This is a genomic window from Vibrio sp. H11 (assembly GCF_004804295.1).
Classification (GTDB): domain Bacteria; phylum Pseudomonadota; class Gammaproteobacteria; order Enterobacterales; family Vibrionaceae; genus Vibrio; species Vibrio ostreae.
Genome location: NZ_SSHN01000004.1, coordinates 403,700 through 457,051 on the forward strand (window position 1 = coordinate 403,700; position 53,352 = coordinate 457,051).

Sequence of the window (53,352 nt, forward strand, 5' to 3'; positions counted from 1 at the left end):
CTGCTTTGCCTTTGACCGCGAAAGTCAGTTTATTGGCTTTATCAAACTCAAAAGTGTCCAGCGTCACTTTGGCGGAATCAATCTTAGTCGCCGCATCGCTGAAGTTGGCATCCAGATTAATGTTGCGCAGCGCGTACTGAGTGAAATCTTGTGACAGTTTGATTTCGGCCTGACCACTGGCACCAAACTGTTGCTGGTTCATGCTGCCTTTAGCGGAGAAATCCACGCTGGTCCAGGTATCGGCAGCAAATTCTGACACGGCAAGCTGAACATCATACAGCTTGGTCATGGTGCCGGCCTGCTGATCCTGGATTTCCAACAGCGCGTTGTTGACCGAAACGCCAGCCAGGTTAATGCTCCACGCCTGCTCAGTTGACGCTTGCTCGCTCGGTGTCGCAGATTCGGTATTGGCTTGAGAAGACGAATCGTCCGTCTGTTTTGACGCTGCAACCTGCGCTTTGCTCAGGCTATCGAGGTTGGTACGACCATCTTTCAGCGTTTCCAGATGAACTTCGGCCCCATCAAGACGAATATTGCCGATATGCAGTTGTTTATCGAGCAACGGCATAACAGAGACGTCGATGCCGACACTGTCTACTTTGAATAAATTCGGGCTGCTAAAGCCCTGAGGATTCTTGAGCTCCGTTTTTCCCAGCTCAAAGCCGATAGCCGGGAAAAACTGCCAACCGATGTCACCTTCGATCACCAGATCAAGGCCGGTCTGTTTTTTGGTTTGCTCAACCAAAAGTGGCTTAAACTGGTTTGGATTGACCAGTGTGACCAGTGCTGCGATCGCCCCTAGCACGACGACAACTAACACCCCTACTACCAGGAACAGTTTTTTCATCTGTTTGTTTCCTTGTATGACGGATAAATGTGGTAAAACAAGTAAACTCGTATTACGGATAAAGAAAGTGGCACTTAAAGTGCCACTAAACTTATCAGAAATAAAGAACGCTATTGCTAAGCATCGGTTAAATTTACGATTTTAGCAACTTTGCGATGTGCGCTTTCAGTACATCGATAGCAATGCGGTTTTTACCGCCACGAGGCACGATGATGTCGGCGTACTGCTTGGACGGTTCAATAAACTGCATGAACATAGGACGCACTGTCTTCTGGTACTGAGAAAGCACGGAGTCCATGGTACGGCCACGCTCTTCAACGTCACGTTTAACCCGGCGCAGCAGACAAATATCCAGCGGCGTATCCATAAAGATGCTGGCGTGCATCAGATCACGCAGACGAGGATCCGTCAGCAGCAGGATACCTTCCAAAATGATCACCTTCTTTGGCGTCAGCGGAGTCGTTTTTGCCGTGCGGGTATGTTCTGTGTAGCTGTATTCTGGTACTTCAACCGCTTCACCACGGGTCAGTTGCTGCAAATGCTCACACAGCAGATCATGATCCAGCGCATTCGGATGGTCGTAGTTGGTTTTGACACGCTCTTCCATGCTCAGATGGCTTTGGTCTTTATAATAGCAATCTTCCGTGATCACACCGATTTGATGGTCGCCTACTTTCGCACTCAGCTCGTTATAAATCGTTCTGGCGATCAGACTTTTTCCAGAAGCAGAGGCGCCTGCGATACCGACGATGACGCATTGATTATTATCAGACATGGTTGTGCACTCGATACAAATAGAAGAGGAAACTTGGGTAAACCGCCTGATTATAGGGAGTTCACAGGGTAGATACCAGTTTGTATTGGAGCAAAATGTCAGTAATTTTCAGGATTGAACAATATTAGTGCAGAGCAAACGATTACATTCACTCTGCAAAATAATGTGATCTACATCAATCGACTACCGTGAAGCTGATCGGGTCCGGTTTGGCGCTGCCGTGCCAATACAAACTGGCGCAAATTCGCTCAGCCAAATCGAGATAAATCGCGCTATGTTCACTATCCGGACGCGCGACGACGGTCGGTTTACCGGCATCGATATCTTCACGTACGTGCAAATGCAATGGCACCTGCGCCAAGAGTGACAAGCCGTACTCACTGGCCAGCGTCTGCGCGCCGCCGACACCGAAAATATGCTCTTTACCACCACAGTGACTGCAGATGTGGTAACTCATGTTCTCGACCAGGCCGACCACAGGTACTTCGACTTTGTCGAACATCGCTGCCCCTTTACGCGCATCCGCCAAAGCGAGATCTTGAGGGGTGGTGACGATCACCGCGCCGGTTACCGGGATCTGCTGCGCGAGAGTCAATTGGATATCACCGGTACCCGGCGGCATGTCGATGACCAGATAATCCAGATCCGGCCATTCGGTCTCATTCAGCAGCTGCGCCAGTGCTTTGGAGGCCATCGGTCCGCGCCAGATAGTAGCGTCAGACTGATCCACCAGATAGCCAATCGACTGGGTTGCGATCCCATGCGCCATGACCGGTTGCATCCACTTGTTATCGCGCACTTGGGGCTTAGCATTCAGCTGGGCAAACATCATCGGCACCGAAGGGCCGTAAATATCCGCATCCAGCAGACCAACTTTCGCGCCGCAAGCCGCAATAGCCAGCGCCAGGTTCGCCGCCGTGGTCGACTTACCGACTCCGCCTTTGGCCGAGGTCACTGCAATCACGTTTTTAACCCCTTTGATCGGGTTCGCGACTTTAGTCTGCATCGCTTTCGGCTTAACCACCACATCGTACGCAAACCCGGCCACCTGGCCTGAAGCTTGCTGCTCAGCAATCCATGCTTTGAGCTCTTGCACCACGGAATGCGCCGCAAACGGCAGTTCAATCTTAAACTGACCCGACGCAGCAACGGTCACCAGACCCGGCGCAGCGGCCCAGTCCGGCGTTAAATTCGGATGTTGAAACTGAGATAACCAGGCACAAAAGTCCTGTTTGGACGTAAACGTAAGCATAAGCCCTCCTTTTCGCATCATGCTATCACTCTCCCGCCTTAAGCAGAACCCACAAACAGTCAGGGCATTGGCTTGATCACCAAAAGAGCATCAGCCTTTGTATATCAAAGGTTTCTTTTTATCCCAAACTCAATAAACACTCAGCTCCAGCCCCGACCCGACACTGACAACCTGCGACGTCCGCACGGTAATACTGAGCACAACCTTTGCCCGCCTCGGCACCATTCATACCTTGGCGTACAGGGCGTCATCAGGTAATATTGTCCATCACATTAAATACCTATCAAACAAAGCGAATAATTAAGTATGGCAACTGAACCAAGAAACTTTCCTGCCAGGAAAATGCTGGTAACTTGTGCCCTTCCGTACGCTAACGGTTCGATCCACTTAGGTCATATGCTTGAGCATATCCAAGCGGATATTTGGGTTCGTTACCAACGCCTGCGTGGCAACATTGTAAACTTCATCTGTGCTGACGATGCTCACGGCACGCCGATCATGCTTAAAGCGCAACAGATGGGTATGACTCCGGAAGAGATGATTGCCGCGGTCAGTGAAGAGCATCAGAAAGATTTCGCTGGTTTTGACATCAGCTTTGATAACTACCACAGCACACACAGTGAAGAGAACCGTGAACTGGCTTCTCATATCTACCTGGAGCTGAAAAAGAACGGTTTTATTTCCAGCCGTACCATCTCTCAATTGTTTGACCCTGAAAAAGAGATGTTCCTGCCGGACCGTTTCGTTAAGGGCACCTGTCCGAAATGTAAATCAGAAGACCAGTACGGCGATAACTGTGACGCCTGTGGCGAGACTTACAGTCCGACAGAGCTGATCAATCCGCGTTCTGCCGTCTCTGGCGCCACGCCGGTCATGAAAGATTCTGAGCACTTTTTCTTCGACCTGCCTCAGTTCGAGAGCATGCTGAAAGAGTGGACTCGTTCTGGCTCACTGCAGTCAGAAACCGCCAACAAGATGCAGGAGTGGTTTGAGTCAGGTCTGCAACAGTGGGATATCTCCCGCGATGCACCTTACTTTGGCTTCGAAATTCCTGGCGAGAAGAACAAGTTCTTCTACGTATGGCTGGATGCTCCGATTGGCTACATGGGCTCGTTTAAGAACCTGTGTAATAAACGTGATGACCTGGATTTCGATGAATACTGGAACAAAGACAGCCAGACTGAGCTGTACCACTTCATCGGGAAAGACATTGTTTACTTCCACAGCCTGTTCTGGCCGGCCATGCTGGACGGCAGCGGCTACCGTAAGCCAAACAACGTCTTTGTGCACGGTTACGTGACCGTGAACGGCGCGAAAATGTCGAAATCAAAAGGCACGTTCGTTAAAGCCAGCACTTACCTGAAGCATCTGGATCCAGAATGTCTGCGTTACTACTACGCCGCTAAGCTCAACAGCCGTATCGATGACCTCGACCTGAATCTGGAAGACTTCACCCAGCGTGTCAACGCTGATGTCGTCAACAAGATCGTGAACCTGGCATCACGTAACGCAGGTTTCATCACCAAGCGTTTTGACGGCAAACTGTCGGCTGAGTTTGCAGAACCTGAGCTGTACAACGAATTCGTTGCAGCTGCGGATCGCATCGCAGAGCTGTACGAAGCGCGCGAATTTGGTCGTGCGATTCGTGAAATCACGGCCTTAGCGGATAAAGCCAACCAGTATGTGGATGAAAAAGCGCCTTGGGTTGTCGCCAAGCAAGAAGGTCAGGATCAGGCACTGCAGGACATCTGTACTGTCGGTATCAACCTGTTCCGCGTGTTGTTGACTTACCTCAAGCCAGTGATGCCTGGCCTGGCCGCTCGTTCTGAAGCCTTCCTCAATCAGGAACTGACCTGGGATGGCGTTGCACAGCCGCTGACCAATCACGATATCAGTGCTTTTAAAGCTCTGTTTAATCGTATTGATCCAAAGCACATCGAAGCCATGATTGAAACGTCGAGAGAAGAAGCTGCAGCCGAGAAAGCCGCCGCAGAAGCCAATGCGCCAAAATCTGAGCAAACCGAGCTGAGCAAAGACCCGATTGCTGATGAAATCGAATTTGATGATTTCGCCAAAGTGGATCTGCGTATTGCGAAAATCGTGTCATGCGAATCGGTGCCAAAAGCGGATAAACTGCTGAAGTTCCAACTCGATATCGGCGGCGAAATGCGTCAGGTATTCTCGGGTATCAAAGCCGCTTACAACCCGGAAGATCTGGTCGGTAAATACACGGTTGTCGTTGCCAACCTGAAACCTCGTAAGATGAAATTCGGTATGTCAGAGGGCATGATTCTGGCCGCTGGCCCTGGTGGCAGCGAACTGTGGATCCTGGAGCCGCATGAAGGTGCTCAACCTGGCATGCGCGTAATGTAACCAGCTGTTCTGTAAGAACATTTAATTGAAGAACTCCCACTCTCTGTTGAGGTGGGAGTTTTTTTATTGAACCCGCTCACATTTTTAGTTCATCGTGCACACATTTAGTGCAAAATAAAGTTTAAAAACTTGTTAATCCATTGATTTTAAAGAAATAAAAAACTGGCATCAACCCTGCACTGGTTTAGATACAGAAACAGTAACAAGGAGTTGGTTATGTTTGTCTTAATATCAATGCTGATTTCTATCGGGATTTTAGGCCTGATGTTTTTCTTCGCCAAACAAAGAGAGTCAACCCTACAACGTAAATACGAGCTGCTGGTTGATCTGCGCCAGGTGCTCTACCTCTGCCGCCAACATCGCAGTGCGACTCATCATGCGCTAATGTTTGGTGAGCACCGAGAGACCGAACTGAATCATCTGCATGATCTAATCCATGAGAAATCTAACCATCTTATTGCTATCGCACACTTCGACAACAAACCTATGTACCGCATTTTACAGTTGAAGTTGAAAACGCTGATGAAAGAGTGGTCCGATCGCAACATAGCCCGCAACCAGATGGTACATGGTAAAGCGATTCGTCACTGTATGTTCCTGATGGATGAGGTGATGCTAGCCTGGCTGGTTGAATCCAACCGCGAAGATCTGAGTGACGAATACCACATGAACTGGCAGCAAGTGATTGATACCATGGAAGCACTGACTCAGCTGCGCATCTCTATCGAGGATATGCATAGCACCGAGGGGCGTGCCCGCATGCAGCATTACTGCGATGTGGTACGACGTAAACTCAATCAGCTGGCGCTGATTAGTCCACTCTCTATCGCCGCACCTGCGTGTTCAAAAGCGATGCACACCCTGTCCGAACTGCATGACAATCCATCCTATGAAATTGATGCAGAACGCCTCTATCAGCTGACCTCCGACGTGTCACTCAGCATCGCGCATGTGTATGACCATATGCTGGCCGAGCTGACCGAGAGCCTGTACATACCGCTTCCCAAGCTGGTGATTGCATAGTCTGTTGATTAATAAAGTAAAATAGAGGGTAGAGTCAGCAAAGATAATAACCACTAACACGTTCATTTGGCATAAAAAAAGCGCCCTTGCAGGCGCTTTTCCTTTTCATCGTATCGGTCACAATCAGCTCAGCATCTTGCGCGCCGCTTCGACCACAACTTTGATCGAACGAGCTTCTGTCTCTTTCAGCGTCGCATGATCAGGAATCTCTTGTTGAGTACGGTTGATAATAACCCCGGCCACACAACCGGCTTTGAGGCCTGAGCTGGCACACATGGTCAGCAGAGTCGCTGATTCCATCTCAAAGTTAAGCACCCCCATCTCCTGCCACTCTTTCATCGAGCCCTGGAAACGGCGAACAACGCGACCGGTAAAGGTATCGTAACGCTCCTGACCCGGGTAGAAGGTATCGCTCGATGCAGTCACGCCCATATGCACTGTAGCGCCACTCTCTTCAGCCGCCTGTTTCATCGCCGTCGCGACAGCAAAGTCCGGGACTGCCGGAAATTCCATCGGCGCGAAATGCAGGCTGGCACCATCCAGGCGCACTGAACCTGTGGTCACGATCATATCACCGACATTAACATGGGGTTGAATCGCCCCTGTGGTACCGACACGCAGGAAAGAACGCACGCCAAGCTGCGCTAACTCTTCAACCGCAATCGAGGTCGAAGGACCACCGATACCAGTAGAACAAACCACAACCGGCTGGCCATCAAGCTCTGCACGATACAGGGTGTATTCACGTTGGCTGGCGAGAAACACAGGGTTTTCCATCAGGTCTGCAATTTTTTGTACACGGGCAGGATCACCAGGGATGATCGCCAGAGTTGCACCATTCAGAATTTCTTGAGTAACACCAAGGTGGAACACAGCTTGAGACATAAGTTTCTCCTAGATTGTGGCTTATTCAGCGCATAGGTATAGTTGGGTACAGAGCCACTTTAGCCGACTCACTGGCGACAATGAGTGACTAAAGTCACAATACAATGAATACGAACAACTTCATTTTCACAATAAAGAGATAGAGATCACGTTTAACCGTAATTTAGGTACAAATAAGCACCAGTTCAGAACAATCACACCAGCCACCGACTTTCTGTCCCGCCAAGTATAGACCATTGCCAGACCACCTTTGGCACGGCCAGAAACCCGCGGATGACTTACTGTTTAAACTTGAGTAAACGCAGTGCATTCAGGGTGACCAATGCCGTTGCACCACTGTCTGCCAGTACTGCGACCCACAAACCGGTAACACCAAACAGACTGGTCACCAAAAACAGCCCCTTTAAACCCAGCGCCAGAGTGACATTCTGAGTGATATTATCCATCACCGCGCGTGACAGCTTAATCATCCCAGCCAGTTCCGTGAGACGGTTATGGGTAAGCGCCGCATCCGCCGTTTCCAGTGCGACATCTGTCCCACCGCCCATCGCGATACCAATATGGGCTGCCTTCATCGCCGGCGCATCATTGATTCCGTCCCCAACCATAGCGACCCGCCGACTGTTTGCCAGTCGGGCAACATGCGAGACTTTATCCTGTGGCAGCAAACCCGCCGCGAACTCAATATTAAGCTTTTCGGCAATCACCGCCGCACTGACTGCATTATCACCAGTCAGCATCGTGGTACGAATACCGAGTGCCTGCAATTCACTTATCGCCCGGCATGCATCTTTGCGCAAAGCATCCTGCCAGGCGATCAGCCCGATAGTCTGCTTGTCCTGCAACACCACAACCACTGTCTTGCCCTGCGCTTCTAGCTGGCGGATATTTTCCTGCAGGTCCGCCCCTGCGACTTGGTCGAGATAAGCCGGTGCGAGAATCTGATAATGGTGACCGCCGAGTTCACCGCTGACTCCGCGGCCAACTTGCACTTGTTTATCAGTGGCATGCGGCACGGAAATGTGACGTCGTTCAGCTTCTTGCACCACTGAAATCGCCAGCGGATGTCTGGATCCGATCTCGATCGCCGCGACACAGCGCAACAAAGCCTCAGGGCTCCAGTCCTGCACAGGCACCACATCCGTCACTTGCGGTTTCCCCTGAGTCAGTGTGCCGGTCTTATCAAATGCCACAGCTTCTACCCGGCCCAGGCGCTCCAATGCCGCACCGCCTTTGATTAAAGCACCGCGGGAAGCGGCGGCTGCCAATCCGGAAGTAATGGCTGCCGGTGTCGAAATTACTAAAGCACAAGGACAGGCGATGAGCAGCATAGCCAGGCCGCGATAAATCCAGGTGTCCCACGGCTGGGCAAACATCAGCGGCGGAACCAGTACCACCAAAAGCGCCACTGCCATCATTAACGGTGTATACCAGCGGCTGAATGAATCCATAAAACGAGCCACCGGCGCTTTATGCGATTCCGCCTCTTCGATCAAATGCAGGATGCGGTCAATGGCATTGTCACCGGGACTGGATGTAATGGTCATATCGATTACCCGATCGACCACCACAGAACCCGCCGCTAACGCATCTCCGGCGATATGTTCCACTGGCATTGGCTCTCCGGTCAGAGCGCTTTCATCAATACTGGCCGCCGTATTCATCAGCTGACCATCAGCCGGTAGACGACCGCCCGGTGCCACTTCCACCCGATCACCCGGGCGCAATTCAGAGACCGCCACTTCGACACGTTGCCCTGAGCGGAGACAAACGGCTGTTTCCGGCACCAGAGCCATTAACGCCTGCACACCACTGCGGGCACGTGATGCGGCAAAACCTTCCAGTCGCTCACCAATTAAAAATAGCAGCAATACCATCGCCGCTTCAGCAGTCTCGCCCAGATACAACGCACCTAATGCCGCCACTGTCATCAGGGTTTCAATCGCAAAGGGGGTTCCGCTGCGCATCAGCCGCCATGCTTTGGTCGCAATCGGCACTAATCCCACCAAGCAGGTCGCGGCAAACAACCAGCCTCCCGTCTCAGGCTGCCACCACTGCACCCCAGCAGCAATCAACATCATCAGCACCAACATGACGATGCGGCCCGTGTCCGGCTGCAGCCAGGTATTCGTCGGTTTATCTGCAGCGGCAGACTGACTTTGACCGCTGCTGCGGATATCAAATCCGGTCTTGATCACAGTTTGCTCAATCGCCTGAGCGGTCGCCGCATCATTAAACTGCACCACCAGCTTTTCAGTGGCAAACAGCACTCTTACATCGACAATATCGGCTAACTGACCAACCGCATTTTCGATTTTGCGGGCACAGGACGGGCAATCCATCCCTTCGACCTGCCAGCTCTGACGGTAGTTACTGTGATGCGCGGTTGTTGCCTGATCCTCGGCCACTTTTGGCTGTGTTTCATCATGATGTGAGTGCTCACAACAGCCGTGGTGATCTTGCTGTTGGGCGTGATTGCTTTCACCCTGTGACTCACCGCTTTGAGACTCATCGCTTTGTGACTCTCGGCTTTGGCTCTGCGAATCAGCACTCTGTGGCTGAGAACAATGATGCTCAAAGCAGCAAGACGTTGCCAATTTGGATGTAGCAGGATTGGGATCTTTGGAATGCGATGCGCCGCAACCCTGATGTGACAGGCTCATGTTGGTCTCCTCTTATCGGCTATCAGGTCGCTGTCTCTTTCCGGCTGGCATTGCTGCTGCACACCTTTACCGCATGCAGCCTTGCCGTACTTTAAACGTCAGTTCAACAATAGATGGAAAGCGACATTTGCTAACAGCATACACCTTGGAGCTAACTCCAGGGTCAAGCCTTTCTGGTAAAAAAACACAAACGATGATGACAAAACATAAAGACGATGCTTAAAAGCACGAGGGAGATGGTGAATAGGCACGAGAAAGATAGCTAATAAGCACGAGCGTAACAGGGACAAAAAACGGGCACCGTGGTACCCGCAGACTGTTTAACAGCATTGACTGACCACCAGCAGCGCTGGCTCAGCGTAATCGTTATACCGGATGCTTGAAGCAGGTCGTGAGATTTTTGCCAATTGCCAACAGCACATCCCGTCGGGTTATGATACCAACCAACTTATTATCGTCGACAACCGGATAGACTTTCGGTTTACCCACTTTCATCATCTGCGCCAGTTCGATGATCGACATTTCCGGCGAAACTGAGAGGACTTCTTCATGCATGCAGTCGCTGACAATATGCGTATCCTGACAGTGGTAGCTGACTTTAATCAGCTTTTCCAATAAGTCTTGTTCGGACAAAAAGCCTATCACCCGCTCCCTGTCATCAATCACAGGCCCACCCAAATGGTTCGAATGGATTACCCTATCCAGCGCTGCGGTTAATGACATTTCAGGTCTAAATGTCACCGCTTTTTTAGTCATATAGTCTCTTACTTTTAGCGAATCCATGTCTGTCTCCTTAGCACACCGCTCCCTAAAGCTACTTATAGGTTAAGTGTTGACTAATTTCTTGATTTTACTAAATGGAAACTGTCAATTTTGTTGATAGTTTTTTCCAATCAACTCAGAACGCAGGCAGAAAAGAGATCATGGAGATGCATAAACCCAAATAATAACAACAGCTAAAGCAAACAGAGATAATCAGTAGGCAAAACAAAAGCGGCAGAGAGTTCTGCCTCTCTGCCGCTTTCCAAACCAACATTGTCGCCGTTAAATTGTCATCCGTTAAAGAATCATCGATCCGCTTAAGAGAAATATAGCCGTTTAAGGACAATATTAGTTTAAACGAAATAAATCGGGCTCATTTTTGCCAGCGTTGTGCGGCTTTATTATCCGAATCTCGTGATTCAACCCAACGCGTGCTGTCGGTCGTGCGTTCTTTTTTCCAGAACGGCGCTTTGGTTTTGAGGTAGTCCATCACAAACTCACATGCCTCAAAAGCCGCACCGCGATGGGCACTGCTCACACCAACAAAAACGATTTGATCGCCGATATCGAGATCGCCAACCCGGTGAATGACACGCAACTGCAGCAGTGGCCAGCGACTTTGCGCCTCGTCGCAGATTTCCAGCAAGGCTTTTTCCGTCATCCCGGGATAATGCTCCAGGTGCAAACCAGTCACATTGTCGCCCAGATTCATATCACGTACTTTACCGATGAAGGTCACCACTGCACCAGCTTGTGTACCCTCAGCCAATACCGCATACTCGTGCGCCACTGAAAAATCGTCGTGCTGTACGGAAACTCGGTTATCCATTTCAGCCCCCAGTCACCGGCGGGAAAAATGCCACTTCATCACCGTCTTGCAGAGCTGAATCGAGCGCCACAATCGATTGATTGACTGCCGCTAAAAGCTTGCCTGGTTGTAACGCCAGCTCCCATTTACCTGGCTGGGCCGCCAGATGGGCACGTAACGCTTCAACTGTTTCAAATGCCCCCTCAACGGTCAGACTGTCACAGTCCACCAGCTCGCGCGTTTGAGCAAAAAACAGAACTTTAATCATGCATCCACCTTAAAGTGCCCGGATTTGCCGCCGGTTTTTTCCAGCAAACGGACCTGTTCAATCACAATATCTTTCTGTACCGCTTTGCACATATCGTAAATGGTCAACGCAGCCACAGAGGCCGCTGTCAGCGCTTCCATTTCCACGCCAGTTTTACCCGCCAGTTTGCACACCGATTCAATCCGAACCAGATTGTCAGCTTCTATCGCCTCCAGTTGTACTTCAACTTTCGACAGCAGCAGAGGATGGCACAGCGGGATCAGCTCCCAGGTCTTCTTCGCGGCCTGAATACCGGCAATACGCGCCGTGGCAAACACGTCACCTTTATGGTGCTGGCCCGAAACAATCAGCTGCAGGGTTTCGGGTGCCATGCGTACAAAGGCTTCGGCACGAGCTTCGCGTACAGTGTCCGTTTTGCCTGACACGTCGACCATGTTGGCCTCACCGGAAGCATTGATATGAGTAAACTGGTTCATCCGCCTCCCCCTTACACTGACAAGTGTGGCATGAAGTTACACGGACGATGGCTGGCATCCATTTGCTGGCGGATAATCTTGGTCCAACCGGTACGGCAGGCGCCGGTCGAGCCAGGCATTGCAAAAATTACTGTGTGGTTAGCAAAGCCTGCCAGCGCGCGCGACTGAATCGTCGAGGTGCCGATTTCCTCATAAGAAACCATACGGAACAGCTCACCAAACCCCTCCACTTCTTTATCAAACAGTGGCTTAAGCGCTTCCGGAGTGCTGTCGCGCGAGGTAAAACCGGTACCGCCGGTAATCATTACTGCCTGCACGTTTTCATCCGCAATCCATTGGGAAACAATCGCACGGATCTTGTACATATCATCAATCACGATCTGTTTATCCGCCAGTTTGTGTCCGGCTTCCTGCAGTTGTTCCGCCAGATAGCGGCCCGAGGTATCTGTCTCTTCAGTACGAGTATCTGATACGGTCAGGACGGCAATGTTAGCCGCTTGAAATTTGTTTTCTGCGTGACCCATTTGTTCACCTTTCAGTTCTTTGTAATGACATTAAGCTTTGAATGAAATTTAGCCTTGTCGGCAAGGCCATCATAAATTTGTGCTTTTGAACCGCTCACCGTCGGCCCTTTAGCCGCCGATAGAAGCGAGATGAGGCGTCATGCCCGGATTTCCGTCATGCAGAAAATGGCTGACCGATTTGGTTTGCAACTGGGACTGAATACGTTCAATCAGCTCATTCTTCTGCTCGTCCTGTTGTAAAAGGTCACGCAGCTCGACGCCATGCTCACCAAACAGACATAAGTGCAGCTTACCCAGCGCAGAAATACGCAACCGGTTACAGCTGGTACAGAAGTTTTTCTCATACGGCATGATTAAACCAATCTCGCCCTGATAATCCGCATGGACAAACACCTGAGCCGGGCCGTCATTGTTGGCGCGCGCCTTCAAAATCCAGCCATCAGCGATCAACTGATTACGAATGGCCGTGCCGGATACATGATGTTTGTTGAACAGATCATCCATCTCACCGGTCTGCATCAACTCAATAAAACGCAATTGAATTGGACGATGGCGAATCCAGTCCAGAAACTTAGGCATGTCCTGAGTGTTGAGATCTTTCATCAGCACCACATTGACTTTAACCTGCTCATAGCCCACCTCAAAGGCGCGTTCGATCCCTTGCATCACCTGATGAAAGCGGTTTTCGCCGGTGATCTGGTGAAACATACGCGGATCCAGGCTATCAAGACTGACATTAATATGGGTCAGCCCTGCTTCTTTCCATTGCGCCACATTGTTGGCCATACGGTAACCGTTGGTAGTGGTCGCGACCTTCTCGATACCGGACGTTGATGCGACGGCATGAATAATATCGGTAAAATCTTTACGCAGACTAGGCTCTCCGCCGGTAATACGGACTTTAGAAGTCCCGCATTCAGCAAACGCGCTCACCACACGTTCGATCTCTGGCAGAGTTAAAAAAGAGGAGTTTTTATTGCCCGACGGATGATAGCCGTCAGGTAAACAGTACGTACATTTAAAGTTACAGACATCTGTAACCGACAAGCGCAAGTAATAGAACTTGCGTTGAAATCTATCTTCGAATTGTTGCGCCACGATACACCTTTCCAAACACGGGAGGCAACGTCATTTCTAACTATGCCCTTGTGACACGAAGTCACTGGCCGAGACAGCTTATCTGACATATTTTTGATATATAGCAGACTTAGCTGAACTAAGCTCGGAGTTATGGCAACTAAAGAGAAACAGCTAAAAAGCGCTCAATAGCAGCATATTGGTAAAATACTTAAAAAGTATAAGTGATTCCACCCTCGGTGGAAAAAAAACTTATCCGGGGCGCAAATTACCCCGAAATAAGTATCCGTAGGGCGGCCTTTGCTCTACATTGTCTTGGGTTGTAATACTAAATACGAACAGCAGAATACAATGACGCTTTACAAGAATAAAAAAGTGGTCGCTATCGGTGGCGGGCACGGCTTAGGACGCATGTTGGCTGCGTTGAAAATATTTGGCTCAAACGCAACCGGTATTGTGACCACAACCGACAACGGCGGCTCAACCGGACGCATCCGGGATTGTCAGGGCGGTATTGCCTGGGGTGATACCCGCAACTGTATCAATCAGTTGATTACCGAACCGTCTATCAGCTCGATGATGTTCGAATATCGCTTTAAAGGCTCAGGCGAACTCGACGGCCACAATCTGGGGAACCTGATGCTAACCGCCCTCGATAACCTCTCGGTCAGACCGTTGGAAGCCATCAACCTGATTCGGACCATGTTGAAAGTTGATGTCAATATCGTCCCTATGTCAGAGCATCCTTCTGATCTCAAAGCCTTGTCCGTTGATGGCCTATGGGTTACCGGTGAGACCAGCGTTGATGAGATGGAGCAGGATCTAAAGCGTCTCGACCTGACGCCAGCAGTACCAGCGACCCGGGAAGGAGTCAGCGCGATAGAACAAGCCGACGCCATTATCCTCGGTCCAGGCAGTTTCCTGACCAGTATCATGCCACCATTGCTGTTGCCGGAAATCGGTCAGGCCATTGAAAACAACACGTCGGCCAAACTGATTTTTGTCGAGAATCTGTCGCCGGAATATGGCCCGGCAGGACGCATGTCACTGGAACAAAAACTGAGCTGGTGCGAGCGAGCCTGTCAGGGGCGGCGTATTGATGTCGTTTTAGGTGGTAAACCGCATCAGGCACCTTTAACCGATGCCTGGAACTGCGTGACCCGTGATCTGGCCTCACCCAACCGTGACTGGCGCCATGACCGGCTTAAACTACGCCAAGCTATCGAAGAACAACTGGCATTAATGCCGCTGAGTTAATAGCCTAAAGCTGAATTGGTTGTAGCGATTAATGAGGCTGGCAGAAACTGATTGGATTGGCAAAAATGCAGATCTGCATTAACTCATTGATACCGCATTAACTCATTGATACCAAAGTCACTGCATCCACATTGCCGCAATTCATAGCCGCCTAAACAAGCAGAGCCGCAAATTTGCGGCTCTGCTTGTTTAGGCGTGATTATCATCCTGAGATCAACACCCTTAGCGCAGCGTGTATTTCAGCAGGCAAGCTGTGAATAACGCTGATGGGTACGCTCAAGCAGTTCAATCATACTGGCGGTATCATGCGCTTCATCGATGCCCTCACCGGACTTGGCACGACTGTCGATCTCAGCGGCTTTCGCACACAACAGCTCGGCACCAAAACTCGCCGCGCTGCTTTTCAAAGCATGGCTGATCTCTTTCAGGTACTGCACCTTATCATCCAGCTGATCGCTGCTGAGATTTTGCTGGTACATATCAAGTTCACCAAGAAAAATTTCGACCAAAACCGGCACATTCTCTTCACCGATCTCCCGCGCCAGACTGTCTACCTTAGTTTGATTCAACACTTCCATATAGACCTACTTTTCATTTTCCTTTTCTTGTTCTTTTTCGTTCCAGGTCTGCAGCTTACGATAAATGGTCGATGGACTAACATCCAAATAACCCGCCGCACGCGGAATATTACCATCACACGCTTCGATAGCGTTTTCAATCGCCTGTTTCTCTGTCATCCATAATGGGAAAATTTCATGCACAGAAATGCGACCCTGACCAACATTTGGCAAGATATTTTCCGATTCAATCGGCTGACTCAGCGGCGGTGGCAGCATTTCAAGCGCGATCTCACTGCCTTCATTCAATACCACCACATTACGCAGCACGTTCTGCAGCTGGCGCACATTGCCCGGCCACTCGTACTTTCTGAACCGTTCGACCACCCCCGGAGCCAGGCGGACAAAGCCTTTGCCTTCTTCTTTAGACATGTAGCCCAGCAGGGAATAAGCAATTTCAATCACATCGTCACCACGCTCACGCAGTGGCGGTAAATGGAGCGGAATCACGTACAAACGGTAGTATAAGTCTTCACGAAAACGTCCTTCCTGCACCTCTTTCCAGGGGTCGCGGTTGGTTGCGCAGACAAAACGGACATCCACACTCTTCATTTTCGATGAACCGACTTTCTGAAAGGTACCGGTCTGGATAAAGCGCAACAGCTTGGTCTGTAAGTCCAGATCCATTTCACACAATTCATCCAAAAACAGAGTGCCGCCGTCTGCCAGTTCAGCCGCACCCTGACGATCGGTGGCAGCACCGGTAAAGGCACCTTTTACGTGGCCGAACAACTCACTTTCGATCAAGTCTTTTGGAATCGCGGCACAGTTAATCGCGATGAACGGCTTGTCACCGCGCTTGCTGGCGGCATGGATGGCTTCGGCACACACTTCTTTACCTGTACCGCTTTCACCGGTGATGAAGATACTGGCTTTACTGCTCGCAGCCGAGTCAATCGTGCGATAGACCGCTTGCATATTGTGACTGCTGCCGATGAAGCCCTGGTAGTTCTGATTGGTGCTGTCGGTGTCATTTTTAAGCTTGCTGGCCTTGCGGATCGCATTATTTACTGTGACACGCAAACGGTCCGCTTCACACGGTTTGATAAGGAAATCCTGAGCACCGTGGCGCATCGCTTCCACTGCGGTATCGATAGAGCCGTGCGCTGTCATGAAAATCACCGGGACATCCGGCGATTGCTTCTTCACTTCGTGCAGCACATCCATACCCGTCATATCTGGCAGGCGTAAATCGAGCAGGATCAGATCCGGAGTCCGTTTCGCGATACTTTCGATCGCGTCACGCCCGGTACCGACAATATTGATATCGATCTCCAGAGGAGTCAGATAAGAACGATACAGCGCCGCGACCGAAGCCGTGTCTTCGACCATCAGCAAATACTTCGACTTTTGATGTATATCGTTAAGTTGCATAACCTAGCCATTTATTTTTGCATTTTGCTTAATAATTGCATTTGAAATTGCATTTTGCAAACAAAAGGCAGATGAACAGCCAAAATAAGGTCAACATTCCGCCACTTAACCGCTTTTGTAACGCTGGCATACAAAATGCTTAAATCTGTATGACCCGCAAGGGTCACCTAGCCAACTGACGTTGTTAGTGAATACGATATTCACGATATAACAGCCAATAGACGATTACTATTGGCTTTTTTTTTAGCTGTTGACGATAAACTGTTGACGCAACTGCTCAATCTGATCCCGCTTCTCTGCTGCCAGCTCAAACTCAAGATCCTGAGCGTGCTTGTACATTTGCCCTTCCAGCCTGCTGATCTCTTTTTCCAACTGCTGTGGTGACATAGTATCGTAGCTGGCTGACGTTTCCGCAACCTTGCCCAAAGGCACCACTTTGCTGGTTTTCTGCTTACGCGACTTGGTGATATCACCTAACTCCATAATGTCTTTAACATTACGCTTGAGCGCCTGAGGCTTGATGCCCATCTTCTCATTGTGCGCCTGCTGTTTCTCGCGTCGACGATTGGTTTCATCCATCGCCAGCTTCATTGAGTTGGTAATACGGTCTGCGTACAGAATCGCCTTGCCTTTCAGGTTACGTGCGGCGCGGCCGATCGTCTGGATCAATGAACGCTCTGAGCGCAGGAAGCCTTCCTTGTCTGCGTCCAGAATCGCCACCAGCGAAACTTCCGGCATATCCAGTCCCTCGCGCAACAGGTTGATGCCGACCAGCACGTCAAACTCACCCAGGCGCAAATCACGAATAATTTCGACCCGCTCTACCGTATCAATATCTGAGTGCAGATAACGCACTTTGACCTCATGCTCATGCAGATATTCAGTCAAATCCTCTGCCATACGCTTGGTCAGTGTAGTGACAAGCACCCGCTCATCCTGGGCGGCACGCATACGAATTTCTGATAACAGGTCATCGACCTGAGTCGCAACCGGACGGACTTCTAGCTGTGGATCAAGCAGTCCGGTCGGACGCACAACCTGATCGACCACTTCACCGTCTGATTTTTCCATCTCATATTTGCCGGGCGTCGCGGACACAAAAATCGTCTGCGGCGCGATCGATTCAAACTCTTCAAACTTGAGTGGACGGTTATCCAAAGCCGAAGGCAGCCGGAAGCCGTATTCCACCAGGGTTTCCTTACGCGAACGGTCACCCTTATACATGGCACCAATCTGCGGCACGGTGACGTGGCTTTCATCGATGACCAGCAAACCGTCATGCGGCAGATAGTCAAACAGGGTCGGAGGCGGTTCGCCTTCCGAACGGCCGCTCAGATAGCGTGAATAGTTTTCAATACCGGAACAGAAGCCGAGTTCATTCATCATTTCGATGTCAAACTGAGTACGCTGCGAAATACGCTGTTCTTCAAGCAACTTATTGTTATCAAGCAGATACTGGCGTCGCACCGCCAGTTCTTGCTTGATCTGCCCAATGGCTTCAAGAATGCGCTCGCGCGGCGTGACGTAGTGAGTTTTCGGGTACACAGTAAATCTTGGCAAATCCCGCTGTTTGATAACCCCGGTCAGAGGGTCAAACAGACTGATGCATTCAACTTCGTCATCAAACATCTCGACCCGCACCGCTTCCTGCTCGGATTCCGCCGGGAAAATATCGATCACTTCGCCTCGCACCCGAAACTGGCCGCGTTCAAATGCCACATCATTACGTGAGTATTGCAGCTCAGCCAATCGGCGCAGCATATCGCGCTGGTTAATCACATCACCACGGCGTAAATGCAGCATCATTTTCAAATAGGAATCAGGATCGCCCAGACCATAAATCGCAGACACAGACGCAACGATAATGGCATCTTTACGCTCGAGCAGGGCTTTAGTGGCCGACAGACGCATCTGCTCAATGTGTGCGTTGACTGCCGCATCTTTTTCAATAAAAGTATCGGTCGTCGGCACATAAGCTTCTGGCTGATAGTAATCGTAGTAAGAGACGAAATACTCGACCGCATTGTTGGGAAAGAAACTCTTCATTTCGCCATACAGTTGGGCCGCCAGGGTCTTATTGGGCGCCAACAGGATGGCCGGACGCTGAGCCTGAGCAATCACATTAGCCAAGGTAAAAGTTTTCCCCGAACCGGTGACACCAAGCAGGGTCTGGTGGGCCAGTCCGGCGTCTATCCCCTCTAATAACTGTCGAATCGCTTCTGGCTGATCACCGGAAGGTTGATATTCAGACACCAATTCAAATGCTTTGCTCATGTCGTCCTCATCAGGCCTGTTTTTCTGTACAGGTTATTGTCGCCGTTCGCGCCGGGCAATGGCAAGCGAATATTGGCAGCAATGGCCGTTAAGATTAGATACGCAATTGTTGTGCTGCCGATCGACGAAATCACACAAATACTGTTGGCATATGCTGACGGGGTTTGTTATTATCTTCCACCCCATCAGCCGTTCGGCACATAGTTCCCTTTAAAATAATCCACTGGTTTTCCCCAGCTCACCCCATTTTGACTTTTTTCAGCCCTGACGCATCCCGCCACCTAGCAAAGATAAAAACAGTGCATAACCTATAAAAAATCAAATAAAACAACAATTTAAAACAAAAAAGCAAACGATTACATTTAGAGTATTCACTTAAGCTTTGCCGATAAATATAATTACTAAGAATCCATTAACACACTTATCCACAAAATTAGTGGATAACTAAATCCAGCGTAAGCCCGGTAAGGGATACAGAAAAGTAAAGCCTTTCTCGCAAAAAAAATCTTATCTTTTTCTCGGAGAAAGGTTGACACATTCCGGCCAGCTGGATACCATCCTTCCCGCTTTAAGCAATTCCCCCTTAGTTCAGTCGGTAGAACGGCGGACTGTTAATCCGTATGTCGCAAGTTCAAGTCTTGCAGGGGGAGCCAAATTCCAGAAAAAAGACGTCCTAGGACGTCTTTTTTTTGTATCTAAACCTAGCTATTTCAAGGGATTGCATTCTCTTAACGTCTTTTCCCGACTCGTATTAGCTTAGAAGTTTTGGGACACAAATAGGTACATTGTCCGTATGTTCCAATTTACGGTGTACCAATCATGGCAAGAACAACTCAATCTTTAACAGATAAACAAATCTCTAACGCTAAACCACAAGATAAAGAGTACACGCTCTTTGATGGTAACGGTCTTCGTCTACGTGTAAAACCAAACGGCACAAAGACGTGGCTATTCAACTATACACGCCCACACAACGGTAAACGCGCTAACATGACGTTTGGCAGTTACCCTAGCCTTTCCCTAACAAACACACGAAAGAAAGTTCTAGGCGCGATAGAAACGCTGAAAAGGATCTGCCAACGTGTGAACGAAATGATGAGTTTTGCTCAGAATAAGGGACTTATTGAGTACACCCCTTTAGCCAGAATCAGTTCTGCGTTCTTGAAACTTACCGTTACCAATATGAAATCAATCATTGCCGACGAACTTCCTGAGCTAATGATAACCCTAGGACGGGCCAGTATCATGTATACAGAGCAGTGATATGGCCTCTTTGGCTCTCGGCATTTATGTTACCTCAGGCGCAGAGAAGTAGGTAAACGAAAGACAACGCTACAATTTTAGCCGCTTCAAGAGATAGTGGGTAATGTCCGTTTCCGTCACCAAGCCTTTATAGCGGTTATCGGTGACCAGTACGATGGGCAGAGAAAGAGCGCTCTCTCTTAGTAACGGGAGCACATCCGTAAGCAGCGCCTGTGCGTCCATGATGGTCAGTTGCGTATTCATCATACTGGCGACGGGCTTATTCCAGATGCCCGCTTCTTTCATGGTTTCATGTTCCGTTCCCATGGCCGGAGTCAGATGAAGATTGAGCTGAGCTTTGTCCACCAATCCGACACATTCCCCTTTGTTGATAACAGGGACCACATTAATGGCGTCGGGTTTTAAGTACTCGTTAGCCAGGATGAGAGGCTCACCCGGGTCTAAACGAGGCAGACTTTTGCTGGCAATATTAAGCAAGGTGATGGCTTCTTCATCCGCATCCGAGCTATCCGTCAGGCCATCGGCATGCAGTTGTCGAAGTATCGTCTCGAGCTGTTTCTCCGCCTCCTGCAGGTCGCCATAATCAACCGGCTTAGCAAACAGGTAGCCTTGCATATAGTCCACCCCTAGGTAAGACAGCAAACGGGCTTCGTCCGGAGTTTCGATACCTTCTGCAACCACCTCAACGTCTAGGCGGTGGCATAGTCTGACCAACAGCTTAATGACCTGATAGTATTCCCCCCGCTCATGGCTGCGTTCAATTAGCTCGCGACTGACTCTGAGGTACTGAAATTGTCCTTGGCTCAATAAGTCAGCCAGCCGGAATCCCTCAGACAAGTCGTCCAGCGCAAACTGTACGCCCCGCTGACGAAACTCCGGAAGTATCGTTGAGACATCGATCGTTGCCGCAGGGCTTTTGATTTCATTCACATCGATGACAATTTGCCGTAGCTTGACCTGTTCCTGCTTCGCAAGCAGCACCATGCATTCCAAGACTTCGGACAAACTCTGTTGGGTATTCGGCGAAAGGTTGAGATTCAGGAAACGACCGGACTTATTCAGCCACGGCGCGCACTGGGAAAACGCATTCTGATAAGTCAGTAAGTCCAACTCTGAGATGAGGTTTAAATCCTCTGCCAGCCCAATCAGTTCTGTGGTTGTAGCGTTAAGCGCTGCATCCAGGTTAAAACGGCACAGCGCCTCATAGCCTGCCACCACCCAGTCCTGACAACGTATGATGGGTTGGTACTGAACGCCTATCTCTCCTTTCTCGATGGCATCTCGTACAAGGTCTTCCAGTAGCACGTAGCGCTTAATCGTGAGTTGCAAATCGGTATCGTAGAACTGAATACGGCTTTTGTGTCCGGCTTGCTGAGCCAATGTCGCCTGAGAGGCATGCACGACTGCCGTCTTCATGGAATGGGTGTCCTTTCCCAACACCGACAAACCGACTTTCCCGGAAATTAAAAACCGATACATACGCTCATCGGCCTGCTTCACTTCAGAAAAGAAATGGCGAATGCTGAAATGAATCGCGCGAGCCTGACTCTGGCTAATACATATCGGTTCGCACAAGTAGACCAACAGGAAACTCTGATTCAGATTCCCCACCACCTGAGCACTTTTCACTGTTTGCATGACTTTGTGGAAAACGTCAAACGCTCTAGGGTCCAGACTGGCGGGCTTAATGGCAAGCACCAGCGAGATGTTCTGATATCGTGCAGTGTGCATTTTGGACTCTGCAGCCGAGATAAACGCAGACTGGTCCATGGTACGTGACGATTCGGATTGCGTTGACGTTGATACGGGGGCCATCAGTGACTCCTTCGTTCTGCTCTCAGCTGCAGAATTCCATTGCGAGCTGGTGACGTAAAATTCGAACTTATCGCTCTGCCGAGAGTTTCAGACTCCACGTCAGTTCGTCCACTTCTTTGGAAACCTGACCTTGAAGATAACGGTACTGCGTATGGTTATAGCTGGCTTAGAGCAGCGCCAGACGTTCGCAGGCAGCGTAGTATCGGTCCCAACTTTCAGCATGGCTGTGTCATGGTTCACCTCTTACATCCATGTCGATCGTGAGTGGTTATGTTATGACTGTAGACGAACGACGTTCTCTTCGTAAATCAATTTTGGAAGAATGGCGTGATAACTGTGCGTTTAATCATTGAAAAAGAGCCGCCAAACGTCGGCGGCTTTGAGGTTTTATCAATCGTGATGGTGAATAGGGCGTCTATTCCTCAGTATCGACAAGCGTACATGGGTGCCGTGCTGACAAAACGTGAGCATGTGGTCGTTAAACTATTAGTGAAAGGAAAAACGCCCCCCCGATGTTCCCATGTATCGAGAGAGCGGTAGCCTTTTTTAGTATGGTTTCTCTCTTTCTAACCAACGTATCCCAAACAAAAATAGGGCATAGCTTGCGAGGTGTTCCCCTCCCAAACTATGCATTCTTGTATTGGTCAGCTTCCGCCGCTTCAACCGCCAACAGGTTAGCCCTTTCAGTCCCTTCAATACCCGAATGCGATTTGACCTTAAGACGTTGCTGCAGGGCGGACCGATTACTTAGACTTCATCCTGATTAAGCGCAGCTGTTCGACTGAGTGACTCGAATGATCGTCACAATCAACAAACTCCGCACAGATAGTGATCATCATCGGGCCATTTGCTTGCTCCGCAGACATTAAAATATTGCCGCTTTTCAGCTCGAGATTAGGTAGATTCCGCGAAGACTTCATGACCAGTTCTGGCCCATCCAGGCTTAACGCCGGATTACTATGATAATCACCACTGACGAGATCAATAATTACCGAAACATCGGCTAAAGGGGCGAGCTTGTGTTTATCGACTTTTGCCAACTGGTTAAAACTTCGTTTCACCCACTGTTCCAGTCGTCTGTCCAAATTCACATTCTGGGATTCATTGATATTTAAGCTGATTGTGTGCGCAGAATAACTGGTCATCTCAGTGCTATACAGCAGGTTACCAGGCAGCAAACCCAGGGCCATCGGATTGAAACGCTGCAGATAGGCCTTACGAGCCAGAGCATAAAGTAGCCACGCAATAAAACCACCGAACAGGGCACCCAAAAATAAAGAGAACGTTAAGCCGGCCCCCTCACTCAAGGTTAAATGAGCGCGATAACCAATTACTCCGGCCACATCTTTCGGGCTGAGGGTAAAGTAATAAATCCCGTATTCAATTAAGTAATATCCGAGCACAAAGAAAATCGCTCTAATCATAAATTTGTAGATTTTAGCCACAAAAGAATAAGTACACTTCTCGATATGTTTCATACTCATTGGATAGCCATCACCATAAAGTACAAATCGAGTAAAAGCCCAATAAAAACCCAGAATTGAACTGGCTAATATCCCTTGGACAAACAGCACAAACCACTCTGCCATAATGTTTCCTTATACGTAGTAAAATCAAATAAAATAATGACACTGGATCGCATGACTTTTTGTTTATCCATTGATAAAAACGACCAAAGATAAAACCGTCCCATAGCCATTCTTTCGTCAATGTCTGTCTCAGTCACCGCCGTTCGTATTCAAGAATCAGACCGCTTCATATGTAAAATAGAATGAGTGATTAATCAGAGTCGTCATTTCGGTAAATAGCCTTAAAACTCGCCTTAGTGATGTTTTATTCCGCTCTGCAGCCGATTGTTGTGTAAATCCCATTCAAAACAGGCAATACCATTGCTTGCTGTAGCTTCACCCATCGAGAGAAAACTTGCCCGCCAACACAAAAAATTGCCCACTCCAGGCAACTTCTTACCTCACCAGAATAAAAAATCGCCAAATTCATGCAAATAAATCGCTTTGATTATGGCATAACATTTGAATAGTTAAGCGCATAATTTACAAGGTAAGTTATTGGCAAATCTCATGTTTAATTTGGTCGCCACTGAGCAGTTATTCATATTAGCCTGGCCGTTAATAACTTTATTGAGTTCATTCGGTTAAATTTCACTCAACTCTATGGAAATCACTTCAATGCAATACATCGATCTCGCGGCACTTGGGAACTTCAGTGCTTACATCGGTACCTCTATCGTCGCGTTACTTATCTTCAAATATCTGGTCGTGTTAATTACCCCATACAATGAATGGAAGTTGATCAAAGAACAGAAAAATACAGCTGCAGCAATTGCACTAGGTGGTTCCGTTATTGGTTACGCGATTGCAATTAATGGTGTACTTAGAAATGCGGTTAACTTCTATGACTTTATTACCTGGGCTGTAGTGGCACTTATTACGCAGATCATCATGATCACCATTGTACGCTTTGTATTTATGCCTAAGTTTGTTGCACGCATTGAAAATGATGAAACCGGCGCAGCGGTCATTGCGGCAGCAATGTATATCGCGGTGGGCTTACTGAATGCTGGTTGTATGACTTACTAAGGATAACATCATGAAAACCAAAGGTAACGTCAATATACCCCGCCATTTAATAGGTAAAAGAAAACCGATTGTGATGTTCCTGGGAGTGGGTACGGCATTGACTCTAAGTGGCTGTGACACGACTGACTACCCATACTATGCATTTACTTCGACAGAGAGCTGCAATACCGTCCTGCCCGGCCAGTGCGAAGCGGCCTATCGAAGAGCAGAACAAGAAGCCCGACGCACAGCGTTAAAATATATGCTGGAAAGTGAGTGTCGTCGTGACTTCGGCGACAACGTCTGTTTTCACGCAACGGGGGCATGGCAGCCACATATCGCAGGCTTCATCACCAACAAAAGTCCTACAAACGATTTCACGCAACCGTTTTTCACATCTCGCAATCCGGATTCTCCATTTTTTGGCAAGGCATTTACCGCCGATGGTCTGGTATTTGATGATTTGAAAAACGTAGACGGGAAAAATCTCTATTTAGAGGGGGCCTTAAAGCAAAGTCTGCCCAACTCTCATGTCGATCGCTCCTCCGCTGGTAACCAGGCCGCAACGGCTCTGGCCGCAGCAGCCGGGGGCTATATGGCGTCCCAGGCACTCAATAAGAACGGCACTCAGGCTAACTACCGCCAATGCGCCGATTCAGGACGTGATGACTGCTATACCACGACATCAGGTACTGCGTATGTAGCAACAACCCCCGGCAACACAACGTACCGCTCCCCGAGCCAACTGGAAAAAACGTCAAAGAAGACGACTTATAAACATATGCAGACGGTCAGGACCCGCAGCAGCGGGGGGTTCGGAAGCTCTGGTCGCTCATTTGGCGGATTCGGAGGTTAATCTTTCATTATGCTGCAACGTGATATTGAACCCAGGCAGAACTGGCAGGAAAGATTATGCGAATTAGGGTTTGATTTTTATGAGGTGTCCAGCCAACACCCTTACTGGACCGATCATCAATACTTTCAGCTTAACCGCACACAAATCGAACAGATCGATTCGGTCACAGAAGAATTGCATCAGTTAACAATCAAGGCCATTGAGTACGTTTTTGAGCATGATTTATTGCATCTTTTTGGACTGCCTGAAAAACATCATGCCCTATTACGTCATTCGTGGGAGACGGATAAAACCTATCTGTACGGGCGCTTTGATTTTGCCTGGAATGGCAAGGATGCGCCTAAGCTGCTGGAATATAATGCTCAGACACCGACTTCGTTATTCGAAGCGTCTGTTGCCGCCTGGGATTGGCTGAAACAGAATGTTGATGCGGGTCGCCTGCCTTCGCAAGCTGACCAGTTCAATATTCTTGATGAGCAGCTGATTGTTCAATTCAGCTTACTCAAGACAACGAAAAATCCGCAATCCCCAGTCCTTCATTTCGCCTGTGATGAAACCTCATCGGAAGACGTGCGCACTGTCACTTATATGGCCGCTTGTGCTGAAGAAGCCGGCTGGGAAGCGGTGATCGTCGATATCAACGCCATCCAACTCACCGATGACGAAAGATTCGCAGACCACAATTCCAAGTTGATTAATAACTTATTCTCACTGTATCCGTACGAATTCGCACTGTTGGATGAATACAGCGATTACCTGGCTTGCAGCCATTGCACCTTCATCGAGCCGCTGTGGAAAGTGCTTTTGTCATCCAAAGCTCTGCTGCCCATTTTGTGGCAGCTCAACCCCGGACACCGCAATTTGCTCGAATGCTACTTCGCCGAAGATCCTCGAGCAGAGAGCCTGAAAAACAAAGTGATTAAACCCATTTTCAGCCGCGAAGGCGCCAATATCGGTATTTACTGTCAAGGTGAACAAGTTGCAGGCACCTCCGGTAATTACGGCCGCGAAGGTTTCATCTGCCAGCAATATGCGCCTTTAGCCCGCTTCGATGGCAGCCATTGTGTTGTCGGCAGTTGGGTGATTGGTCAGGTCGGTGCGGGTATCTCATTTCGCTTGTCGGACAACCTTATCACCAATGACGTTGCACGCTTCGTCCCTCATCTGATTTTAAACTAAGGACTTTTATTCATGGCAATTCACGATATCCAAACTTACCTCGAGACAGCCGATCATGATTGGCATGTATCTCAACAAGATGGCAGCCTAATCATCACCAACAGCGATGACCTGACCGCCATTTTAGTGCTGGCAGAGCAGCAAATGCTGATTGAATCATTGCTTTTCCCGACCTCGGCAATTCAAGACCAGGCTCAATTTGACGACCTGCTGATGTACCTGCAAAAGCATCTTCCCCTGACCACAGTGGGTAAAACCCGATTACAGGGCGAGACCTACTACACCGCTTTTGGCTCTCTCTCCACCGATTCCAAGCTTGAGAACATTGAACTGGAAATCACCATGCTGTTCCAGAACGTTAATGAGCTATTGCACTTCTCTTCTGAGCATTTAACTAACCAATAAGGGCGAAATCATGGCATTTTCACGTTTACTTACTGCGTTTCGCGGTTTTCTTAATGATGCGGCCGAAGCAGAAGCCGATAAACATATGGTGACCGAGCAGCGCCAAAACATCCGTGATGCGAAAAAAGAACTCGATCAAATGGATCTCAACATCGCCACTACCAAAGGTCAGCGTAAACTTGCAGACAATGAGGTTGCCGAACTGACACAAAAAATCGACAACTATGAATCGGATGTACGCAACTTTGCCGCGCAGAATAAGATGGATCTCGCCACTGAGATTGCCGGACATATTCCTCAGTACCGTAAACAACTGGAAGCCGCTCAAGGCCGACGGGATATTTTGCTCGGCAATGAAACTAAAATGATCGCTATCGCCCAAGACCTCAAAGAGCGCGTGACCGCAATGGAACAAGAGCTGGCTCAAATTGAAAGCACGGCCCAGATGCAGAAGGCACAAGCCGCAACACTGAATGCCGTTTCTGGATTAGATTCCAAAGCAAAAACTGCACTGGAATCTATGGAGCGTATCAAGCAGAAACAGCAGCAAAAAGCTGCGCAGCTGGAAGCCGCGGCTGAAATGGCTGATGCGCGAAATGCACCCAATGATCTGGATGCCAAAATTGCCCTGGCAAAATCTGAGGCGACGTCGAATGCTCAATCAGAACTAGAGCGTATTCTCGGCAATCCATAAACACTCCCCTAAGCCACTGGCGAGCAGAAGCTCGCCTTTTAGTCGGACCAACTCATGTTAAACACTCTGAAAAAAATCTTCGCGTTTAAAAACAGCTCCGCTTCTTCTGCGCCAGCCCCGCTCCCTCCGCAGGTACTGGGCCTGAAACTAGGCGGCTCGTTTACCATAGATGCGCTTAAACTTAAGCTGGCAGAGCCAATGCTGACCATCGAAGGGGCAGCCTCTGATCACATCATAGAAGCCGTTGGTGAAGTTCAGTTGGACCCACAGAGAAAGCTGCTGCGTTTTTACACCGATGATGAAGGATTTCTCCAGATTCAGCTGTTTGGTGAGCACATTGAAGAAATTATCCTGTGGTACTTTTATGATGTCAAAGCGATCAGCACTCCGCAGTGGAGCAAGGTATTGAATAATCAGGTGGCTAAATCGCACTATGCATTGGAGGATCAAACCTTTACTCAATTCTGGGAAGGGAATACACCGGTTGTACTCACCGAAAAGACCTATCACCTGGATGGTTCTATCTCAGAGACCGACCAATTTTGTATGGCTTATACGCGTGAAATTGACAGTCAGCAATGCCCTCGCGAGCTGTTGCTGATTAGTGCGGAGGAAAAATATAACTCAGTGACCAACGACTTCGATCGGGAACTGGTCCGTTCGACCGGTTTTGCCCTCAGTAAAACCGATATCCAAGATAACTAGATCATGAAAATGAACAAAACGTTTATTGATTTGTGGGATAAGTATTTATCAAAAGTTGCTGACAATATTAATCGGCTCAACGTATCCCTGATTGCACTGGTATTTATCCTGCTTGTTTATGGCGCTCTGCACCTGCTAGGAGAAACACACCTGGTCGAAACTCCCGCGCGATTTCTTTATTTCATCGTTGTCGTAGCGTCGACGGTCGGGTTTGGTGACTACAGTCCTCAGACGGAAGGCGGACAACTGTTCACCGCGTTCTTTATTATTCCTATCAGTATTACCTTATTTGCTGTGGTTGCTGCAAAATTAGCGGCTAAAGCGGCAGCGTTGTGGTATCGCAAAATCAAAGGCAGACACACTATGAACTATAAAAATCACATTGTTATTCTGGGCTACAACCGCGAAAAAACCCCTCTTTTGATCCGGCAGTTGAAACGCGAAGAACAGAGAAAAATCGTACTGGTCTCGCGTGAGGAACAAGAAAACCCATTGCCTGAATTTGTTGATTTCATCAATGTAACCTCATTTACCAGTGCAGAAGAACTGAGTCGTTCCAATATAAGTCACGCATCCTGTATCGTGGTTGATACTGATAAAGACGATACAACCTTAACTCTGGCGTTGTTTGTGACGGGTCTGAATAAAGAAGCGCACTTAGTCGCGCACTTTACCGATGATATCAAAGGACAAATACTGAAAAGTATGTATCCCAAATCGGAATGTATTTCTAATCTAAGCACAGAACTGCTGGCGAAATCTGTCATCGACAGTGGCTCATCTCTGGTGCATAGCGAGCTGGTTTCTGCTCACCAGGGGCAGACTCAATATGCGATTCAGGTTCCCGACACCGTCGCACCGTTTCCACTGAGTGAGGTATTCCTGTTGTTCAAAACTCAGGTCGAAGCCACCATTATTGGTTTGCGCCGATTCGAAAGTGAACAAATATTGTTAAATGCCAAACTCACGACTGAAGTGCGCCCCGGAGACACCCTTTTCTACATCAGTGACGAACGTATTCAGTTCTCTAGCTGGCCTTAAATCGCAAAAAATGCCCCGGCCTTGGGCCTGGGCAGCTTATCTCAGCAAATTTTTTCCGCAGCCGACTTATCCGGGGAGAGGGTTTGCTGGGTATTTGAACATGACGACTCATTGTGCAGCACCTGATACCAGGCGCCGAACAGCCAGGTTCTGGCCAGGAAGATATCGACGCAAACCAACAGGGGGACGGCAATCAACACACCCATTGCGCCCCACATCCAGCCCCATAGCACCAGCCAGACAAAAATAACCAAAGGATTCAGATTAAATTTGTCGCCGAGTAGTGTCGGGGTCACAAACTGGCTTTCAACGATGTTGAGAGCCAGGTACGCGGCCATGATGATCAGTGCGTATTGCAAGGAATCAAACTGCAGAAAACCGACCAACCCCAAGCAGGCGACTGAAATCATTGGCCCGAGGTAGGGTGCAAAATTCATCATGGCAGCGAATGCGCCCCACAAAAACGCATCTTCCATCCCCAGCATCGCCAGTACAGTGCCGACCGCGACTCCGAGGCCAATATTGACCGCGGTGATGGTGCTCAGGTAGCGGAATAAGCTGGTCTGGATCTCGCGTACCACTTCTATCGCGACCCTTTTGTCTGCAAAGCTGGGAAGCTGGCGTAAAAACTGTCGCAATAACGTACGTCCATAGCTAAGCATAAAGAACGCCATGAACAGCGCGATAAACAGCTGAGTCACTATGGTCGGGGTCGCCTTCACCACTTCTTTGGCGACAGACAAAGCAGTATTGGCTTTGATTTCTCCCACATTGGCCTTTTCAATCACTTCCATAAAGGAATCATCGCCACCTGCATTGGCAGCAGAAGCGTGATTGAACTGCTGTGACATCTCTTTCATCACCGAGGGCAGTTTAGACCACCATTGCTGGGCGGGTTCGGCCAGAAAGCCAGCGCTGAGAGACAGTGCCGCTAACAGGGTCATCAGCAGCACCACCACGTTAATCAGGCGCGGGATCCCTATTTTGCTTAATCTTGTCACGATCGGAGCACAGAGCAGTGACACAAACCCGGCGATAAAAATGGGTAACATCAGAGATTGGGTAAAATAGAGTCCGATGAATAGGCTGATCACCGCCATCGTTCGGATCAGTGCAGCAGAATAGTTGTGTTTCATCGTCGACTTCCTGTTATTTTTCACCGTTTTGGCTCAGCTGGTCCGACGCTAGCGTGGATCAGGCTGACGTGCCCGGTAAGCGGCCACTTTTTGGCGTATCTGCGGTGCCAGCATACGGGTAATCTGTGAACTCAGGGCGATTAGCGGCCGGAAGCGGCTACGGGTCAGACACACTGCGGCCAGGCACAAAATCCCCCCGCTTTGCAGCGGATACGCGGTGGCGTAATTGAGCAGTGAGCGGGTGAACAAATTCCATGACAGCCGACATTGACGGCTCAGCATTCTCCCTTCACTGCGCTTCAACTTAATCGCCGCTTGGCGTTTGCTTACTGACCACATCCCAGCCCTCCTTAACCTGCGCAACGGTATGACGAAATCCAACCAAACTGGCCAGTCTGGCCTGCTGCCAGATAAGTCCGGCCAATACAACACCCAGCGCCACCACAAATCCGGCGTACCCAGCCAGCAGGCTGAGAGTAAAGTGGTACACCACCAGCCCGACCCCTGCACACAAACTCAGAACAAAAAACACCGCCAAACAAATCAGCAGTAGTTGCAGTACTATCATCTGCCGAATCGCCGCCAGGCTGGTCTTCAGCTCAAGCGAAAATAGCTTAGTGGTGGAATCCGCCCATGCCAGGAACCGTTGCTGACACAGGTTCAGTTGTTGCCACAAACTGTGCAGATCATTGACAGGGTCGGCTCCGTCTTGAGCGCTGCCTTTGGGCTGGGCAGACTCACGGGAAGGGGATTGGCCACCCTCATCGGTGGCCATAGTCGGTTGCTGTTCAGGCTTCATATCTATATGGGATTACTTGATGAGCTTTGAGATAGCCCAGCCAGCCAGGAATGCACAGCCCACACTGAGCAGAGGACGTTCTTTGACAAAATTCCCCGCCTGATCAGTGGCTGATCTCAGGCTTTCTTGTCCGGCTTCGATCTCCTCCATCACTTTTTCTTTGATTTGACCGACCGCCTCCAGAGTCGCCTCTTCTGTCTTGTGATAAGCGTCTTCGATTTTTTCCTGGGGTTCATCTTGCTGTTTTCTTGCTGTTGCCATGAGTTCCTCCACTTAATGCAAAATCTTACTGTTTCATCACTACTTGTTGAGCTGAATAACAACTTAAACTGCCAAGTATTTCTGCCGGCTTATGGATTGCTCATAAGCCTTATCCTAAACAAAGCCAAATTCATGCCAGGTTTAAAATGACCGAATAACGGATATTTAAAACAAGTAAATCCAGCAGTACTTGTAATATTTTCAGTCAACGTAACCAAAAACGTGTAAAAAATTCCATCCCCCACTGCCAACTGTTAATCAACACCGGTCTCAGGCCCGAAAATAGCGCCCTCAGATGATTTACCAAGGCTGGCACAATACATGCCTTATAGTAATAGTAAGCAGAAATATTGAGTAAAAAATGTCACTGCGAACAGAAAACCATCAGAGTGAATGTGGAGGCATTATGAAAAATCAAGATCTCGACTTTATTATCAACCTGATTGAAAGCGGTAATAATATCTACGCGAAAGCAATCGACAATATCGATAACCAAGGCTTGGCAAGAGAGCTGAATGAGATCATCCGCATCAAGGAATACGCGGCATTGCAACTGAGAGCGCACCGGGAGCCTGATTCGGACGTTGAGGAGGAAGATACTCCCTCCTATGCCATCAAAGCGCGTGAGTGGTATACGGATACGGTTAAAGATGTCAGCTTTGACAAAGAAAAAATGTATTTAAAGCAGCTACAAATGATTGAAGAAAAAACATTGAATGAGGTAAGCGACGTATTACGCAACGCTCAACCAGGAGATCGACAAGAAGTGTTATTCACCGTTCAGGAAGAACTCATTTCCTGTCAGAAGAAAATAGCCAATATAGCGATTATTGACTAATTCAAAGTTTGAATTGGTCGTAGATAATGGTTAATAGTGACTCGTTATGATTATTTTAATGAACAATCATCAAGAGATAACCGATATCATTGAAAAATTAAACCACCATTACATGGCGAGTATTAATCTCGCCAATAATAACTTGCACTCCAGCCTGGACCGCAGTGTGAACCGCTTTCGTCAGGTCGAGAAATCGATGCTGGATAAACTGGCACCATTTGAGTCATACCGGCGGGAAACAGATACCGGACAGTTCGGCAACAGAGTGACGCCCTTCGCCAGTCACGAGGTCATGTATCAGGCTAATCTCAGCCTGGTCACCTTTCTCAAACACAAACTGGCTGCGATCGAAAACGATGATATTCGGAGTTTTCTCTCTTATTGGGTCGCCGCGTTACAGATGGAAAATGACGAAATGGCTAAATACTTACCAGTTTCGTCCCTCTGACTACAAGTCGTAGTGAAAAAGCCAGGTGCTAACAAAAAATCTCGCCAGCGTAATCATCTACCCTGGCGAGATTTTTTCACGTTCCCACCTCATCAATAGCAACAGCAACAGTAACAGCAACGGCTGTTATGGCACACATACCTGTAACGACTGGGGCTTGATCTCAATCGTCAATTTATCGGCACTGTACAGTTCACCATCCACGACATAATCCATCTTTTTATCGGCGCTAATTTCAACCCGCTGCGCACAGGCGTAACTGAACAGTTCGCTTTTATCCTGAAAACCGACTGAAGCGAGAGTGATATCCGACAGTGCCAGTAAACGCTCCGCCACCGAATCAGCCTGCTCAAGATAAGTAATATGCAACAGACCATCCCCCGACTCAGGCTCTCCGTTACCTTGCGCCAGCAGAGTGGTAAACGGCGCGGTATTGGCGACCACAAAGCTGCGCACCTGTAATGACTGAGGCGCTTCATCATCAAGGCGGCAAGTCAGCTCAATCGGGTTATCCGCCATCACAGCATTAAAGAAGCCGGTCAGATACGCCAGTTGCCCCAGTTGATTTTTCTCCTCACGCTGAGCGTATTCGATCATCTGTTGTTCAAACCCGATCCCCATCACCAATAGCATCAGTTGCTGATTACAATAAGCGGTATCTATCTGGCGGGTATTGCCAGACAAAATAGCTTCACAAGCCTTGTCGATGGGCGCGGTTTTACTGCCGATACCATACAACACATGGCACAAAGCGTTGGCGGTTCCGAACGGCACTATTGCCAAGCGGGTATCAGAGTGATCAACCTCACCGGCTACCTCACCGACTGTGCCATCACCACCTGCGGCAATGATCAGATCGGGATTATGCTGCAAAGCCTGCCGGGCCAGCGCAGTCGCACTGACATCCGGCTCGGTAAACAGCAACCTTAAACGATAACTGCGGGTTAATTCGCGGATCAAACGCTGACCGAATGCCTGCCATTTTCCGCCGCCGGAAACCGGATTGGCGATCAGCCACGCTGGCTCATCAAGCTGCAACAGCCCTTTTTGATGCATAGATTGCAGTGCCCTGACCTGGCGCCGGTTAAGGCGTGCGCTGCTGCGTACCGAGTGGATCTGTTGCAGCACCTGCTCGACACTCTGACCGGGATTCTGACTGAGCAGATAAGCGGCAACCACAAACACCGATCGGCCGCGCCCCAAAGCACAGTGAACGACGACAGATCGTGACTGGCTTATTTGCGTATCGATCCAGTTAAGCGCGTGGCGCAGCTGGCGATACTTGGGGGCCTTGTGATCGAGAACCGGAATACTGAGATACTCAAACTGCTTATCTGTCATCGCACTTTCCAGACCGGCAAATTCGGCGGTGACATCGACGATACAGTTGATGTTATTGGCGTGCAGCGCGTCCAGATCAGAACGCAGCAGGCGGCGTGACACATACAGGTGGGGGGCAATCTGATGGATTGCGGCGACCTTATCATTGCGGCGCGAACAGTAATTATACAGCCTGACCGCCGCCAGAAACGGAATAAATGCCCAGCGGATCCACCAGGTCAGTTTTCCGTCACCGGACTTCATAAAAATCGAGGGTAAGTCAAAAAGATAAGCCAGAACGACCAGAAAAACGGACAGGCCTATCCAGCCTAAAACAAGACTGACCGCAAGGTTAGGGATCAGGAATGCAGCAGAGAAACAGGCCAGCACAATCAGGCAATAGTATTTAACGACAAACATTGTAAGCCTCTGATTAATATAAGGGGCCAGAAGCCTGCTGCTGTGTCGTAATGGCTGCGTCTTATCGCGGGCAGACCCGGATTGGCAGGTCAAAACCTCTTATCGGGAACGGCTCACAGGCCCAATATCAATACAGCGCATTCATTACAGACTTCAGGTCAGCATTTCACAGTTCAGGTCAATATTTAATTCTGCGGGTCAAGGTTGACGACTTCAGGCAACCATTAATGTCAGATCAACCATTAATTTAACATTAACCATTAATTTCACATTAACCATTAATATAGCGGATCAGACACAGAACAGGGCGGTCACTGCCCGCCCTGTCAACGCTGAAATGTTAGCAGTCGGTATCTTCAGCTTTGAGATCACCTTTAATGTCTTCACATTTATCTTCAATCGCGTTTTGCGTGTCGGTCGCGGCTTCATCAAGCTGCTCGCCAGCCTGTTCCATTGGGCCTTCATCGCCACAGGCGGCCAGCAGACATACCAGACCAAAGGTTGCGAATCCTTTGTACATAACAGAACGTGTAATCATGATAACTCCTAGTACTGAGTGGTAAGGTTTATTAAGTAACGTTATTCATTTTAGCTAGCGCTATCCCTCATTGGGTAAGATCAGCGGTTATTGAGTCACTTCCAGGTTATCGACTACATCGTTGACCTGGTCGGTATTGCGGGCGATATTGATGGCTAGATCATGCTCGGCATCGGAATCGACACTACCATTGAGAACAACCGTTCCGTTATTGGTTTCCACTTCGATGTCGGTGCCGCTTACATCGCGATTCATTAGTAACTTGGTTTTCACCAACGTGGTGATTTTCGTGTCCTGCAGTGCCCCCAGGGCCTGGTTGTCACTGCTCTGGTGTTGATCTTCCACTGTGAGATCATTATTGACCGACTCAACCCCTTCCAGGCCAGCAACCAATTCACCGGCCAGATCTTTCTCGGTACTGTTACTGACCTGACCGGTTAAGGTCACGACTTTATTTTCGACATCGGTATTAATATCAAACGAATTCAGATTGGTATTTAACAGTAAGGCCGTTTCTGCTTTACCATCGAGCCAAGCATCATAAGACTTATCTTTCCATTGATTGTCTGCTGCCATAACAGCAGAAGAAGAAGAAGACACGAGTACTGATGCTAATATCAATTTAGGTGCGATGTTTTTCATTATTCGTTTCCTCTGTTCAGTGAAATTTATTAACTTCACTCCCACTAAGGCAACTGGCATGCCAAAATCACAAACCACTGATTTAATTGGTTATTTATAAGAACCACTAAAACCACCACAATCTTTACCGGTTAAAACCTGAATTATTTACACGCAAGATTTGAAAAAATTATCTGCCCCTTAAGCTCTGAAATTATGTAATTAAGCCAAAGCTAAAAAAGAGCAGATTAAATATTAATGATATCTTCACCTAACTCTGACTTTATTCTTTACTTGTGCTGAAATATAAGACAATAACTCTCTGGTGTTCGTGTTATGCTCAAAGCTGTTGCTGTGAATTGCAGAGGCGGACACATGCCATTACCTACGCTATTTGTTCATATCGAAGACAAAATACTCAAAGAAAATATTTCTGGTTTGGCAGTATTGGACAGCTTTTCGCTGCAATCCAATCCAGCCGGGCAGGACTGGATCGATCAATTACAACAGATCAGTCCGGATGTGGCAGTGGTCGAAATGACTCACTTCGACCAGGATGATTTACTGCGTTTATCCGGCTCGCAGGTTATTCAGACCACCGAGCTGGTGATCATCAGTGCCGGCATCCCCAATCCGCATATCGATAACTTAATGAAGCTGGGTGCTATCTCCCACTACCGCTTACCGGTCGATGTCAACGTGGTTGCCGATACACTGCTCGATTTCAGCCAGGACTATCAGCAGAAATGGGCCAAAGGCAGTACAATTTCGACCAGCACTCTCGACCAGTTTGGCATGTTAGTTGGCTCTTCAACGCCGATGCATAAGCTGTATCGAACACTGAGACGAGTCGCCAAAACCGATGCCAATGTGCTTATCGTCGGCGAAAGTGGTTCAGGAAAAGAGCTGGTCGCTCAGACCATTCATCTGGCCAGCGAGCGTAACCAACAACCTTTTATTGCCATCAACTGTGGTGCGATCGCGACCGAGCTGGTCGACAGCGAGTTATTCGGCCATGAAAAAGGGGCATTCACCGGAGCAAATAAAGCGCACCAGGGGGTATTTGAACAGGCACAGGGCGGAACCCTATTTCTCGATGAAATCACAGAAATGCCGCTCAGTCATCAGGTCAAATTACTGCGGGTGTTAGAGACTGGTGAATACCGCCCGGTTGGCAGCCAGCAGGTCAAAATTGCCAATGTGCGGGTGATTGCGGCCACCAACCGCGATCCGCAAGTGGCGATTGAACAACAGTACTTACGCGAAGATCTCTATTTCCGGCTGGCTCACTTCCCGATTCATATTCCGCCACTGCGTGAACGCGGCCACGATATCGTCGGGCTGGCCAAGCATTTTATTGCCCATCGCAATGCCAGCGAGGCAGTGACCAAAAGTATTCTCGATTCGGCCCTGGATAAGATTGCCCAGCACAACTGGCCGGGTAATGTGCGCGAACTCAAACATACCATTGAACGGGCATTTATTCTGGCCGATGACGTCATTAAAGACGATCACCTGATCTTTGATACCCCACCGCTGGAAAGCGGTACCGCGCTTGAAGAGATGGTGCCTTCCGGCGTCTCGCTGGAAGAAATAGAAAAGGCTGCGATTTTTAACACGCTAGAGGAGAATGGCGGTAACAAAACCGAAACAGCGCAAGAATTGGGCATCAGCCTGAAGACGCTGTACAACAAACTCGATAAGTACAAGGTCAATCAAGGCTGAGTCGCACCGCCCAGCCTGAGCAAGCGACACGAGAGCCCGTTAAAAATTCAACCCGTCGCATAAAAAGAAAAACCTCGCTGGCCAGGCTGTCCAGCGAGGTTTTTGTTGTTTAATTCAGAGGTGTTGGTCACGCGCAGTCTAATGCCTTTAATGACCACGATAACCGGAGTACATCGGATGACCGGAGATATTCAATTCCGGCGGGAACTCCACTTTAAGTATGGTGCCGGTATCCGACTCAGTGATGAACAGGGTGCGTAACTCTTTGCCGCCAAATGCGCAGTTGGTGGTACCTAAACCTTTTGGTGAACGCACCACCGCCACCGGACGCCCGAGGTTATCGTGCACCCAAACCAGCCCCATCCCTGTCTGACATACCACCACGCCATTTTGCGCCGTCAGCGCCAGGCCATCCGGTCCGGCACGGCCGCCATTGAACTGCAGGAACAGACCGGCTTTGTTGACCCGGCCGCTTTCCGACAGCGGCAGACGCCAGACCGCATTCGCCCGTGTCACCGCCAGATACAACACATGACTGTTCACATCCAACACCAGGCCGTTCGGACTGGGCGCCGTATCAATTAAACAGGTCAGTTCGCCGCTTTGCGGCTGCCAGCGATAGACGCGGCCGGTCGGGTCCTGCAGGCCGGTCTGGCCCTGATCGGTAAAATATAAGGCGCCATCCGGTCCGAAGTGCAAATCGTTACAGCCTTTAAATCCTTCCGAATCGCAATCTTTTAACACCGCCGCAACTTCTCCCGTCTCCGGATTTAGCTGCATAATACCGTTCTGGTAATCGGCGATAAAAATCCGCCCGTCCTGATGGATTTTTAAGCCGTTAGGTTGACCATCGTATTGCGCAATTTGTTCAATATTACCGTCCTGGTCGGCGCGCATAACGCGACCAAAGGGAATATCAACAAAGTACAGGTTACCCGCGCGGTCAAAGGAAGGCCCTTCGATAAAGCTATCGACCGGTACACCCCGTTTATTGCGGGTTGCCCAGTATGACAACGCGTTGGGACGACGCAGGGACTCCGGCAGCTCAGTAAAGATCTGGGCATCAAAAACGGCCGGTTCAGGTAAAGGATAAGTCATGCTATCAACCTACTGTTAACGAGGGTAAATACAGCGCGATCTCAGGGAATGCCATCAGTAAAAACAGAAAACCCACAATCACAATAAAGAACGGCAAAGTGCCCATCACTACGTCTTCTACTTTAACTTTGTTGGAAGAGCTCGCCACTACAAATAAAATCACACCGAGCGGTGGCGTCAGTTGGCCAAGTTCGACCAGAATAACAACAAACACACCAAACCAAATCAGGTTGATGTCTAGCGCATTGAGGGCCGGAAAAATGACCGGAACAATGATAGCGATCATCCCCAGCCCTTCCATAAAACAGCCCAGAATGGCGAAAATCACCATGATAATAATCAGGAACGCAAACCGGGAAACGTCCGCATCCTGCAGATAGTTAACCAGAGTTTCACCAGCACCGGACAAGGTCGTCGCATAAGCAAAAATCATCGAAGTGAAGACGATAAACAAAATGTTGCCGCTCATCGAGATGGTGCGCACCAACGCCTGTTGCAGCAGTTTCAGATGCAGGCGGCCATAGATTGCGGCAACCAGCATTGCCCCCAGAACACCGACCGCTCCCGCCTCTGTTGGCGTGGCAATGCCGCCGTAGATACTCCCCAGCACAATAAAAATCAAAATCAGGAAGGGAAAGACATCCAGCGCGGCGTGATATAACTCCTTAAAGGTCAGCTTGCTTTTATCCACCGGAGCGAGATCGCGATTCAAGCTACAACGAATCATAATCAGTCCAGAATAAAATGCCGCCAGCAAGATGCCTGGTAACATGCCCGCTGAGAACAACTGCGCTATTGAGGTTTCGGTAAAGGTAGAATAGATGATCATAGTGATCGATGGCGGAATCAAAATCCCTAACGTACCACCGGCAGCCAACGAACCAGAAACCAGGCGAATGTTGTAACCACGCGCTGACAACTCAGGCAGTGCCACGGTCGACATGGCCGCAGCCGTCGGCGCGCTGCCGCCAGAAATCGCCGCGAAAATACCGCTGCCCGCAATATTGGTATGCAGCAAGCCACCGGGTAAACGACGAACAAAAGGCGACACACCATTGTATAAACGTGAGCTCAGGCCTGAACCCAGCAGGATTTCTGCCATCAGAATAAACAGCGGAATCGCCGCCAGGGTAAAACTGTTAGCCGAGCCCCAGCTCACGATCCCCAGTGCTTTCCAGCCAGAAAATCCCTTAATTAACCACAAATACGTCAGGCCCGCCCCAGCAACGGCAAACTGGACCCACATACCGCCGACAATAAGGCCTACCAGAAGACCAAAAATTAAAATGCCTTCCATTAATTGCCACCTTCTTTTAAACGCAACAGGATAAGCAGATGTTCGAGCAAGAATAGCCCGATGACCACAAACCCGATTGGCAACAGCATCTGTGGAATCCACAACGGAGTGCGTAACACCGTAGGAGCGAACTTACCACGACTGAATGAACTACCCACTAAATCAAGCGTCTTCCACGCCAGCACGACACAGATGGCAATGGCGATGAGCGAAAACAAGATGCCTAACACACGTTTCACCGATAATGGCAACGCGTCAAACACCACCTGCACCTGAAACAGTGAATTACCCCGAACCGCTTTTGCGGCACCAAACAGAGTCAGTGCCACCACCAGGTAACCTGTGACCTCTTCTACAAAACCAAGCGAATAACCAAACACGCTGCGTAACAAAACTTCCAGCGCCACCAGCAACACCAGCGCAATCAGCATCACACAAGTGAGCACGCCGACAACGCGGTCAAGCAAATTGAATAAAGGCGCAGCAGGTCCCGCGCCTTGTATATGTTGTCCGCTATGCATACTACTTACCTATCGCTTGCAGAACTAACGCCAACGCTTTTTCATATTCAGGACCGTTTTCCTTCGCCCACTCTGACCAGTATGGGCGCATCCGTTGACGGGCTTTATCCGCATCGCCTTGTGCCGCTTTGGTGATGTTCATGCCTTTGGCTTGTTGTGCAGCCATTTGCGCCTGCTCATCTTCGATAAACTCAGCGGATATTTTTTCACCTTCTTCAGCCACGATAGTACGCAGCATGTTCTGCTGATCTGTACCCAGGTCCTCAAATGCATCAATATTGGCAATGATCATTGAATTACCGTAGTTGACCGCAAAACGGTAGTTGTCAGGCAAGAACTCATACCATTTCTTCGCACCACCAGCACTGGCCGTCAACACTCCGTCAATGACACCACGCTCAAGCGCAGTCGGCACTTCACTGCCAGACAAGGTAATCGGTAAACCACCAAATGCCGAAACGAAATGCCCCTGTTCTGGTGACGTCACACGGATCTTACGCCCTTCAATATCGCTGAGTTGTTTAACCGGGAAGGTAGTGAAGAAAACTTGTTGCGGATAACGATATCCCCCCAGCAGCACGACATCCTGCTGTGCAAACGCCTCTTCCAGCATAGGTTGAAGCGCAGCGTAGGCCTTTTGCCACTCGGCATTGTTTTCAATCAGCATCGGTAAATTCAACACGCGGGCAATCGGCACATTACCGGAAAAGAAAAAGTCGGCGGCAAAATCAACAATACCATCACCGACCGCCTGAGTGATGTCGGCTGATTTGATTTGCAGGGTTTTGCCAAGGTGAATCTTGATATCGAGATCGCCGTCAGTTTGTGCCGCGACGCGTTCACTGATGCGATTCATTCCTTTTACCGCAGCCGTGGTCGATACCGAGGAGTAGGTATAACCGGTCCAGTTAGTTGCATATGCGTTTAAAGAGCAGGCCAGAACAGCACCTGCGAGAATTGTTTTGATGTTCATATAAGTCTCCGTAGCATTTACATATATTTATTTTTGCTAACAAAGCCGGCCAGGAGGTTACCTGGCGGCTGACTTACAGAAGCGACGGGCTGTTTTGTAGGGTATACCAACCGCTTCTGTCTTACTGCTCAGCTTTTAGCGCGAAGTAATTTTTTCACACTTGGACCAACAACCACGGCAACAGTGAGTGCAACCAGAACCAGGCTGGTCGTGTTCTCAAATAGAATATTCCAGTCGCCACCACCAATCAGCAGTGCCAGACGCAGGTTCTCCTCAGCAAAACCGCCTAGGATCAAGCCCAATACCACAGGCGGCAATGGGAACTTAAATTTATCCATCGCATAACCTACCAGGCCAAAGCCCAACATCAGATAGACATCGAACATGCGTTCATTGATGGAATAGACACCAATAAACATCAGCACCATGATGATGGAACCGAGCACCGGACGCGGCAGTTTGAGCAGTTTGGCAAAGCTGTTGGTCGCCAGGGTACCGCCAAGGAAAATCAGCAGGATGGCACCAAACAAGAACTGCCACATGAAGCCGAATACGATATCCGGGTTATCTCGGAACAGCATCGGCCCCGGCTGCAAACCATGCACCAGCAGACCACCTAGCATCACCGCCGCCACAGCCGTACCCGGAATCCCCAGAGTCAGAGCCGGGATCAATGCCGAAGCGGTATCCGCGTTGTTGGCCGTTTCAGAAGCTGCAACCCCCTCAGCCTCACCATGGCCCCAGGTTTCAGGGGTTTTACTGACACGGCGCGCTTCGTTGTATGACATAAATGCCGCCATCGAACCACCGGCCCCGGGCAGGATACCGATACAGATACCGATAAAGGAAGAACGCAGCCAGGTCACCCAGAAACCAAGCATTTTCGGGAATGAACGCCGCATAGATTCAGTTTGCAGCGAGTTATTCATCCCCTTCGTTTGCAGAGGTGTTTCCAGCAGATCGATCACCGGAGGCAGTGCGTACAAGCCAACCAGCAGGATGACAATATTGACGCCATCAACCAGTTCGAGATAGCCAAAAGTAAAGCGATCTTCACCGGAAATAGGATCGACGCCGACCATAGATACCGCAACCCCGAAACATGCCGCGATCAAACCTTTTAGTGGATCTTCACCCAACAGGAAAATGATGCTGCAGAGGCCGAACACCGCGACCCAGAACACTTCCGATGGACCAAACAACAGGGTAACTTTAGCCAGAGGCGGAGCCAGCAGCATCAGTGCCAGAGCACTGGCGATCCCACCGATCGCAGAGGAAACCACCGCAACCTGCAGGGCAAAGCCACCCTTTCCTTTCTGAGCCATAGGATAGCCGTCAAAACTGGTTGCCACAGCGGCTGGTGTGCCCGGGATTCGCAGCAATACCGCCGGAATGGCACCGCCGTACATAGCGCCGTTATAGATCCCCGCCATGAGTCCCAGCGCCACCAAAGGGTCCAGTCCAAAGGTAAAAGGCACCAGCACCGAGATGGCCATCGTCGCGCTCAGGCCAGGCATCGCACCCACAGCGATCCCCGCTAAAACCCCGATGATGATCGCCAGAAAGTTGCTCATGGAAAGTACGTTAGGTAACGCAGACAATAATTCGTGATACATAGTCATTAATCCTTAAAACAGCCAACCAACAGGGAATTGCTTCGACATGGCAACACTGAATACCAGGTAGATTAATGCAACAAAGATGACTGTTGACGCAGTCAGAACTTTCACATTACGGCAACCGAAGAAATAAGAAACGGCCGGAACAAAGACAATTACCGTCGGGAAAAAGCCGACATATTGGATAGAAGTCACCAGTACAAAGATAGCTAACAGAGCACTAAACACCCGTTTTGGTGATTTTAAAACAGCCTCATCTTTAGTACTTTCCTGTAATGATTTTTTTATTTCACCGATTAATGCTAATCCGGAAAAAACCATTAATAGTATCAGCATTGTTTGCGGTAACATCCCCGCTTCTGAACTCATTTCAAAAGCCGGAATTAATAAACCACACGCAGCAGCAATAATGACCAAATAAATAAGAGATATAGGCTTTAATATTGGCTTTAGTATTGTTTGTGTGATCGCACTCATAAACACCCCCGTGTTAATACAGCTTAATAATGTGAGCCTAATGGCTCACATTATGTTTAATTGCTTAAGTTATTCTTGACTTAGGTTATTGTTATTGACTTAGTCAAGTCGCGTAAGCGTTATTTCCAAGGTGTTTTTTCCCAAACGTCCTGGGCAAGTTTTAACGTTTCTGTGTTGAGACGTTCAAAATCATCACCCAGAGAAACAGATACCGGGTTGGCAGTCGCTTTCATCTTGGCCAAAAACTCCGGGTCTTTGGCCATTTGGCTGAACGCATTCAGTAGCTTAGCTTCCACATCTTCTGGCAGACCAGCCGGGGCCACGAAACCACGCATCGCGCCATTGATGAAATCGACACCTTGTTCTTTAAAGGTGGCAATCGAAGGATCAAATTCTGAACGTTCCGATTGAGACAAGCCAATCACGTTAAGTTCATCTTTGAATTCAGTCACTTCTGAAATATTCAATACCGCTGCTTTCACATGACCACCCAGTACGGCGGTACGGGCTGCAGAGGATCCTTTGAACGGGATAATGTTGAATTGTGTATCGGTGAGATCTTTAAATTTGATTAGACCAAGATGGTCATCACCGCCCAGGCTGGACATGCCGATTGGCAGAGGACGGGAAGCCTCTTTCACTGTCTCAATGAATTTTTGCAGGTTATCGATGCCACTTTTTTTCGCGGTCACAATCACGTTCGGATCGTTAACGATATTAGCAAGGTAGGTGAAACTGTTGGCATCGTAAGCAGACTCGCGATCCAGAGTCCGTGCCATCATACCCGGTAGGTTATAAGTACCGATGGTGTAACCATCCGCATCAGCGTGCGCCACTTCGGTGATACCGATTTGACCACTAGCACCCGGAACATTTTTTACCACAATAGTGGCACCATCACCGAGGTATTTTTCCAGATAAGGTGCTACATTTCGTGCCATAACATCTGTGCCGCCACCCGCAGCAAACCCTACCACCATAGTGATCGGTTTCTCCGGGTAGTTAGCCATTGCAAGTGTCGAGGTAAGACAGCAGACAGCCGTAGTTACGGTTTTTAAAATTGAGTTAAACATGCGTTTCTCCATTTAATTATATTTATAATAATGTTGCATACTCAAGTAACTGCACACAGAGACAGTTAAAGCTTTATCATTATTTTCATTTAGTGTCACAAGATAAAGATAGATATACCCATATCCAAATTGTTTGAACGTAAATGAGAGCAATGACTAACTTATACGGATTAGCATGAACTTTAGTTATAATAAAAATGATAACCACACGTTTAATTTATCGTAAGCAATACCTTATTCTTACTGATGTTATTAACGTTCTGCAAATCCTTTGCACTGTATACTCATAATTTAATTACTTGAGTATTTTTATCTTTCAGAGCCTTTTATTAATTTATTAAACAAACGCGACAAGACAATTAATGTTTACAATCCTGCGCATCCTTTACTAAGCAGAGCTTTATCAACCCAGGTACGGTCGTTCAAACCTTGTTTGATTGCCGCCATCTGTTTCACTTCTTTGTCCTGTTTTTCCAGGGTACTTTCCAGAATCCACTGAGCGTCATCCAGCGGTACCGCCAGCACACCATCCGAGTCACCGATCATGATGTCACCCGGATGAATCACCATGCCATCAATACTGACAGGAACATTGATCTCGCCCGGGCCATCTTTAAACGGACCGCGATGCGTCACACCAGCAGCAAACGTTGGCAAATTGGTCTCGCGGAACGCATCCAGGTCACGAATCGCACCATTGATGACAAACCCCACCACACCTTTATTGATCGCATGTGCCAGCATCAGTTCACCCATCAGGGCATTGGCAATTTCGCCGCCACCGTCCACCACGATCACATCGCCCGGTACCGCCATGTCGATCGCTTTGTGCAGCATCAGGTTGTCACCCGGACGGCTTTTAACCGTGATAGCTGAACCCAGCATCTGACCAGAAGTGTGCATCGGGCGCAGAGTTGGACCGCCAGCAAACAGACGGTTCATGGAATCAGACACGTTCGCAACCGGCAGATCTTTGTAAGCCTGCAGCAGCTCTTGTGACGCGGTACGCTCTCTGGCGTTAATTTTAAACCCAACACTCATATCATCTATTCTCCGTTCTGTACAAAATCTTGTGGTGAAGCCATTAACTTACGGTTAATAACGCGATGGGCCGGCAGTTTTTCACCTGCAGTGATGGTAAGAATGCCCTCAGCCGCACTGATACTGACCCGGGTACTGCCTTCGTTGGTCACACCGGCAATATGTGGTGTAACCACAATGTTGTTGTGTTGGAAGAAAGGATGATCAGCCGCAGGCGGCTCAACAGCAAACGTGTCCAACCCTGCGCCCGCCAGATGCTTAGATTCAATCGCCGTCACCAGCGCCATTTCATCGATCAGCCCCCCACGCGCAGTATTGATGATGAAACTACCGGCCGGCAGCTTGGCAATACTGTCCTGGTTAATGATTTGGCGGGTTTCTTCTGTCAAAGGAGAATGCAGGCTGAGAATCTGACTGTTGGCCAGCAGTTCATCGACGGTTGCACAGCGCTGCACCGAGAATTGCTCAAACAAAGCATCTTCAGCATACGGATCGTAACCAAACAGATTGATGTTCAGTCCTTTGGCAATCCGCGCGGTTTCCTGGGCAATCGAGCCCATGCCCAGCAAGCCCATATTCTTGCCCGATACTTCGTAGCCGGAAAAACCTGGTTTTTCCCAACGGCCGCAACGCAAGCTGTCGTCAAGCGGCAGAATTTGTTTGGTGACGGTGAGCAGCAGCGCGATGGTATGTTCAGCGACCGATACTGCGTTCGCACCTGACGCCACTACCACAGGGATGTTGCGTTCAGCAGCCGTCTGGATATCAATGTTGTCCACCCCGACGCCATGCTTGGCAATCACTTTCAGGTTTGGCAGTGCGGCATCAATCACTTTGGCAGTGATCTTACCCATGCGAGAAATGATGCCCACCGGATGATGTTGCTCCACCAACTGCAGCAACTCTTCTTCCTGGCTGTAAGGTGCGGTATGCACCAGAGTAAAGCCCTGCTGTTGCAGGAGCTTGGTCGCGGAACTCGCTAGATCGGGTCCAGTGACAATAATCGTCTTTTGCATATTTTTATTATCTTTTCGTAGTGGTATCAGCAAAACATGAAGGCGCTGGATAGTGATGAAAGAATCATTTCCAAACCTCCACTACCTCGAAAAGTAGACTACAAAACAAAAAACTCTTATGGTAGCGAATAAAATTTAACATTTAGTAAAAGAAAGGTTTACAACTTGGATACGAGACAGCTAAAAACCTTGGTATCTATCTGGAAGCACGGCACTTTTGCCAAAGCCGCTGCAGACGTCTGCCTGACCCCGGCCGCAGTCGGTCAACAAATCTCGGCTTTAGAGCAGGAGCTGAATGTTTGCCTGTTTGATCGCAGCAGTCGCCCGCCAAAACTGACGCCACAAGGCCTGCAAGCCATTGAAATGGCCAATCAAATCCTGCGTCTGGAAGAAGACACCAAACTGTCATTGAAAGGCGATTTAGTCTCCGGAACGTTCGTGATTGGCGCAGTACGCTCCAGTGCGCTCAATCTGCTTCCGGCGGCTATGGTCGAGATGAAAAAAGACTTCCCAAGTCTCAAAACCAACCTCAAAGTCGGTGACTCCAGTTATCTGGTGTCGGAAGTCGCTTCAGGGCAGTTGGATGCGGCCATCATCGCCGAACACGTCAAAATCCCGACGAATCTGAAATGGAGCCCGTTCATCAGCGAGCCCCTTTGGTTGATCTCTGCCCAGGACTTAAGTGGTTTGAGTTTGAAGGAAATTCTGACCCAGCAACCCTTTATCCGTTTTAGTAACAATGTGCCGCTGGCCAACTTGATCAATACTGAGTTGTCGCGCATGGAAGTCACCACTCAGGATGTGGCTGAGGTCGATAACATTCAGTCAATTATTACCTGTGTTCAACATGGTCTGGGCGTGTCCGTGGTTCCGCAGATGTCGATAAACCCGTCACTGTCTGACTATTTCAAAGTGCCGTTTGGTACCCCGCAGATTCATCGTCAACTGGGTATCGTCGAACGTCAGTCAAGCCCGCGTAAAGCCGTGATTGATCAGCTGCACGAAATTCTGGCTGCGAAAATTCACGCAGCTCATGAACAGCTCAATGAAGACAGTCAAAACCAGCATGGCCAGGCCTAATCCCGAGCCAAAATCTTTTAAATCAAGGAATTATATTTCGCCCATCCGGCCACCGAACACAAAAAAGAGGAAAGCATATGCCTTCCTCTTTATTTATCTGCCAGGGAGCGAGTCATGCGCTGGCATCATTCAGTTTGCTGTGCCGGACTTAGCTGGTCAGCAAACGGCGTTGCGCCATCATTTTCCAGCGCAGCACGTCAACGAGCAAAAATAGCAACAGACTGCAACCGAGCACCGGCAGGGCCAGACCTAAACCAATCGCCACCAGCACGGTCAGCAACTTGCTGAGCGGAGCCAGATGAGACCAGATATAACTGATGGTTTCTTTCTCAGAGTTTACGGCCGGGCGGCGCTTCCACCACATGATGTACCCCATCATGACCATAAAGCACAGAGTCAGGCCGAAAGCAGCCAGCACAATTTGGTTCGGCACGCCAAACAACACCCCCATATGCGCATCAATGCCCCAGCGAATCAATTTGGCAATCAAAGGATAATCGCTAAAATTAGCCCGGCTGGTAATCGTCATCGATTGAGGGTCAACCGACACACTGTCGACCTGGGTCGGCCAGGAGCGGTCAATCTCACTCACTACCCAGGCGCGAGAAGCGTCATAAGAAGGGGTCAGCTCGATTTTGCTCGCTTCGATGCCCGCACTCCTTGCCAGCGCTAGCACAGGATCAAACAGTTGATCGATCAGTTGCGGTTGTGTACTCAGAGCAGAGTCAGCCTCGACAGGCAATGAGCGATTCAGTGACGGCGTGACCCAACCAATGCTCTTACGCCATTCGGCAATATTACTGCCCGCCCATTTTGACCAGGTTAAGCCGGTGGCGGAGAAAAACACCAAGCCGACCACAATAATCAAACCCGCTTTCTGATGACGCTGCTTGGCTTTCAGGTACGAGTTTCTGCTGTTGCTCTTCGCCGGGCGTTTTGCACGATACCAGAGCAGTAAGCCGCCCAATGCCGCTAACCACATCCAGGATGCCGCCAGCTCACTGTAAATACGGCCTATTTCGCCGAGCAGCAATCCACGATGAAGGAAATCAAGCGTGGTCATAAACGGCAGGATGCCACTGGTGCCGTAGGTCGGCAACGTATCCTGCACAGCGAGCGTAACCGGATCGACAAATACAGTCAGGCGCTGCAGGCTATAATCCGGATCGGCAAACAACACCCGGGTAGTAAAACCTTCACCTGTCGCGGGCCGCACAGCGGTCAGTTTGAGCGGGCGCTCTAGTGACTGGCGCGCAACCTCGATCTGTTGCTGTAACGAATGCGCCTCACCGTGCGACGTGGTGGTCAGAGCATGCTGATAGAGCTGCTGCTCAATCTGCGGCGAGACCACGTACAGTGTGCCGGTCAGGGCCGCGACGAAAATAAACGGGCCAACGAACAACCCGATGTAAAAATGGAGCCTTTTAATGAGCGCAATGATTCCCAGGCGAGAATCTTGCGATTGATTACCTTTCATAGTGATTTTCTCTTGCTAATTTAATGATAGTTATGCTTCAGGCAGAGAAAAAAGGCGGAGCGCGCGATTGGAGATGGTCCAGCACCCAGCGGTTAACATTAACTGCATACGGAAAGAGGATATGAAGGGTATTAACTGCATCCGCCACGCTCAGAGAGGCGTCGCTCTGACTATACCAGCTCAGATGCGACAGTAACTTACAGTAGCCACACCAATGATGCAGCAACGAGTTATCATCGCGGACGGCTTGCATTCCACTCTGCTCGGCCGACGCGTGCATATGACTATGCTGCGCCTGGGTCTGACTGGGCAAACCGGCGTCATGCGTCATTACCCATTGCGACACAATAGGTGCGGTATAAAGCAGGGCGACTGACAACAGGGCAGAAAAAACAAACAGCTTCACTGTCCACCCGAGTTGCCGGCGGGTATTTCTCACAAAAATGCAGGCTCTGAGCGTAAAGGAGCGCGTAATGTAACAAAAAACGGCCTGAAGTTACATCCCGGATGGCGGCACAAGCGAGCTTGCTAGGCCACGATTTTGTTAGCGAATGTTGACAGAAAGACCTCGCTACCCTCGGTCGGCACCTTTATCTCACCCACACCATCAGCCTCGCTTATCAGGCACCTCCGACTTCCCGACCTTAGCTATGCATCTGGGTTGAGCCAACCCGGCCCGATTGCGTATAATTTTTGTTCAGCAATCTAAAACCTTAACTTTCCTTGGTTGTTATTAGCGAAACAAAGCTGGATAATATCGGGATCGGAGTTGCAAACTTATAATATTATGACCGAATATCTTTTGTTGTTGGTCGGCACTGTGCTGGTAAACAACTTTGTACTGGTAAAATTTCTGGGCTTGTGTCCTTTCATGGGCGTGTCGAAGAAACTGGAAACCGCAATTGGCATGGGGTTGGCGACCACGTTCGTCCTGACTCTGGCCTCAGTGTGCTCATACCTGGTGGAAAGTTATATCCTGCGTCCGCTCGGCATTGAATACCTGCGCACCATGAGCTTTATCCTGGTGATCGCCGTGGTGGTGCAGTTCACTGAAATGGTGGTGCATAAAACCAGCCCGACCCTGTATCGCTTACTGGGTATCTTCCTGCCGCTGATTACCACCAACTGTGCCGTGCTCGGCGTAGCGCTGCTTAACATCAATGAGAACCATAATTTCATCCAGTCGATCATTTACGGTTTTGGTGCCGCGGTTGGCTTCTCACTGGTTCTTATCCTGTTTGCCTCGATGCGTGAACGCATCCATGTGGCCGATGTCCCAGCGCCATTCAAAGGTGCTTCGATTGCCATGATCACGGCCGGATTAATGTCACTGGCCTTTATGGGCTTTACCGGTCTGGTGAAATTGTAATGACAACTATTTTAATCGCTGTTTTAGCGCTTGCCGCGCTCGCTGCGCTGTTCGGAGCTATTCTCGGTTTTGCCTCAATCCGCTTTAAGGTCGAGGCGGACCCGATTGTTGACCAGATAGACTCTATTCTGCCGCAAACTCAGTGTGGCCAGTGCGGCTACCCGGGTTGCCGCCCGTACGCCGAAGCGATCGCCAATGGCGATGCTGTCAACAAATGCCCTCCGGGCGGCCAGGCCACGATTGAAAAACTGGCTGATTTGATGGGGGTCGATGTACCCGAGTCGGCCCACGATCTGAGCGAAAACGTCAAAACCGTTGCCTTTATTCATGAAGACATGTGTATCGGCTGTACCAAATGCATTCAGGCCTGTCCGGTCGATGCGATCGTTGGCGGCAACAAAGCACTGCATACCGTGATCGAAAGTGAATGTACCGGCTGCGATCTGTGTGTCGCGCCCTGCCCGACCGATTGTATTGAAATGATTCCCGTAGCCACCACTACGGAAACCTGGAAGTGGCAAATGAACGCCATTCCTGTTGTTAATGTGACTGACTCTGCTGCGGATGAAAATAGTGTGTCAGGCAGTTCGCACAATAAGGTGAGTTAAGGACGGGTATGTTGTCATTAATCGAACAAATTCGCAGCGGTTACCTGTGGGATTTCCCTGGAGGCATTCATCCGCCGGAAAACAAACACCAATCGACCAAAACGCCACTGGTTGAAGCCAGTCTGAGCAAGGAGCTGGTGTTGCCGGTCAAACAGCACATCGGTAAACCGGGTGATCTGCAGGTCAAAGTCGGCGATAAAGTGCTTAAAGGCCAGCCGCTCACCACATTTTCTACCACCTTTATGTTGCCGGTCCATGCACCGACATCCGGCGTGGTCAGTGCCATTGAACCACGCACCGTTGCCCATCCGTCCGGTCTGAGCGAGTTGTGCGTGGTGATTGAGCCGGATGGCGAAGACACCTGGTGCCAACGCCACCCTGTGGCTGACTACACCCAATCCAGCCCGGAAGCGCTGATCGAAATCATCCGCAACTCAGGTATTGCCGGTCTCGGCGGTGCGGGTTTCCCGACTGCGAAAAAAATCCACTCCGGCCTGTCACGGGTCGAGATGCTGATCGTCAACGCCGCCGAATGTGAACCTTACATTACCGCCGATGATGCCCTGATGCGCGAACATGCCGAGGAAATCATTGCCGGTATTGGTGTGGTCGAACACATCCTGCAGCCTAAGCTGACCATTATCGGCGTAGAAGATAATAAGCCGGAAGCGATTCGTGCCCTGGAACAAGCAGCACAAGGCAAAGATATTGTGATTCGCGCCATCCCGACCAAATACCCTTCCGGTGGCGCCAAACAGCTGATTAAGCTGCTGACCAACCAGGAAGTCCCGGCCGGAAAGCACTCCGCTGATATCGGTGTCATCGTGCAGAACGTCGGTTCTATCCATGCGATTAAACGTGCGGTGATTGACGGCGAGCCGCTGATCAGCCGTGTCGTCACCTTAACCGGTAACTCATTTAAACAGCCACGCAATGTCTGGGTACGTCTGGGTACGCCGATTCGTGCGCTATTGGAAGAGTTTGGTTATCAGCCGGATAAAAAGCTGCCGCGCCTGATCCTGGGCGGCTCCATGATGGGCTTCACCCTGCCGCACGCTGATGTGCCGATCGTCAAGATCGCCAACTGTATTCTGGCGCCGACCCGGAGAGAAATCCCCGAGCAGTCCTATGAGATGGCCTGTATCCGTTGTGGTCAGTGTGCTGATGCTTGTCCGGCGTCCTTGTTGCCGCAGCAGTTGTACTGGCACTCCAAAGCGGAAGAGTACGACAAGTGCGAAGAGCTCAATATCAAAGACTGTATCGAATGTGGTGCCTGTGCCTACGTCTGCCCGAGTGAAATTCCGCTGGTACAGTACTATCGTCAGTCCAAAGCGGAGATCAAAACCCGCCAGCGTGAGGCCGAAGCCGCCGAACGTGCTAAACAGCGTTTTGAAGAGAAAAACGCGCGTATGGAACGCGAAAAAGCTGAGCGGGAAAACCGCTTTAAGAAAGCTGCTGATGAGCGTCGCACAGAGATGAAAGCCAGCGGTGGTGATGATGCTATCGCCGCCGCTATTTCCCGGGTGAAAGCGCAGAAAGCCCAGGCAAGCAGCAGTGAAGAGGCACCGGTCAAACCTGCGGTCGCCGCTGCAATTGCCAAAGCGAAAGCCAAGCAGGCTGAAGCTGCCAAAGCTGGCGCGGCCGAACCGGACAACTCTGAAATGGCCAAGCTGCGTGAAGAGCGCAAACGCCAGGCCAGAGAGCGTAAAGCTGAAAAAGCTTCGGATACAGACAGCAGTGCAGAGCGCAGCGATAAACAAGATGCGGTTGCCGCGGCCATTGCCCGCGCCAAAGCACGTAAAGCGCAA

Annotated in this window: 52 protein-coding genes, 1 tRNA gene and 1 riboswitch (1 of these 54 running past the window's edge); of the genes, 19 read left to right on the forward strand and 34 right to left on the reverse strand. The window is 49.5% G+C overall.

What is annotated here, in order from left to right:
* The 3 genes from E6C74_RS08860 to apbC form a co-directional block, all read right to left on the reverse strand.
* Positions 1–847: the 5' end (the start) of an AsmA family protein gene (locus E6C74_RS08860; protein ID WP_136484339.1), read on the reverse strand. The gene continues 1,280 nt to the left of window position 1, outside the view; 847 of the gene's 2,127 nt are visible here — the first part of the coding sequence; its start codon is at positions 845–847; its stop codon lies off the left edge, out of view.
* Positions 848–980: 133 nt separating this feature from the next.
* On the reverse strand, positions 981–1,622 hold the full coding sequence (gene udk, locus E6C74_RS08865; RefSeq protein WP_136484340.1) for a uridine kinase: 642 nt from the start codon (positions 1,620–1,622) through the stop codon (positions 981–983).
* Positions 1,623–1,797: 175 nt separating this feature from the next.
* Positions 1,798–2,874, reverse strand: coding sequence for an iron-sulfur cluster carrier protein ApbC (gene apbC, locus E6C74_RS08870; protein WP_136484341.1), 1,077 nt, complete (start codon positions 2,872–2,874; stop codon positions 1,798–1,800).
* A gap of 306 nt (positions 2,875–3,180) precedes the next feature.
* Between apbC and metG the strand changes: the two genes are divergently transcribed.
* Together metG and E6C74_RS08880 are read left to right on the forward strand one after the other, a co-directional pair.
* A complete protein-coding gene (gene metG / locus E6C74_RS08875; RefSeq protein WP_136484342.1) occupies positions 3,181–5,247 on the forward strand; it encodes a methionine--tRNA ligase in 2,067 nt (688 codons plus the stop codon).
* A 216-nt stretch (positions 5,248–5,463) separates the two neighbouring features.
* Positions 5,464–6,270 carry a hypothetical protein gene (locus E6C74_RS08880; RefSeq protein WP_136484343.1) on the forward strand — a complete coding sequence of 269 codons (807 nt, stop codon included), beginning with the start codon at positions 5,464–5,466 and terminating at the stop codon, positions 6,268–6,270.
* 123 nt (positions 6,271–6,393) lie between these two features.
* Here E6C74_RS08880 and udp read toward each other — a convergent pair whose 3' ends face one another.
* The 8 genes from udp to moaA all read right to left on the reverse strand — a co-directional run bounded on the left by udp (position 6,394) and on the right by moaA (position 13,754).
* Positions 6,394–7,155 carry a uridine phosphorylase gene (gene udp / locus E6C74_RS08885; RefSeq protein ID WP_136484344.1) on the reverse strand — a complete coding sequence of 254 codons (762 nt, stop codon included), beginning with the start codon at positions 7,153–7,155 and terminating at the stop codon, positions 6,394–6,396.
* A gap of 278 nt (positions 7,156–7,433) precedes the next feature.
* Positions 7,434–9,818: a zinc/cadmium/mercury/lead-transporting ATPase gene (locus tag E6C74_RS08890; RefSeq protein ID WP_136484345.1), complete on the reverse strand. Its 2,385-nt coding sequence runs from the start codon at positions 9,816–9,818 to the stop codon at positions 7,434–7,436.
* Positions 9,819–10,184: 366 nt separating this feature from the next.
* Positions 10,185–10,601 carry a CBS domain-containing protein gene (locus tag E6C74_RS08895; RefSeq protein WP_136484346.1) on the reverse strand — a complete coding sequence of 139 codons (417 nt, stop codon included), beginning with the start codon at positions 10,599–10,601 and terminating at the stop codon, positions 10,185–10,187.
* Between the two features lie 352 nt (positions 10,602–10,953).
* Positions 10,954–11,409 carry a molybdopterin synthase catalytic subunit MoaE gene (gene moaE / locus E6C74_RS08900; RefSeq protein WP_136484347.1) on the reverse strand — a complete coding sequence of 152 codons (456 nt, stop codon included), beginning with the start codon at positions 11,407–11,409 and terminating at the stop codon, positions 10,954–10,956.
* A gap of 1 nt (position 11,410) precedes the next feature.
* Positions 11,411–11,656 carry a molybdopterin synthase sulfur carrier subunit gene (gene moaD, locus E6C74_RS08905; RefSeq protein WP_136484348.1) on the reverse strand — a complete coding sequence of 82 codons (246 nt, stop codon included), beginning with the start codon at positions 11,654–11,656 and terminating at the stop codon, positions 11,411–11,413.
* Entirely contained in the window at positions 11,653–12,132 is a 480-nt protein-coding gene (gene moaC / locus E6C74_RS08910) for a cyclic pyranopterin monophosphate synthase MoaC (protein WP_136484349.1), read from the reverse strand. The genes moaD and moaC overlap by 4 nt, the downstream gene beginning before the upstream one ends.
* 11 nt (positions 12,133–12,143) lie before the next feature.
* Complete coding sequence (gene moaB, locus E6C74_RS08915; protein ID WP_136484350.1) at positions 12,144–12,656, reverse strand: molybdenum cofactor biosynthesis protein B; 513 nt, start codon at positions 12,654–12,656, stop codon at positions 12,144–12,146.
* A gap of 108 nt (positions 12,657–12,764) precedes the next feature.
* Positions 12,765–13,754, reverse strand: coding sequence for a GTP 3',8-cyclase MoaA (moaA, locus tag E6C74_RS08920; RefSeq protein WP_136484351.1), 990 nt, complete (start codon positions 13,752–13,754; stop codon positions 12,765–12,767).
* Positions 13,743–13,896, reverse strand: a riboswitch (molybdenum cofactor riboswitch). It overlaps the preceding gene by 12 nt.
* 188 nt (positions 13,897–14,084) lie before the next feature.
* On the opposite strand from moaA, the gene E6C74_RS08925 reads away from it, so the two are divergent.
* On the forward strand, positions 14,085–14,990 hold the full coding sequence (locus E6C74_RS08925; protein ID WP_136484352.1) for a YvcK family protein: 906 nt from the start codon (positions 14,085–14,087) through the stop codon (positions 14,988–14,990).
* A gap of 239 nt (positions 14,991–15,229) precedes the next feature.
* Here the strand turns inward: E6C74_RS08925 and luxU are convergent, their stop codons facing one another.
* The 3 genes from luxU to uvrB all read right to left on the reverse strand — a co-directional run bounded on the left by luxU (position 15,230) and on the right by uvrB (position 19,255).
* Positions 15,230–15,568 carry a quorum-sensing phosphorelay protein LuxU gene (gene luxU / locus E6C74_RS08930; RefSeq protein ID WP_136484353.1) on the reverse strand — a complete coding sequence of 113 codons (339 nt, stop codon included), beginning with the start codon at positions 15,566–15,568 and terminating at the stop codon, positions 15,230–15,232.
* 6 nt (positions 15,569–15,574) lie between these two features.
* The gene (luxO, locus tag E6C74_RS08935; protein ID WP_136484404.1) at positions 15,575–16,939 is read right to left on the reverse strand and encodes a quorum-sensing sigma-54 dependent transcriptional regulator LuxO; all 1,365 of its coding nucleotides are present in this window, start codon (positions 16,937–16,939) and stop codon (positions 15,575–15,577) included.
* A 285-nt stretch (positions 16,940–17,224) separates the two neighbouring features.
* Positions 17,225–19,255 (reverse strand): excinuclease ABC subunit UvrB, encoded by a 2,031-nt coding sequence (uvrB, locus tag E6C74_RS08940; RefSeq protein WP_136484354.1) that lies wholly within the window; start codon positions 19,253–19,255, stop codon positions 17,225–17,227.
* A gap of 577 nt (positions 19,256–19,832) precedes the next feature.
* On the opposite strand from uvrB, the gene E6C74_RS08945 reads away from it, so the two are divergent.
* Together E6C74_RS08945 and E6C74_RS08950 are read left to right on the forward strand one after the other, a co-directional pair.
* Positions 19,833–19,908 (forward strand) — tRNA-Asn (locus E6C74_RS08945).
* 166 nt (positions 19,909–20,074) lie between these two features.
* The gene (locus tag E6C74_RS08950; protein ID WP_240798152.1) at positions 20,075–20,518 is read left to right on the forward strand and encodes an integrase arm-type DNA-binding domain-containing protein; all 444 of its coding nucleotides are present in this window, start codon (positions 20,075–20,077) and stop codon (positions 20,516–20,518) included.
* 69 nt (positions 20,519–20,587) lie between these two features.
* On the opposite strand, the gene E6C74_RS08955 is transcribed toward E6C74_RS08950, so the two are convergent.
* Together E6C74_RS08955 and E6C74_RS08960 are read right to left on the reverse strand one after the other, a co-directional pair.
* Entirely contained in the window at positions 20,588–22,333 is a 1,746-nt protein-coding gene (locus E6C74_RS08955; protein WP_136484355.1) for an EAL domain-containing protein, read from the reverse strand.
* Positions 22,334–23,076: 743 nt separating this feature from the next.
* Positions 23,077–23,922, reverse strand: a complete 846-nt coding sequence (locus E6C74_RS08960) for a hypothetical protein (RefSeq protein WP_136484356.1) — start codon at positions 23,920–23,922, stop codon at positions 23,077–23,079.
* A gap of 597 nt (positions 23,923–24,519) precedes the next feature.
* On the opposite strand from E6C74_RS08960, the gene E6C74_RS08965 reads away from it, so the two are divergent.
* The 7 genes from E6C74_RS08965 to E6C74_RS08995 are packed head-to-tail and all read left to right on the forward strand — an operon-like array spanning position 24,520 to position 29,789.
* Positions 24,520–24,930 (forward strand): DUF350 domain-containing protein, encoded by a 411-nt coding sequence (locus E6C74_RS08965; protein WP_240798153.1) that lies wholly within the window; start codon positions 24,520–24,522, stop codon positions 24,928–24,930.
* Between the two features lie 10 nt (positions 24,931–24,940).
* Positions 24,941–25,765: a DUF1190 domain-containing protein gene (locus tag E6C74_RS08970; RefSeq protein ID WP_136484358.1), complete on the forward strand. Its 825-nt coding sequence runs from the start codon at positions 24,941–24,943 to the stop codon at positions 25,763–25,765.
* 9 nt (positions 25,766–25,774) lie between these two features.
* The gene (locus E6C74_RS08975; protein ID WP_136484359.1) at positions 25,775–26,944 is read left to right on the forward strand and encodes a glutathionylspermidine synthase family protein; all 1,170 of its coding nucleotides are present in this window, start codon (positions 25,775–25,777) and stop codon (positions 26,942–26,944) included.
* A 12-nt stretch (positions 26,945–26,956) separates the two neighbouring features.
* Entirely contained in the window at positions 26,957–27,349 is a 393-nt protein-coding gene (locus E6C74_RS08980; protein ID WP_136484360.1) for a DUF2170 family protein, read from the forward strand.
* 10 nt (positions 27,350–27,359) lie between these two features.
* A complete protein-coding gene (locus E6C74_RS08985; protein WP_136484361.1) occupies positions 27,360–28,043 on the forward strand; it encodes a PspA/IM30 family protein in 684 nt (227 codons plus the stop codon).
* Between the two features lie 54 nt (positions 28,044–28,097).
* Positions 28,098–28,748 (forward strand): DUF2491 family protein, encoded by a 651-nt coding sequence (locus E6C74_RS08990; RefSeq protein ID WP_136484362.1) that lies wholly within the window; start codon positions 28,098–28,100, stop codon positions 28,746–28,748.
* 3 nt (positions 28,749–28,751) lie between these two features.
* Entirely contained in the window at positions 28,752–29,789 is a 1,038-nt protein-coding gene (locus E6C74_RS08995) for an ion channel (protein WP_136484363.1), read from the forward strand.
* Between the two features lie 41 nt (positions 29,790–29,830).
* On the opposite strand, the gene E6C74_RS09000 is transcribed toward E6C74_RS08995, so the two are convergent.
* The 4 genes from E6C74_RS09000 to E6C74_RS09015 are packed head-to-tail and all read right to left on the reverse strand — an operon-like array spanning position 29,831 to position 31,985.
* Positions 29,831–30,925, reverse strand: coding sequence for an AI-2E family transporter (locus tag E6C74_RS09000; RefSeq protein ID WP_136484364.1), 1,095 nt, complete (start codon positions 30,923–30,925; stop codon positions 29,831–29,833).
* A 48-nt stretch (positions 30,926–30,973) separates the two neighbouring features.
* Positions 30,974–31,264 carry a hypothetical protein gene (locus E6C74_RS09005; protein WP_136484365.1) on the reverse strand — a complete coding sequence of 97 codons (291 nt, stop codon included), beginning with the start codon at positions 31,262–31,264 and terminating at the stop codon, positions 30,974–30,976.
* Positions 31,230–31,724 (reverse strand): hypothetical protein, encoded by a 495-nt coding sequence (locus E6C74_RS09010; RefSeq protein ID WP_136484366.1) that lies wholly within the window; start codon positions 31,722–31,724, stop codon positions 31,230–31,232. Before E6C74_RS09010 ends, E6C74_RS09005 begins: the two co-directional genes overlap by 35 nt.
* A 12-nt stretch (positions 31,725–31,736) precedes the next feature.
* On the reverse strand, positions 31,737–31,985 hold the full coding sequence (locus E6C74_RS09015) for a hypothetical protein (protein ID WP_136484367.1): 249 nt from the start codon (positions 31,983–31,985) through the stop codon (positions 31,737–31,739).
* Between the two features lie 406 nt (positions 31,986–32,391).
* Here E6C74_RS09015 and E6C74_RS09020 point away from each other — a divergent pair, with 406 nt between their 5' ends.
* Both E6C74_RS09020 and E6C74_RS09025 read left to right on the forward strand, forming a co-directional pair.
* On the forward strand, positions 32,392–32,823 hold the full coding sequence (locus E6C74_RS09020; RefSeq protein ID WP_168796992.1) for a DUF2383 domain-containing protein: 432 nt from the start codon (positions 32,392–32,394) through the stop codon (positions 32,821–32,823).
* A 58-nt stretch (positions 32,824–32,881) separates the two neighbouring features.
* Positions 32,882–33,271 (forward strand): hypothetical protein, encoded by a 390-nt coding sequence (locus tag E6C74_RS09025; RefSeq protein WP_136484369.1) that lies wholly within the window; start codon positions 32,882–32,884, stop codon positions 33,269–33,271.
* A 126-nt stretch (positions 33,272–33,397) separates the two neighbouring features.
* Here the strand turns inward: E6C74_RS09025 and E6C74_RS09030 are convergent, their stop codons facing one another.
* From E6C74_RS09030 to E6C74_RS09040, 3 genes are all read right to left on the reverse strand, one after another.
* On the reverse strand, positions 33,398–35,011 hold the full coding sequence (locus E6C74_RS09030) for a diacylglycerol kinase family protein (protein WP_136484370.1): 1,614 nt from the start codon (positions 35,009–35,011) through the stop codon (positions 33,398–33,400).
* A 340-nt stretch (positions 35,012–35,351) separates the two neighbouring features.
* Positions 35,352–35,531: a hypothetical protein gene (locus E6C74_RS09035; protein ID WP_240798160.1), complete on the reverse strand. Its 180-nt coding sequence runs from the start codon at positions 35,529–35,531 to the stop codon at positions 35,352–35,354.
* 105 nt (positions 35,532–35,636) lie between these two features.
* A complete protein-coding gene (locus tag E6C74_RS09040; RefSeq protein ID WP_136484372.1) occupies positions 35,637–36,191 on the reverse strand; it encodes a BON domain-containing protein in 555 nt (184 codons plus the stop codon).
* 354 nt (positions 36,192–36,545) lie between these two features.
* Between E6C74_RS09040 and E6C74_RS09045 the strand changes: the two genes are divergently transcribed.
* On the forward strand, positions 36,546–37,895 hold the full coding sequence (locus E6C74_RS09045; protein WP_136484373.1) for a sigma-54 dependent transcriptional regulator: 1,350 nt from the start codon (positions 36,546–36,548) through the stop codon (positions 37,893–37,895).
* Positions 37,896–38,042: 147 nt separating this feature from the next.
* On the opposite strand, the gene E6C74_RS09050 is transcribed toward E6C74_RS09045, so the two are convergent.
* The 9 genes from E6C74_RS09050 to E6C74_RS09090 all read right to left on the reverse strand — a co-directional run bounded on the left by E6C74_RS09050 (position 38,043) and on the right by E6C74_RS09090 (position 47,010).
* Positions 38,043–38,993 (reverse strand): SMP-30/gluconolactonase/LRE family protein, encoded by a 951-nt coding sequence (locus tag E6C74_RS09050; RefSeq protein ID WP_136484374.1) that lies wholly within the window; start codon positions 38,991–38,993, stop codon positions 38,043–38,045.
* Between the two features lie 4 nt (positions 38,994–38,997).
* Entirely contained in the window at positions 38,998–40,290 is a 1,293-nt protein-coding gene (locus E6C74_RS09055; protein WP_136484375.1) for a TRAP transporter large permease, read from the reverse strand.
* Positions 40,290–40,811 (reverse strand): TRAP transporter small permease, encoded by a 522-nt coding sequence (locus E6C74_RS09060; protein ID WP_136484376.1) that lies wholly within the window; start codon positions 40,809–40,811, stop codon positions 40,290–40,292. The genes E6C74_RS09055 and E6C74_RS09060 overlap by 1 nt, the downstream gene beginning before the upstream one ends.
* 1 nt (position 40,812) lies before the next feature.
* Positions 40,813–41,784 (reverse strand): TRAP transporter substrate-binding protein DctP, encoded by a 972-nt coding sequence (gene dctP / locus E6C74_RS09065; protein ID WP_136484377.1) that lies wholly within the window; start codon positions 41,782–41,784, stop codon positions 40,813–40,815.
* A gap of 128 nt (positions 41,785–41,912) precedes the next feature.
* Positions 41,913–43,400, reverse strand: coding sequence for a tripartite tricarboxylate transporter permease (locus E6C74_RS09070; RefSeq protein WP_136484378.1), 1,488 nt, complete (start codon positions 43,398–43,400; stop codon positions 41,913–41,915).
* A gap of 12 nt (positions 43,401–43,412) precedes the next feature.
* Positions 43,413–43,880 carry a tripartite tricarboxylate transporter TctB family protein gene (locus E6C74_RS09075; RefSeq protein ID WP_136484379.1) on the reverse strand — a complete coding sequence of 156 codons (468 nt, stop codon included), beginning with the start codon at positions 43,878–43,880 and terminating at the stop codon, positions 43,413–43,415.
* Positions 43,881–43,999: 119 nt separating this feature from the next.
* Positions 44,000–44,953 carry a tripartite tricarboxylate transporter substrate binding protein gene (locus E6C74_RS09080; protein ID WP_136484380.1) on the reverse strand — a complete coding sequence of 318 codons (954 nt, stop codon included), beginning with the start codon at positions 44,951–44,953 and terminating at the stop codon, positions 44,000–44,002.
* 366 nt (positions 44,954–45,319) lie between these two features.
* Positions 45,320–45,994, reverse strand: a complete 675-nt coding sequence (locus tag E6C74_RS09085; protein WP_136484381.1) for an RraA family protein — start codon at positions 45,992–45,994, stop codon at positions 45,320–45,322.
* Positions 45,995–45,999: 5 nt separating this feature from the next.
* Positions 46,000–47,010, reverse strand: coding sequence for a hydroxyacid dehydrogenase (locus tag E6C74_RS09090; protein WP_136484382.1), 1,011 nt, complete (start codon positions 47,008–47,010; stop codon positions 46,000–46,002).
* Positions 47,011–47,175: 165 nt separating this feature from the next.
* Between E6C74_RS09090 and E6C74_RS09095 the strand changes: the two genes are divergently transcribed.
* On the forward strand, positions 47,176–48,090 hold the full coding sequence (locus E6C74_RS09095; RefSeq protein WP_136484383.1) for a LysR substrate-binding domain-containing protein: 915 nt from the start codon (positions 47,176–47,178) through the stop codon (positions 48,088–48,090).
* 148 nt (positions 48,091–48,238) lie between these two features.
* Here E6C74_RS09095 and E6C74_RS09100 read toward each other — a convergent pair whose 3' ends face one another.
* Both E6C74_RS09100 and E6C74_RS09105 read right to left on the reverse strand, forming a co-directional pair.
* Positions 48,239–49,567, reverse strand: coding sequence for a PepSY-associated TM helix domain-containing protein (locus E6C74_RS09100; protein ID WP_136484384.1), 1,329 nt, complete (start codon positions 49,565–49,567; stop codon positions 48,239–48,241).
* Positions 49,568–49,604: 37 nt separating this feature from the next.
* Positions 49,605–49,973, reverse strand: coding sequence for a DUF2946 domain-containing protein (locus tag E6C74_RS09105; RefSeq protein WP_168796993.1), 369 nt, complete (start codon positions 49,971–49,973; stop codon positions 49,605–49,607).
* 381 nt (positions 49,974–50,354) lie between these two features.
* Here E6C74_RS09105 and rsxA point away from each other — a divergent pair, with 381 nt between their 5' ends.
* The 3 genes from rsxA to rsxC all read left to right on the forward strand — a co-directional run.
* The gene (gene rsxA / locus E6C74_RS09110; protein WP_136484405.1) at positions 50,355–50,936 is read left to right on the forward strand and encodes an electron transport complex subunit RsxA; all 582 of its coding nucleotides are present in this window, start codon (positions 50,355–50,357) and stop codon (positions 50,934–50,936) included.
* Entirely contained in the window at positions 50,936–51,544 is a 609-nt protein-coding gene (rsxB, locus tag E6C74_RS09115) for an electron transport complex subunit RsxB (RefSeq protein ID WP_136484386.1), read from the forward strand. The genes rsxA and rsxB overlap by 1 nt, the downstream gene beginning before the upstream one ends.
* Before the next feature lie 8 nt (positions 51,545–51,552).
* Positions 51,553–53,352 (forward strand): electron transport complex subunit RsxC (gene rsxC / locus E6C74_RS09120; RefSeq protein ID WP_136484387.1); only part of this gene is annotated, 1,800 nt, incomplete at its 3' end.

Excerpts from the sequence above, each read along its gene's own strand:
- udk (WP_136484340.1), bottom strand. The coding sequence starts at position 1,622 with ATGTCTGATAATAATCAATGCGTCATCGTCGGTATCGCAGGCGCCTCT.
- apbC (WP_136484341.1), bottom strand. The coding sequence starts at position 2,874 with ATGCTTACGTTTACGTCCAAACAGGACTTTTGTGCCTGGTTATCTCAG.
- metG (WP_136484342.1), top strand. The coding sequence starts at position 3,181 with ATGGCAACTGAACCAAGAAACTTTCCTGCCAGGAAAATGCTGGTAACT.
- E6C74_RS08880 (WP_136484343.1), top strand. The coding sequence starts at position 5,464 with ATGTTTGTCTTAATATCAATGCTGATTTCTATCGGGATTTTAGGCCTG.
- udp (WP_136484344.1), bottom strand. The coding sequence starts at position 7,155 with ATGTCTCAAGCTGTGTTCCACCTTGGTGTTACTCAAGAAATTCTGAAT.
- E6C74_RS08890 (WP_136484345.1), bottom strand. The coding sequence starts at position 9,818 with ATGAGCCTGTCACATCAGGGTTGCGGCGCATCGCATTCCAAAGATCCC.
- E6C74_RS08895 (WP_136484346.1), bottom strand. The coding sequence starts at position 10,601 with ATGGATTCGCTAAAAGTAAGAGACTATATGACTAAAAAAGCGGTGACA.
- moaE (WP_136484347.1), bottom strand. The coding sequence starts at position 11,409 with ATGGATAACCGAGTTTCCGTACAGCACGACGATTTTTCAGTGGCGCAC.
- moaD (WP_136484348.1), bottom strand. The coding sequence starts at position 11,656 with ATGATTAAAGTTCTGTTTTTTGCTCAAACGCGCGAGCTGGTGGACTGT.
- moaC (WP_136484349.1), bottom strand. The coding sequence starts at position 12,132 with ATGAACCAGTTTACTCATATCAATGCTTCCGGTGAGGCCAACATGGTC.
- moaB (WP_136484350.1), bottom strand. The coding sequence starts at position 12,656 with ATGGGTCACGCAGAAAACAAATTTCAAGCGGCTAACATTGCCGTCCTG.
- E6C74_RS08925 (WP_136484352.1), top strand. The coding sequence starts at position 14,085 with ATGACGCTTTACAAGAATAAAAAAGTGGTCGCTATCGGTGGCGGGCAC.
- luxU (WP_136484353.1), bottom strand. The coding sequence starts at position 15,568 with ATGGAAGTGTTGAATCAAACTAAGGTAGACAGTCTGGCGCGGGAGATC.
- luxO (WP_136484404.1), bottom strand. The coding sequence starts at position 16,939 with ATGGTCGAAGACACGGCTTCGGTCGCGGCGCTGTATCGTTCTTATCTG.
- uvrB (WP_136484354.1), bottom strand. The coding sequence starts at position 19,255 with ATGAGCAAAGCATTTGAATTGGTGTCTGAATATCAACCTTCCGGTGAT.
- E6C74_RS08950 (WP_240798152.1), top strand. The coding sequence starts at position 20,075 with ATGGCAAGAACAACTCAATCTTTAACAGATAAACAAATCTCTAACGCT.
- E6C74_RS08955 (WP_136484355.1), bottom strand. The coding sequence starts at position 22,333 with ATGGCCCCCGTATCAACGTCAACGCAATCCGAATCGTCACGTACCATG.
- E6C74_RS08960 (WP_136484356.1), bottom strand. The coding sequence starts at position 23,922 with ATGGCAGAGTGGTTTGTGCTGTTTGTCCAAGGGATATTAGCCAGTTCA.
- E6C74_RS08965 (WP_240798153.1), top strand. The coding sequence starts at position 24,520 with ATGCAATACATCGATCTCGCGGCACTTGGGAACTTCAGTGCTTACATC.
- E6C74_RS08970 (WP_136484358.1), top strand. The coding sequence starts at position 24,941 with ATGAAAACCAAAGGTAACGTCAATATACCCCGCCATTTAATAGGTAAA.
- E6C74_RS08975 (WP_136484359.1), top strand. The coding sequence starts at position 25,775 with ATGCTGCAACGTGATATTGAACCCAGGCAGAACTGGCAGGAAAGATTA.
- E6C74_RS08980 (WP_136484360.1), top strand. The coding sequence starts at position 26,957 with ATGGCAATTCACGATATCCAAACTTACCTCGAGACAGCCGATCATGAT.
- E6C74_RS08985 (WP_136484361.1), top strand. The coding sequence starts at position 27,360 with ATGGCATTTTCACGTTTACTTACTGCGTTTCGCGGTTTTCTTAATGAT.
- E6C74_RS08990 (WP_136484362.1), top strand. The coding sequence starts at position 28,098 with ATGTTAAACACTCTGAAAAAAATCTTCGCGTTTAAAAACAGCTCCGCT.
- E6C74_RS08995 (WP_136484363.1), top strand. The coding sequence starts at position 28,752 with ATGAAAATGAACAAAACGTTTATTGATTTGTGGGATAAGTATTTATCA.
- E6C74_RS09000 (WP_136484364.1), bottom strand. The coding sequence starts at position 30,925 with ATGAAACACAACTATTCTGCTGCACTGATCCGAACGATGGCGGTGATC.
- E6C74_RS09005 (WP_136484365.1), bottom strand. The coding sequence starts at position 31,264 with ATGTGGTCAGTAAGCAAACGCCAAGCGGCGATTAAGTTGAAGCGCAGT.
- E6C74_RS09010 (WP_136484366.1), bottom strand. The coding sequence starts at position 31,724 with ATGAAGCCTGAACAGCAACCGACTATGGCCACCGATGAGGGTGGCCAA.
- E6C74_RS09015 (WP_136484367.1), bottom strand. The coding sequence starts at position 31,985 with ATGGCAACAGCAAGAAAACAGCAAGATGAACCCCAGGAAAAAATCGAA.
- E6C74_RS09020 (WP_168796992.1), top strand. The coding sequence starts at position 32,392 with ATGAAAAATCAAGATCTCGACTTTATTATCAACCTGATTGAAAGCGGT.
- E6C74_RS09025 (WP_136484369.1), top strand. The coding sequence starts at position 32,882 with ATGAACAATCATCAAGAGATAACCGATATCATTGAAAAATTAAACCAC.
- E6C74_RS09030 (WP_136484370.1), bottom strand. The coding sequence starts at position 35,011 with ATGTTTGTCGTTAAATACTATTGCCTGATTGTGCTGGCCTGTTTCTCT.
- E6C74_RS09035 (WP_240798160.1), bottom strand. The coding sequence starts at position 35,531 with ATGTACAAAGGATTCGCAACCTTTGGTCTGGTATGTCTGCTGGCCGCC.
- E6C74_RS09040 (WP_136484372.1), bottom strand. The coding sequence starts at position 36,191 with ATGAAAAACATCGCACCTAAATTGATATTAGCATCAGTACTCGTGTCT.
- E6C74_RS09045 (WP_136484373.1), top strand. The coding sequence starts at position 36,546 with ATGCCATTACCTACGCTATTTGTTCATATCGAAGACAAAATACTCAAA.
- E6C74_RS09050 (WP_136484374.1), bottom strand. The coding sequence starts at position 38,993 with ATGACTTATCCTTTACCTGAACCGGCCGTTTTTGATGCCCAGATCTTT.
- E6C74_RS09055 (WP_136484375.1), bottom strand. The coding sequence starts at position 40,290 with ATGGAAGGCATTTTAATTTTTGGTCTTCTGGTAGGCCTTATTGTCGGC.
- E6C74_RS09060 (WP_136484376.1), bottom strand. The coding sequence starts at position 40,811 with ATGCATAGCGGACAACATATACAAGGCGCGGGACCTGCTGCGCCTTTA.
- dctP (WP_136484377.1), bottom strand. The coding sequence starts at position 41,784 with ATGAACATCAAAACAATTCTCGCAGGTGCTGTTCTGGCCTGCTCTTTA.
- E6C74_RS09070 (WP_136484378.1), bottom strand. The coding sequence starts at position 43,400 with ATGTATCACGAATTATTGTCTGCGTTACCTAACGTACTTTCCATGAGC.
- E6C74_RS09075 (WP_136484379.1), bottom strand. The coding sequence starts at position 43,880 with ATGAGTGCGATCACACAAACAATACTAAAGCCAATATTAAAGCCTATA.
- E6C74_RS09080 (WP_136484380.1), bottom strand. The coding sequence starts at position 44,953 with ATGTTTAACTCAATTTTAAAAACCGTAACTACGGCTGTCTGCTGTCTT.
- E6C74_RS09085 (WP_136484381.1), bottom strand. The coding sequence starts at position 45,994 with ATGAGTGTTGGGTTTAAAATTAACGCCAGAGAGCGTACCGCGTCACAA.
- E6C74_RS09090 (WP_136484382.1), bottom strand. The coding sequence starts at position 47,010 with ATGCAAAAGACGATTATTGTCACTGGACCCGATCTAGCGAGTTCCGCG.
- E6C74_RS09100 (WP_136484384.1), bottom strand. The coding sequence starts at position 49,567 with ATGAAAGGTAATCAATCGCAAGATTCTCGCCTGGGAATCATTGCGCTC.
- rsxA (WP_136484405.1), top strand. The coding sequence starts at position 50,355 with ATGACCGAATATCTTTTGTTGTTGGTCGGCACTGTGCTGGTAAACAAC.
- rsxB (WP_136484386.1), top strand. The coding sequence starts at position 50,936 with ATGACAACTATTTTAATCGCTGTTTTAGCGCTTGCCGCGCTCGCTGCG.